The sequence below is a fragment of the Streptomyces sp. NPDC107581 genome (assembly GCF_055657175.1).
This window is the reverse complement of sequence record NZ_JBVKBH010000012.1, coordinates 1-57,671: the sequence shown is the minus strand read 5'-3', so window position 1 is coordinate 57,671 and position 57,671 is coordinate 1. Positions and strand designations below refer to the sequence as shown.

Sequence of the window (57,671 nt, the reverse complement as noted above, 5' to 3'; positions counted from 1 at the left end):
CGCCGCCCGGGGCACCTACTTCGACCTGCGGGCCTTCCCGCCGGGCGCGGTCGCCCGCAGCGAGGACGAGCTGATCGACATCTTCGCCACCGGCCACTGGCGCGGCTCGCGCTCCGCCCAGCTGCGCTCGGCCTTCCGGGAGCGGTTCTGCCCGTACGACGACGGACACGCCGCCGAACGCGTCGTACGGCATGTGGTGCTGGGCGAGACGGCGGGGCGCCCGGCGTTCGTTCCGCTCGCCGAGCGGCGGCCGGCGCCGTCGGCCGCCTCCGCGCTCGCGCGCTCCCCGCTCGCCACCGCGCCGCATTCCGGTTCCCTCCCCGTCACCGGGAGCCGCTGAACACCGTTGGTCCTCACGGGAGTTCCCATGCCCCTCGGTACGACGCGGCCCACTCCGGTCCGGCCGTCCACCTGGCGTCCCGCCGGACGGCCCGGCCGCGTCCGCAAGACAACAGAAAGAGCAGAATGCCCCGCTTCAGCATCATCGTCCCGTCCCACGGGGTCGCTGGTCGGCTGTCCCAGGCGCTGGACTCGGTCCTCGGCCAGTCCTTCGGCGACCTGGAGCTGATCCCGGTCTGCGACGCCCCCGACGCCCCGGCCGCCGCGGTGGCTGCCGCGTACGCCGAGCGGGACTCCCGGGTGGCACCGGCCACCTCACCACCCTCCGCCGGTCTGAGCGGGGCGCGCAACACCGGGATGCGGGCGGCGACCGGCGCCTATGTGCTGTTCCTCGACGGCGACGACCTGCTCGTGCCGGGCGCGCTGGCGGCGCTGGACGCGCGGCTGACCGAGACCGCCGGGGTCGACGTGCTCTACACCGAGCACGAGCGGACCCCCTGGTGGGAGGGCGAGCCGACGAACCCCGCCGCCCCGCTGCTGGCCAAGGCACCGCAGGGCGCCTTCGCCCCGGAAAGGTTCCCCGGGCTGACCGGCGTGCAGCTCCCGGCGTGGAGCGCCGTCTACCGGCGCGCCTTCCTCGCCGAACGGGAACTCGCCTTTCCCGACAGCCACTTCACGGACCTCGGCTGGGGCGGCCTGACCACGCTCGCCGCCCGGCGGATCGCGGTGCTGCGCCAGGTCGTCGTACGGCACCGGCTGCGCCGGCAGGGCAGCCGGCTCAACCTTCCCGGACCGCACCAGCAGGCCCTGCTGGACCAGGTGGAGCTGGTGCTGACCAGGGCGGCCGGGGCCGGTCTGCCCGCCGAGCGGACCCGGGTGCTGTTCGAGGAACTGTTCGGGTATGTGCTGAAGACCGCGTCCCGGCCGGAGCGGCTGCCCTCGGGGCACCGGGCGTTCTTCCGCCGGGCCGGCCGGCTGTACCGGGCGCACCGGCCCGCGGACCACCGCGCACCGGGCGGCAGTCTGGGGGTGCAGCACCGGCTGCTGGCGGCGGGCGCGTACACCGCGTTCCGTGCGCTGCGCGGGGCCAACCAGGCCGCGGCGAAGGCCGCCGAGCGCCTTCCGCGCCCGCGGATGCTGCGCACCCGGCTGCGCTACGCCCGGGACCTGCGCCGCCCGCTGGATCCCGGCCTGGCCGTGTTCAGCGCCTACTGGGGCCGCGGCTACGCCTGCAACCCGGCCGCCATCCACGCCAAGGCCCGCGAACTCGCCCCGCACCTGCGCTCGGTGTTCCTGGTCGAGGCCGACCAGGCCCATGCCATGCCCGAGGACGTCGACTTCGCGGTGCTCGGCTCGCGCCGCTCCTGGGAGGTGCTGGCCCGCGCCGCCTTCCTGGTCAACAACGCCAACTTCGCCGAGGACGTGGTCAAGCGGCCGGGCAGTGTGCATCTGCAGACCCAGCACGGCACCCCGCTGAAGACGATGGGCGTGGACCAGTCGACGTATCCGGTGGTGGCCGCGCAGTCCGGCAGCTACACCAAGTTGCTGGGCCGGGTGGACCGCTGGGACTTCAACCTCTCCGCCAACCGCCACTCCACCCAGATGTGGGAGCGCGCCTTCCCGGGCTCGTACGAGCACCTGGAGTACGGCTATCCGCGCAACGACGTCTACTACACGGCGACCGCCGAGGACGTCGCCCGCGTCCGGCGCGAACTGGGCGTGCCCGAGGGCGCGACGGCCGTGCTGTACGCGCCGACCCACCGCGACCACCACACCGGGTTCGAGACCGGCCTGGACCTGGAGGCCTTCTGTGCGGCGGCCGGCGAGGACGTGGTCGTGCTCCTGCGCGCCCACTACTTCTACGACCGGGGGTGCTCCCGGGGTCCGGACCTGGCCGGCCGGATCATCGACGTGACCGCGCACCGCTCCGCCGAGGACGTGTGCCTGGCGGCGGACGCGCTGGTCACCGACTACTCCTCCATCATGTTCGACTACGCGAACCTGGACCGGCCCATCGTCGTGTACGCCGACGACTGGGAGGTCTACCGGGAGACGCGGGGCGTCTACTTCGATCTGATGACCGAGCCGCCGGGACCGGTCGTGCGCACCCCCGAGGAACTGGCCCGCGTCTTCCGCGACGGCCCGTACGCGGGGCCGGAGGCCAGGGCCCTGCGGGCTGCGTTCCGCGAGCGGTTCTGCCAGTTCGACGACGGCCGGGCCGCCGAACGCGTCGTACGGCGGGTGCTGCTCGGCGAGCCGCCGGAGGCGATCCCGCCGGTGATCCCGCTCGCGGAGCGCATCCCCGCCCCCGCCGCCGCGACCCTCGTGAGGAGCTGACCCGCCGTGCCCCGCTTCAGTGTCATCGTCCCCTGCTTCAAGGTGCAGGGCTTCCTGCGCGAGTGCCTGGACTCGGTGCTGCTGCAGTCCTTCAACGACCTCGAACTGATCGCCGTGGACGACTGCTCGCCCGACGGCTGCGGCGCGATCCTGGACGAGTACGCCGGGCGCGACCCGCGGGTGAAGGTGCTGCACCTGCCGGAGAACGCCGGCCTCGGCCGGGCCCGCAACGCCGGTCTGCCGCACGCCACCGGCGACTACCTGTTCTTCCTGGACAGCGACGACACCCTCACCCCGGGCGCGCTGCGCGCGATGGCCGACCGGCTGGCGGAGTCCGGCGACCCGGACGTCCTGGTCTTCGACTACGCGCGCACCTACTGGTGGGGCGGCACCCGGCGCAATGTGCTCGCGCACGTGCTCGCCGAGGCCGGCGCGGACACCTTCACGGTCGCCGACCGGCCGGAGATCCTGGACCTGCTGATGGTGGTGTGGAACAAGGTCCACCGGCGCGACTTCGTCGAGGAGCACGGCTTCACGTTCCCGCCCGGGTACTACGAGGACACCCCCTGGACGTTCCCGGTCATGCTCAGCGCCCGCCGGATCGCCGCGCTGGACCGGATCTGCCTGAACTACCGGCAGCGCCGGCAGGGCAACATCCTGTCCACCACCAGCCGCAAGCACTTCGACATCCACGACCAGTACGAGCGGGTCTTCGCCTTCGTGGAGCGGCACGAGGAGCTGTGGAGCTGGCGGCCGTATCTGCACCGCAAGATGGGCGAGCACTGTCTGGACATCCTCGCCAAACCGGACCGGCTGCCGCCCGCGGACAAGGCCGAGTTCTTCCGGCGCACGGCGCACATGTTCCGCAGGCACCGGCCCGAGGACGCCCTGGTGGACGGTGAGGTCGCCCTGCTGGAGGGCGGCTACGCGGGCTACCTGCTGAGGCGGAAGGCCGCGCTGGCCGGCCGGGAGGCCGGGCGGCGGGCGGTGCAGACCCGCCGGACGGCCGCCGCGCGGGCCCGGCGCGGCTGGACCGGGCTGCACGCACGTCTGCCGCTGGACCCTCACCTGGTGGTGTACTCGGCGTCCTCGCACGCGGGGGTGCTGGGCGACCCGGCGGCCGTGTACCGCAAGGCCGCCGAGATCGCCCCGCAGCTGCGCGGGGTGTGGGTGGTCCGGGACGCGGAGACCGCGGCCCGGCTGCCGTCGGGCATCGAGCACGTGGTCATGGGATCCCGGCGCTATCTGGAGGTCACCGCGCGGGCGAAGTTCTTCGTCAACGACGTCAACTGGCCCGGCTCGCTGGCCAAGCGGCCCGGCAGCGTGCACGTGCACACGCACCGGGGCACCCCGCTGAAGTACATGGGCGCCGACCTGCTGGACAAGCCCGGCGCCCGGCTCGGCTTCGACGTGCCGCAGATGCTGCGCCGGGCCGACCGCTGGGACTACAGCCTGGTCGCCAACCGGCACTCCGAGCTGGTCTGGGAGCGTGCCTACCCCTGTCACTTCACCTCGGTGCGCACCGGCAGCCCGCGCAACGACGCGCTGGTCGGCGCCGGCGACCGGGACGGCGGCGGCTTCCGGCAGCGGTACGGGATCCCCGAGGACCACACGGTGGTGCTGTACGCGCCGACCCGCCGGGACTACCGCCGGGGCGGACATGTGGACCGGCTGGACCTGGCCCGGTTCGCGGCCGACCTGGGCGAGGGCCACACCCTGGTGGTCCGGCTGCACCCGACGCTCGCGACCGGTCCCGCACGCGGCATGGGCCTGACCGAGCTGGCCCGGCGCGGGACCGTGGTCGACGCGACCGACGAGCCGGGCGTCGAGGAGGTGATGCTCGCCTCCGACGCGCTGGTCACCGACTATTCGGCGCTGATGTTCGACTACGCCAACCTGGACCGGCCCATCGTGGTGCACGCCGACGACTGGGCCGCGTACACGGCGAGCCGGGGCGCCTATCTCGACATCACCGCGGAGGCGCCGGGTCATGTCTCGCGGTCCTACCGGGAGCTGGCGTGGCTGTTCGCGTCCGGGTCGTGGCGGGACGAGGAGTCGAAGCGGCTGCGGGCGGACTTCCGGGCGCGGTTCTGCGAGTACGACGACGGGCGCGCGGCCGAGCGGGTCGTACGGACACTGCTGCTCGGCGGCTCGATGCCCGACGCCGGGCCGGACGCCCCGCAGATTCCCGGTCAGTCCGTCGCCGGTGATCTGCTGGCCTCGACGTGAGGCCGGCAGATCACCGGTGGGACCGCGTCCGGCCGGGTCCGGCCGAGCGCGCCCCGGCGGGACCCGGTGAGACCCGGCTGGACCAGGTGAGACCCGGTGAGACCTGGTCCGGCCGGGCGTCCGCCGGCCGGTCCCGGCGGTCCTACTCGATGACGAGGTCGACCTCGATGTTGCCGCGAGTGGCGTTGGAGTAGGGGCAGACCTGGTGAGCGGTCTCGACCAGCTTGCGGCCGGTCGCCTCGTCCACGGTCCCGGGCAGCTCGATGCGCAGGGTCACCTTCAGGCCGAAGCCCTCGCCCTGCTTGCCGATGCCGACCTCGGCGGTCACGGCGGCGTCGCTGACGTCCACCTTCGCCTGCCGGCCGACGAGGCCGAGGGCGCTGCCGAAGCAGGCGGCGTAGCCGGCGGCGAAGAGCTGCTCGGGGTTGGTGCCCTGGCCGTTGCCGCCCAGCTCCGCAGGCGGGGCCAGCTTGAGGTCGATCTTGCCGTCGGAGGAGACGGCGCGGCCCTCGCGGCCGTGGGTGGCGGTGGCGACAGCGGTGTAGAGCGCGTCCATGGAAGACCATCCCTCTCGAAATGATGTGCGGTCCGGCGGCTCCTGTCCGGCCGCCTTCCCGGCCACAAGTAGAGCACACAATTCAGTTGTGCACAACTAAGTGGCCGGCAAGGGCTATCCTGGAGCCATGACCGCCTCGCCGACCCCGCAGACCGCCGCCGCCTCCCCGACGGACTGGCTCCGCCTGGACCGCCAGATCTGCTTCTCGCTGCATGCCGCGTCCCGCGCCTTCAACGGCGTCTACCGCGTGCTCCTCAAGGACCTGGGGCTCACCTACCCCCAGTACCTGGTGATGCTGGTGCTGTGGGAGCAGGGCGACCTGCCGGTCAAGGGGCTCGGCGAGCAGCTGCGCCTGGACTCCGGCACGCTGTCACCGCTGGTCAAGCGATTGGAGGGGGCCGGTCTCGTACGGCGCGAGCGCAGCGCGCACGACGAGCGCTCGGTCCAGGTGCGGCTGACCGAGGAGGGCGCCGCGCTGCGCGAGCGGGCCCTGGAGGTGCCGCCCCGCATCCTGGCGGCGACGGGCTTCGACGTGTCGGAGATCGGCGAGCTGCGCGACCGTCTGGACCGGCTCACGGCCGCGCTGGACGCGGCGGCCCTGGAAGAGACTCCGTAGCGCCGGCCCGGCTCGGGCGGACGTAGAGCCGGACCGTCACATCGCCCTGCACGGACTCCTCGCCCGGGACGAACTCCCGGGCGAGGAGGGCGAGTTTGGCCCGCTCGGTGGAGCTGCCCGGTCTCCAGCGCCCGCCGAGCAGATCCCGGTCGGCGACGACCCACACCCGGTCGAGCCGGGCCATCCGGCGGCGCAGGGTGCCCGCCGTGACCTCCCGCCCGTACAGCGTCCCGGACTCGGCGGCGGACTCGGCCAGCGCCACGTCCCTGGTCCCCCGGAACGCCCCCGGGTAGGCGAGGGCCGCGTTCCGCGTCTGCACCGGCAGGAAGAGCACGGCGTCCCCGGCCCGCACCTCCCGCGCGGCGACCCGGGAGACGGCGGCGAGGTCGTCGGGCCGGTGGGCCGGGCTGCGGTCGCCGCGCAGCAGGGGGAGCTGCTGGGCGAGGACGAGACCCACGGCCAGGACACCGGTCAGGGTGAGGAGCGGGGAGTGCGGTGCCGGGTGCCCCCGCGTCCACAGGCGGGCGGCGGCCCCGGCCACCCGGTCGGCCCCCGCCGCCACCAGCAGCGGCGCCCCCGACAGGGCGTACAGCACGTACCGGTCGACGTACAGCGGCGACAACTGCGAGACCAGCATCAACGCGACCGGCGGCACCACGGCCAGCGGCAGACAGACCCCCGCGCAGGTCACCTCCCCCTTGCGCCCCACCAGCCCCGCCAGCGCCAGGAGGGCCAGGGCGAGACACGTCCAGTACACCCCGTCCGCCGGCCCGAGAAAGGTGCGCAGCAGCCCCTGCGCCGTCTGCACGGTCGGCTCCCGCAACCACGCCACCTGCGCCGACTGTTCACTGGAGACGAGCGCCATCGGCAGCAGCGCAAGACCCACCGCACCCGCCGCGCATCCCCAGCCCCGCCACACCCGTACCCCCGCCCGGGCCAGCGCCAGCGCCACCGCGTGGGCGGGCAGCAGCAGGACCGCGAACTCGTGCAGCCAGCAGGTGAGGCCGAGGACGACGCCGTAGACCCACCAGGAACCGCCCTGCACGGCACGGACGAACTGCAGCGTCGCCGCCGTGACGCCGGCCGCGACCAGGGCGTAGGAGCGGCCCTCCTGTGCGTAGTGGCCGGCCATCGGCGAGATCGCGTACAGCAGCCCGGCCCACAGCCCCACGCGCGGCCGGACCAGCCGGGCGCCGAGCGCGGCCACCAGGCCCGCGGTGACCGCCGCCGCGCACACCGACGGAAGCCTGAGGACGACCTCGCCGGGGTGGACGACGAGGACGGCGTGCATGAGCAGGTAGTACAGGCCGTGCACCGCGTCCACCCCGTGCAGCAGCCGCCAGATCTGCGGCACCGTACGGCGTGCGACCTGGAAGGTGACCGCCTCGTCCCGCCACATCCCGCCACGGTCGAGACCCCACAGGCCGATGGCGAGCATCACCAGCGCGGGCACGGACACGGCGGCGGTGCGGCAGGCGCGCGACGGAACGCGCCCCGGCGCATCGGGCGCACTCGGCGCACCGTGCGCCGCATCGCTCGTTGCACCCGTCGGTACGACGACGGCCGCACCAGCCGCCCTGCGCGACTGCGGTTTCACAAGAGGCCTGACATTCACCACGGCTCGATCTTTTGCGATTAGCCAACCTTTTCCGCTCATTGACGGCGTATCGGCATGGATACACCACCCGCGCACATTAGGCTCCCACGTGATGAACCGTCTCCGTGTCACCCCCGGCCCGGTCCTCGCCCTCTCCGTCGTCTGGCTCGCCACCCGCGCGCTGATGCTGTGGCTGCTCGCCCACGGCAGCGCCCGCCTGCTCGGCGAGGGTTCGGTCTCCCGTGAGGTGTGGCGGCTGTACGTGCACTGGTACGGCGTCCTGTCGCACGGCGCGTTCCCGGCGCACGACACCACGTGGCAGTACCCGCCCGGTGCGGGCGTGGTCCTGCTGGCACCGGGCCTGCTGCCGTGGCTGACGTACTTTCAGGCGTTCGTGGTGCTGACCCTGGCCGCGGACGCGCTGGTCACGAGGGCGCTGGTCCGGGCGGGGAGACGTCCTGGGCGGAGCCTGCTCGGCGCGGCCCTGTGGACCTGCGGTCTGCCGCTGCTGCTGCACATGCCGCTGGTCCGGTACGACGTGCAGGTGACCGCGCTCGCCGTCGTCTCCCTGTTGACCTCGGCGCGGTCCCCGCGCGCGGGCGGCGTGCTCGCGGCACTGGGTGCGCTGGTGAAGGGGTGGCCGGCGCTGGTGCTGCTGGGGACGCCCCGCGGGCGCGCGACCCGGACGGCGTGGACGTGGGCGGCGGCGGGCGGCGGCGCGATCCTGGTCCTCCTGGCGGTTTCGTTCAGGAATCCGCTCGCCTTCCTGCGGCAGCAGGGCGGCCGGGGTGTGCAGATCGAGTCGCTCGGCGGTACGGCGCTCAACCTCGCCCGGCACGCGGGCTGGCACGGCCGGGCCCACTACCAGTACGGCGCGATCGAGATGGTCGGCCCGCACGTGGCCGCCGTCGCCACCGCCTCCCTCGGGCTCACGGCGGCCGCCTTCGGGCTCCTGCTGCTGTGGCGGCTGCGGGCGCGCCGGTGGAGCGAGGCCACGCCGTTCGACGCCGCGCTGAGCGCGGTGCTGCTGTTCACCGTCACCAGCCGGGTCATCAGCCCCCAGTACATGATCTGGCTGCTCGGCCTGGCCGCCGTGTGCCTGACCTCGCGCCGCACCAGCCAGCGCCCGGTGGCCCTGCTGGTCCTCGCGGCGAGCGGGCTGAGCAGCGTGGCCTTCCCGATGTACTACCACGACGTGGTCAACGGCACCTGGACGGGCTGCCTGCTGATGCTGGGCCGCAACGGGCTGCTGGCGGTCGCGGCGGTGCTGTCCTTCGTCCGGCTGTGGCGCTCCGCGCGGCCGCCGGCCGGAACGTCCCGGCCCGCGACGGAACCCCGACCCGATTCCGACCGTCTTCAGGACCGAGCACTAACCGCGTCTTAACGGGTTATTACTGAACATTTCTACGCTCACCGTTCGTGGATCCCATGCCTTGTGACCCCCCAGACCTGCAGCCGGCCCCTCAGGTCGCCGTCGTCGTCATCGGCTACAACGACGGAGCCCATGTGGCCGAGGCCGTGCGATCCGCGCTCGGCCAGGGGCCGGCCGTCGGTGAGGTCCTCGCCGTCGACGACTGCTCCACCGACGGCAGCGCCGAGCTGCTCGCACGGCTGGCCGCCGGGGAACCCGGACTTCGGGTGGTGCGCCGGGAGACGAACAGCGGTGGCTGCGGCACTCCGCGCAACACCGGGATCGACGCGGTGACGTCGCCGTACCTGATGTTCCTCGACAGCGACGACGTACTGCCGCCCGGTGCGGTGGACGCGCTGCTGACGGCGGCCACCGGGGCGGGCGCCGAGGTCGCGAGCGGCCTGTGCGTGCGCCGGGAACTGCCCTCGGGGCGCGAACAGCCCTGGCAGGCACCCCTCTACGCGGCGCACACCATCCTCGCGCGCCCCTCGCAGCGCCCCCGGCTGGTCCACGACACGCTGTGCGTCAACAAGCTGTACCGGACGGACTTCCTGCGCGAGCACGGCATCCGCTTCCCCGAAGGGCGCTTCCTCTACGAGGACTTCGTCTTCACGGCGCGCGTACTGGCCGCCGCGCCGCGCATCGCGCTCGTACCGGACCGCGTGTACGTGTGGCACGTGCGCCGGTCCGCCGAGCAGTTGTCGCTCTCCCTGGACCGGGGGAGCATCGACAACTGGAAGGCGCGCACCCGGGCGTGCGCGATGGCGTACGACATTCTGCTGGGCGCCGGCCAGAAGGAGCTGGCGCGGAGCGCGCGGGCCAAGTTCCTGGACCACGAGGTGCGCATGTATGCGCGCGAGCTGGGGTTGCACGACGTGCACTACCAGCGCGCGTGGTGGGCGCACACCCGCGAGTACCTCGCCCGCTTCGACGCCGCCGACTGGGAGCTGAACCCGACGGCACCCGGCCGGCTGCTCGCCCGGCTCGTCCTGGAGTCCCCCGAACCGTGCGATCTGCCCCGGCTGAAGGAGCTGGCCGCCCGCCCGGCCCGGCTGCTCCCGCCCTACGTCCGGGTCCCCGACGGCACTCCCGTCTGGTCCGCCGAGCTGCCCCAGGTCACCCTCACCCCCTTCCTGACCCGCCCGGCCCACGTCCTGCCGCTCGCCGTCGACGGCGAACTGCGCCCACGCGCGCGTGGCACCCGGCTGCGCCTGCGGCTGCACGAGCTGTACGGGCGGATGGCCGAGGCCGCCCCGCAGGAGGTGGAGGTGGAATGGCAGTGCAGGGAGGAGGGGCGCGCGGCCCAGCGCGCGACGAGCGCACTCACGCCCTCCGGCCCGGCCGGCTGGTCGGCCGAGGTGCCCGTCGACCTGGCCGCGCTCGGCGGGGGCGGCTGGGACCTGCGCCTGACCGTGCGCTTCGCGGACGGCACCCACCGCAACGTCACGGCGCACGCCCTCGCGGGCGCCGGCCGGCTGCGCCGGCGCGCCGTACCGAGCGCGCGGCGCGGGGTGGTGCTGGTCCGGCCGTACGCCACGCACTCCGGTGCCCTGGCGCTGCGCGTGGCCACCGGGATGCGCGGAGTCATGAAGATCGTCCGCGGACGGCTGCGCCGCCTGCTTCACTGAACATCGGGCTGCACCGAACATCGGAATTCACCGAACATCGGGCCTCACCCAACGACACGGACCGGACGAAACGGACCGAGAACCGCCGGCCACCGCAGGCCGGCCGATGAGGGGACAGCGGTACATGACCTGGCTGATCACCGGCGGCGCCGGATACATCGGGGCGCACGTCGTACGCGCGATGACCGAGGCGGGCGAACGGACGGTGGTCTACGACGACCTGTCCACCGGCCTCGCCGAGCGTGTGCCGCAGGAGGTGCCGCTGGTGGTGGGCTCGGTCCTGGACGGCGGGAAGGTGGCCCGCGCCCTCGCCGAGCACGAGGTCACCGGGGTCGTCCACCTCGCGGCGAAGAAGCAGGTGGGCGAGTCCGTGGACCTGCCGCTGCACTACTACCGGGAGAACGTGGAGGGCCTGCGCGTCCTGCTGGAGGCGGTGACGGCCGCGCAGGTCCCGTCGTTCGTGTTCTCGTCCTCGGCGGCGGTGTACGGCATGCCGGACGTGGACCTCGTGACCGAGGAGACCCCCTGCCTCCCCCTCTCCCCGTACGGCGAGACCAAGCTGGCCGGCGAGTGGCTGGTCCGCGCGACGGGCCGGGCGACGGGACTGGCGACCGCGTCCCTGCGCTATTTCAACGTGGCGGGCGCGGCCACCCCCGCCCTGGCGGACACCGGCGTCTTCAACCTCGTCCCGATGGTCTTCGAGAAGCTCACCGAGGGCGCGGCCCCGCGCATCTTCGGCGACGACTACCCGACCCCCGACGGCACCTGCGTCCGCGACTACATCCATGTGGTCGACCTGGCCGAGGCCCATGTGGTGGTCGCCCGTGCCCTGCGGTCCACGCCCGGCCACGACCTGACCCTCAACATCGGCCGCGGGGAGGGTGTCTCGGTCCGCGAGATGATCGACCGGATCAACGCGGCCACCGGCTACGACCGGCCCCCCGCCGTCACCCCGCGCCGCCCCGGCGACCCCGCCCGGGTCGTGGCCTCCGCCGACCGCATCGCGACGGAACTGGGCTGGACGGCGAAGTACGACGTCCAGGACATGATCACCTCGGCCTGGGAAGGCTGGCTGCGACTGCACCCGGAGGCGGCCCGGTCGTAGGCTCCCCGGATGACCGCCCCCTCCCGCACCGAGCGCGCCATCGGCACCCTGCTCGGCTCCGCCGCCGGCGACGCACTCGGAGCCCCCTTCGAGTTCGGCCCCGAGTCCGCCTTCACCTCCCGCTTCCCGCACCCCGGGCACGGCGACGAGATGTGCGGGGGCGGGGGCTGGGACCCCGGCGAGGCGACCGACGACACACAGCTGGCGGTCCTGACCGCCGAGTCGCTGCTGGAGCACGGCGATCTGAACCTTCCGGACGTCTTCCGGCGCTTCCAGCGGTGGGCGGCGGCCGACCCGAAGGACATCGGCCTCCAGACGGAGGCGGTCCTGAGCAGCGGCGCCCCCTGGGACACGGCCGCGGCCCTGCACTTCCGGGTCAGCCAACGGGCCGCCGGCAACGGGGCGTTGATGCGGGCGGCACCCTCGGCGGTCCGCTTCGCCCGCGACGGCCGCGAGGCCACGATGGACGCCGCCCGCCGGCTGTCCGCCCTCACCCACGGCGACCCGGCGGCCTGGGAGGGCACGGCCGTCCTGCACGAGCTGATCCGGGTCGCCCTGGCCGGAAACGACCCGCTGGCTGCCGTACCCGACACCCTGACGGCGCTCCACCCCGGCCACCGGGCCCGGTATGCGACGGTCCTCTCCCCCGACTGGCACCCGGACCTGGCCACGGAGTTCAACGGCGCGGTCTGGCCCTGCCTCGGCTCGGCGGTCTGGGCCCTGCGCACGACGAGGTCCTACGAGGAGGCCGTGCGGGCGGCGATCGACCTGGGCGGTGACACGGACACGGTGGCAGCGGTCACCGGGGCGCTGGCGGGAGCGGTGTACGGGGTCGCGGCGGTGCCGCAGCGGTGGGCGGAGGCGGTCCATGTGCCGCTGCCGGGGTTCGGGGGCCGGGTGCTGAGAGCGCCGGACCTGAGGGAACTGGGCCGGCGGTTGGCGTAGCGGCGAGGGTGTGACGCTCGGGCAGCCGCGGTTGCGCTGCGGACGGCCGCCGTTGCGCTGCGGGCAGCCGCCGTTGTGCCTGCGTGCCGTTCCCGGGTGCGGGGGCGTGGTGGGCATTCGCGCAGTTCCCCGCGCCCCTGGGCCCTGGTGTCCTAGCTCAGACACCAGCCGCAAAGTAGGTCGCGGGTAGCCGGATGCGTCCCGTTTCCCGGCCCGGGGCGCAGTCGTTGGTCTGATCGAGTGATCGAAGCCAAAGGGGCGGGCGTGCGACAAGAGTGGTCGCCGGAAGAGCTGTTGGCGAACTGGGCGCTGGTAGACGGCGACTGGGATCTGGTGGCGAACAAGAGCGGGGCGACCCGGCTCGGCTTCAGCCTGTTGCTGAAGTTCTTCGAGCTGGAAGGCCGGTTCCCCGATGTGCTGGAAGAGGTCCCGCCGGCCGCGGTGGGGTACGTCGCCGATCTGGTGAAGGTCCCGGCCACCGACTTCGCGAAGTACACACTGGTCGGTCGGACCGCCGAGTACCACCGCAAGCAGATCCGTGAGGCCCTGAGGTTCCGGCCGTCGACGGTCGCAGACGAGAAGGCGCTGGCCGAGTGGCTGGCCGTGGAGGTCTGTCCGGTCGAGCTGGTGGAGGACCGGCAGCGCGAGGCCCCTGCTGGTCGAGTGCCGGGCCCGGAAGACTGAGCCGCCGGGCCGGACCCGGGTCGAGAAGGTGCTCGTCGCGGCGCGGGGCAAGTGGGAGAAGACGTTCTGCGCCTGCACGATCGGCCGCCTGGGCGAGGCGGGCACGGCTCGGCTGCTGTCCCTGGTGGCCGTGGACAACGAGGCGGGGACCGCTCTGCTGGCCGCGCTCAAGCGCGACCCGGGAGCGGTGGGCCTGGACTCCCTGCTCACGGAGATCACCAAGCTCAACGACGTGCGCAAGCTCGGCCTGCCCGACGGGCTGTTCGCAGGCTGCTCGGAGAAGCTGGCGGGCACGGGCGATCAAGATGTACCCCTCGGACTTCCGCGACACGAGCGAGGACGTACGGATCACCTTGCTCGCGGCGCTGTGCTCGTCCCGTCAGGCGGAGATCACCGACACCCTGGTCGACCTGCTGGTCGCCCTGGTTCACAAGATCAACGCTCGTGCCGAGCGGCGGGTGGAGAAGCAGCTCACCGCCGAGTTGAAGAAGGTCCGCGGCAAGGAGGGCATCCTCTTCAAGCTGGCAACGGCCGCCGTCGACAAGCCCGACGAGGTCGTACGCCGTGCCCTGTTCCCGGTGGTCGGGGAGAAGACGCTGCGCGAGCTGGTGGCCGAGGCCAAGGCGAACGAGAAGGTCTTCAAGGCCAAGGTCCGCACCACGCTCCGGTCGTCGTACAGCTCGTACTACCGGCAGATGCTGCCTCCCCTGCTGAACACGCTGGGCTTCCAGTGCAACAACACCGCCTACCGGCCGGTGATGGACGCGATGAAGCTGCTGAAGAAGTACACCGACGTCGACGGCAAGACCCGCTTCTACGACGCCGGTGATGAGGTGCCGATGGACGGTGTGGTGCGCAAGGACTGGCACGAGGCGGTCGTCGACGACAAGGGCAGGGTCGAGCGCATCCCGTACGAGCTGTGCGTCCTGGTCGTGCTGCGGGACGCGGTCCGCCGCCGCGAGATCTACGTCGAGGGCGCGGCCCGTTGGCGCAACCCGGAGGACGACCTGCCCGGCGACTTCGAGGCCACCCGCACCGTGCACTACGCCGCGATCCGCCAGCCGTTGAACCCGAGGGCGTTCATCGCGGACCTGAAGAAGCGCATGACCGCGGGCCTGGACCAGCTGTCCGCCTCACTCGCGGACGGCTCGGCGGGCGGGGTGAAGGTCACCACCCGCAAGGGCGAGCCGTGGATCACCGTGCCGAAGCTGGAGCCGCTGGCCGAGCCCACCGGCCTGGCGGCCCTCAAGGAGGAGGTCGCACGCCGCTGGGGCGTGCTCGACCTCCTGGACGTGCTGAAGAACGCCGACTTCCTCACCGGCTTCACCGAGGAGTTCTCCTCGGTGGCCGCCTACGAGCGCATCGAGCGTGACGTCCTCCAGCGCCGCCTGCTGCTGGCCCTCTTCGCGCTGGGCACGAACATGGGCATCCGCGCGATCGTGGCGACCGGGGAGCACGGCGAGAGCGAGGCGGCGCTGCGGCACATGCGCCGGCACTTCGTCACCGTCGACAACCTGCGGGCCGCCGTCACCAGGCTGGTGAACGCCACCTTCGCCGCCCGCGACACCGCGTGGTGGGGCCGCGGCACCGCGTGCGCGTCGGACTCGAAGAAGTTCGGGTCCTGGTCCTCGAACTTCATGACCGAGTACCACGCCCGCTACGGCGGCAACGGCGTGATGATCTACTGGCACGTCGAGCGGAAGAACGTCTGTATCTACTCCCAGCTCAAGAGCTGTTCGTCGTCCGAGGTCGCCGCGATGATCGAGGGCCTGCTGCGGCACTGCACCGACGCCGAGATCGAGTCCAACTACGTCGATACCCACGGCGCGAGCGTCGTCGGATTCGCCTTCACCGAACTGCTGAACTTCCGCCTGCTGCCCCGGCTGAAGAACATCGGCAGCATCCGCCTGTACCGCCCGGACGACGCCCCGCCCGGCTGGCCAGCGCTCGGCGCCTCGCTGACGCGGCCGATCCGCTGGGAGCTGATCGAGCGGCAGTACGACCAGATGGTCAAGTACGCGACCGCGCTCCGGCTCGGCACCGCCGAGGCGGAGCAGGTCCTGCGACGCTTCACCCGCGGCGGCCCCAAGCACCCCACCTACGCCGCGCTCGAAGAACTCGGCCGCGCGGTGGGTACGGTCTTCGCCTGCGACTACCTCGCCAGTCCCGGCCTGCGTCGGGAGGTCCACGGCGGGCTCCAGGTCGTGGAGAACTGGAACAGCGCGAACACCGTGCTCCATTACGGCAAGGACGGCGCCCTGACCGGCCCGGACAAGGAGCACGCCGAGACCTCGATGCTCGCCCTGCACCTGCTCCAGTCCGCGCTCGTGCACGTCAACACCCTGCTGGTGCAGCAGGTCCTGGCCGAACCGGCGTGGGCGAAGAAGCTCAGCGACGAGGACCGGCGCGGCCTGACCGCGCTGTTCTGGTCCAACGTCAACCCGTACGGCACCTTCCGCCTGGACATGAACAAGCGCCTCGACCTGGGGCCGGCCACCGCTGTGCCCCACCCCCGCACCCCGGTCGGCACCGCCAGCCGATCACGTACAGAGACACGGTGAAGGACTTCCAGGACCTCATCGGTGGGGAACGGGTACGCCCGCAGCGCGGAGTCTGGTCTCGGTGAGCGCGGTCAGCCGGGCCGCGACCGGTGCCTGGTCCTCGCGGTGGTTGTTGATCAGCTCGTACTGAGCCGAAGCCTTGGCCCATGCCCGCAGGCTGGCGTGATCCCCCAGCAACGAGGGATTGGCTAGGTAGCGGTCGGCCATGGCGGCCGCGAGTTCCTCGATCCTCGGGTCGTCCGGTTCCCAGGTCTCGGCCTCCCAGCCGCGCTTGGTCAGGTCGATGTACTCGGGGTCGTCCAGCCCGTGTTCGAGCTGCGTCAGGAAGCCGCCGAAGCCCTCCGGCACCAGCGCCCGGGCCAGGACCAGGGCCTCGCGCTGCGCGGCCACGTAGTCGGGGCTGAAGCCGAGGCCGGGCATCCGGTCCAGGACCGCGCAGGCGCGGTCGGGCAGCAGAGCCCGATCACCGTCGGTCAGCCGGTGCAGCGTGTCGCGGCGGGCGACCAGTTCATCGATGCGTTCGGTGAGCTGCCGCTCGACGTCGGTGAGCGCGGCGCCGAACTGCGCGGCGTCGGCGTCGAGCATGGGCCCGATCTCGGCCAGCGGCACGCCTGCGGCGGCCAGCGTCCGTACCTGCACCAGCTGCAGCAGTTCGCCGGATCCGTACCGCCGGTAGCCGGAGCTGTCACGCTCCGGCTCCGTGACCAGTCCGAGCTTGTGATAGTGCCGCACCGTCTTCACCGTGACACCGACGAACGCCGCCGCCTGCCCGATCGTCACCCCGTTCCTCATCAGCCCAGCTTGCCGCAGAACACCGTGTCGACGAAACGCTGCTGAGCGGTCTGGAATGCCGGTGCTATCGACAGGTCGGCGTCGTCCACCCAGGTCAGCCCGGCGGTCAGGGTCTTGCTGCCGTCGGGGGTGCTGTACATCAATGCCGCCGAGCCCATGGTGGCGCCGTTGTGGTGGAAGATGGTGCCGCCCTCAGTTTCCTGCGCGAACACCCCCAGGCCGTAGCCGACCACCGCCTCCGGCGTGCGCATCTCGGCCAACAGCTCGGCCGACAGGAGCTTGCCGCCCATCAGCGCGGAGAAGTACGTGTGCAGATCGTTTGTGGTCGAGATCATGTCGCCGCCGGCCCCCACCCAGGACGGGTTCTGACGGGTGACATCGACCGTCCGCTCCTGCCCAGCGTCCTCGTAGCGGTAGTAGCCGTGGTTGTGCGGCTCAGGGATCTCCGGCGAGGCGCCCGGCGCCACGGTGCCGGTCATCCCCAGCGGCCCCAAGATCAGCCGCTGCAACTCCTCGGCGAACGCACGGCCGGTGACCTTCTCGACCACCAGCCGGGCCAGCACGTAGTTGGTGTTGGCGTAGCTCCAGCCCTCACCCGGCGCGAACCGCGCCGGCCTGGACAACGACAGCCGAACCAGCTCTTCGGGCAGATAGGTCTTGAACCGGTTGTCCACCCACTCCTTGCCCTGCCAGGGGACCCCCAGCACGATTGTCCCGTCCTCGTAGAGCTCGCCGGTGTGGTTGAAGATCCCGCTGGTGTGCTGCAGCAGCATCCGCACCGTGATCCGCCGGTCGAGACCGAACTCGGGCAGGTAGTCATCGGCCGGAGCGTCCAGACCGATCTTTCCCTCGGCCACCAGCATGAGCACCGAGGTGGCGACGAAGCTCTTGGTGCTGCTGCCGATGCGGAAGTGCCCGTTCGTCAGCGGCTTGGCGCTCTGGCCCAGCTCGCGCACACCGGCGCTGCCGACCCACTCGCCCTGCTCGTCGTTCACCCGGAGCTGGACCCCGACGAAACCGGACTCGGCCAACTCCTCGATCGCCTTCTGCAGCTCCGGACGATCCTGCCCCTGGTCAGCAAGGTTGGTGGACATGTTGCTCCTTCACATCGGTTGTGCCCGGGTCGGCGTCGTGCCGATGCGATGAGCCTCCACCCTGCCCCAAGGTCAACCTCAAGTGTGATCCAGCCCACAGTCACTGCCGGTCGGCATGGCTGGCAGCCAGAAGGCCGCCAGCCCGATGGCGACCGCGGTGTTTCATGGGTGGTCGCTCATGAAACACCGCGGCCGCCCGGCGGTCCACCTGCGTCGATCTTGTTTCATGAGTTGTTGCAAACGACTGGACATCTGAAACACCCTCATGAAACGCTCCGGGGCGTGAGCGACGACTTCAAGCACGTGGAATCGCGTGACTGTCCGATGTCCACCTGCGCAGCCCCGGCGGGCTCTCCATGCCGGACCGGCAAGGGGAAGGTGGCCATCCAGTACCACACCGCACGCTTCCGCCTCGTGCCCCAACTCGCCCAGGCGCTCAGCGTGCCGACCCCCGCCGTACGCAAACCGGGGTCGGCGTGGACCGAGCTGCCCCGGCCGGTGAGCGCCGGCGCCGAACCCTCCGGACACGTCCGCCTCGGCTACGCACGGGCCTCGACCGCCCGGCAGTCCCTCGACGCACAGCTCGACTCGCTCGCCGAGGCTGGGGTGACCCGGGTCTTCTCCGAGAAGATCTCCACCCGCGCCACCCGGCGCCCCGAGCTGGAGGCCGCCGTGAAGCTCGCCGGGGAGATCCGCTCCTCCGGCGTCGCCGTCACCCTCGTCGTCCACGAGCACAAGCGCCTCGGCCGCGGCATCGAACTCGCCATGCTCGCCGAGGAACTGAAAGCGAGCGACGTCGGCCTGGAGTTCCTCACCGGAGAACTGAAGGGCTCGCACGACCCTTCCGGCATCGTGTTCACCGTGCTCGCGGCCATGTCCGGCATGGAGCGCGAGTACATCCGCGACCGCACCCTCGAAGGCCACGAGTCCGCCCGCAGACGCGGCAAGACCATCGGCGGCGCGGGCGTCACCGACGAGGACATGCTGTCCATGGCCCTCCACCTGCGCGATCAGGAGATGAGCCTGCGCGACATCGCCAAGCGACTTGTCATCACCACCGGCGCGAAGAAGGGCCAGCACCCCTCGCCCGCGACCGTCATGCGGATGCTGCGTGAACACGACGAGCAGGCCACAGCGGCGAGCGTCTGATCACCCCGCTACTTTGCGGCTGGTGTCTGAGCTAGGACACCAGGGCCCCCTGAGGGGGTACGGCGGCCGTGCTTGCGCGTGCCGCGGTGGTGGGCGGGCGTGGTTCGACGCCGGCGTCGGCACCAGAGCTAGCACCAGCGCCGGCGCCGGCACCAGGCAGTCTCACAGTGCCTTCAGGGCTCCCGCTGTGGCGCGGGCCAGGCTTGCCAGGTAGCCCTTGGGCAGCTTGGGGGAGCGGATGACCACCGAGCGCCAGTACAGCGGGCCGGAGATCAGGTCGAGGGCCAGGTCGGCGTCGACCCCGGCCCGCACCTCACCCCGTCGTTCCGCCGCCGCCACGATCTTGCTGGCGACGCCCTCCTGCCCGTCCCGCACCGCCTTCTGCAGAGCCTCCGCGATGTCGGGATTGCGTGCCGCCTCCGCCTGGAGGTCGGGGATGATCTGTGAGGCGACGGGGTGGCGCAGGGCGCGTGAGGTGACCTCGTAGAGGAGGCGGAGATCCCCCTCCAGGGAGCCGGTGTCCGGCGCCGGCAGGCCCATCACCGCCATCGCCGACACCACGTCCAGCACCAGGTGCAGTTTGGAACGCCAGCGGCGGTACACCGCCGTCTTGCCGACGCCCGCCCGGCGCGCGATGCCCTCGATGGACATACGGGCGTAGCCTACGGCCGCCAGTTCCTCGAAGACGGCCGCGCGGATGGCCTCGGTCACATCCTCCCGGAGCACGGCGGCCCCGGCGGGGGCCCGGCGGCGCGCACGCGTCGAGGGCTCGTCGGCGTTGGTCGTCATGCCGACCAGCATAGGGCGTTACGACGAAACGGTTGCGTTCCGACGGTCGATGGTTCTACGCTCACGTTGCGACGATACGGTCCCGTCCCGACGTAAGAGAACATGAAGAGAAGCGTAAGGAAACGCCGGGCGACGGACGAGGACCGCTCGGCCCCGGCGGCAGCCGGACGCACCCCCCTCCCCCGAGCGAAAGCAGCGGATGTGAGCCAGGTCCTCCACACACCGCCCCCCACCCAGGTCCCGGCCGAAGACGACCTCGCGGCACTGGCCGCCCGGCACGGCCTCACGGTCAGCGGCGCCCGCCCCACACTGCCGGAGTACGTCCGCCAGCTCTGGGCCCGGCGCCACTTCATCACCGCCTTCGCCACGGCCAAGCTCACCGCCCAGTACAGCCAGGCAAAGCTCGGCCAGATCTGGCAGGTGATGAACCCGCTCCTGAACGCGGCGGTCTACTACTTCATCTTCGGCGTGCTCCTGGGCACCAGCAAGGGCGTGCCGGACTACATCCCCTTCCTGGTCACGGGCGTGTTCATCTGGACGTTCACGCAGAGCTCGATCATGGCGGGCACCCGCGCCATCTCGGGCAACCTCGGCCTGGTCCGCGCCCTGCACTTCCCGCGCGCCTCGCTGCCGATCTCCTTCTGCCTCCAGCAGCTCCAGCAGTTGCTGTTCTCGATGACCGCGCTGGTCGTGATCATCCTGTCCTTCGGCATCCCGATCACGCCCCGGTGGCTGCTCGCGATCCCCGCACTGATCCTGCAGTCCGTCTTCAACGCGGGCGTGTCGATGATCATGGCCCGGTGGGGCGCCAAGACCCCGGACATCGCCCAGCTGATGCCGTTCGTGCTGCGCACCTGGATGTACGTGTCCGGCGTCATGTGGAGCATCAGCAAGCTCACCAAGAAGGACCACCTGCCGCACATCGTCACGGTCCTGCTGGAGACCAACCCGGCCGCCGTCTACATCGACCTCATGCGGTACGCGCTGATCCACAGCTTCCACGCCAAGCAGCTGCCCCCGCACGTGTGGGCGGCGGCCACCGGCTGGGCGCTGCTGGCCGGCATCGGCGGCTTCATCTACTTCTGGAAGGCTGAGGAGACGTACGGCCGTGGCTGAGCAGACCCCCGCGAACACCGAGAAGATCCCCACCGTCGTCGCCGACGACGTCGACATCGTCTACCGGGTCAACGGCACCGGCGCCGGCCGTGGCACCGCCACCGCCGCCCTGAACCGCATCATGCGCCGCCAGCAGGCCGAGAAGACGGCGGGCGTGCGCCGGGTGCACGCGGTGAAGAAGGTCTCGTTCGTCGCCTACAAGGGCGAGGCGGTCGGCCTGATCGGCACCAACGGCTCCGGCAAGTCGACCCTGCTCAAGGCGGTCGCCGGCCTGCTGCCCGTGGAGAACGGGCACATCTACACCAACGGCCAGCCCTCGCTGCTCGGCGTCAACGCGGCCCTGATGAGCGACCTCACCGGGGAGCGCAACGTCCACCTCGGCGGCCTCGCCATGGGCATGTCCCGCGAGGAGGTGAAGGAGCGCTACGAGGACATCGTCGACTTCTCCGGGATCAACGAGAAGGGCGACTTCATCACCCTGCCGATGCGCACGTACTCCTCCGGCATGGCCGCCCGGCTGCGCTTCTCCATCGCCGCGGCCAAGGACCATGACGTCCTGCTGATCGACGAGGCCCTCGCCACCGGCGACCGCAAGTTCCAGGTGCGCTCCGAGGAGCGGATCCGCGAGCTGCGGCAGCACGCGGGCACGGTCTTCCTGGTGAGCCACAACAACAAGTCGATCCGCGACACCTGCGAGCGGGTCCTGTGGCTGGAGCGCGGCGAGCTGCGCATGGACGGGCCGACCGAGGACGTCATGAAGGAGTACGAGGCCTTCACCGGCGACAAGAGCGACAAGAAGCAGGCACCGAAGCAGGCCGCGCCGCAGCAGGCGGCACCGGACCCGGAGGCTCCCAAAGTCCCTCTTCCTTCGTGAGTCCGGCTCTTACTCCAGGCGTGGTTATCCCTTTCATACCTCTAGTGACAGTATGTTATGAAAGGTGGCCTTCCGAGACGACGAGCCGAAGGAGTCCCCAACGATGCCCCGACTCAGCATCATCGTGTACGGGCCGAACACCCAGGGGCATCTGACCGAACTGCTCGACTCACTGGAAGCCCGCCCGCTCCCGGACGCCGAGGTGATCGTCGCCGCGGTCGGCGACTGGGCGCGGGAGACGGCCGAGGGCCACTCCCCCGAGACGGTCGTGGTGCCCCTGCCGGACGGCACCGGTGACGCGGCGGCCCGGGCGGCGGGAGCCGCGCGGGCGTCCGGCCGCTGGCTGCACTTCGTGCACGCCAAGGACGGTCTGCCGGCCGGGGCGTCCCGGCTGATCGCCGAGCGGACCGCCGAACTGGACGCCGCCGGCGCCACCGGCGCCACCGTCGACGTGCTCCTGCTCGGTCACGTCACCACCACCTGGCAGAGCGCCGCGAGCCCCTCCCGCGACGGCCGGTTCCTGGCCGGCGCCGGCCGCGCCGACCTGGCCCTGGACGACGCGGCCGACCTGCTGCGCCTCACCCCCGTGCTCGGCACCCGCGCCCTGCGCACCGCCTTCTGGCGGGCGCACGAGGAGCAGCTCGGCACCGACGACGAGCCGTACGCCGCCCACGCGGCCCTGCTGTACGCCGGCCGCGTCGCCTGTCTGAACCAGGTGGCGTACGAGGACCGCAGACTGCGCCCCGAGAGCCTGCCGCAGCTCGCCCCCGAGGACCGGTTCGCCCTCATCGGCCGGTACGAGTCGCTGCTCGCGCTCGCCAGGGACCGCCGCGCCGCCCGAGCGGTGCTGTACGACCTGATGGTCCGCGACCTGGTGCGCACCTTCGCCGGCGAGAACCTGCCCGACCCCGTGGCCCGCGAGTTCTTCCGCCGCGCCTCCCTGGCGGCGGTCCGCTGGCGCCCCGAGGGCCACCGGCGTCCGGCCGGGATCGAAGGCATCCGGCACGCCCTGCTCGAAGAGGGCGCCTACACCAAGTACCGCGCCTTCCAGGCCGCCAACCGCGGCCGGCGCGCCGCCAGGAAGGCCGTACGGACGCGCAAGCGCCAGGCCGGCGCGAAGCTCCGCGACCACCAGTACCGCAGGGCGCTCGGCCGCCCGGTCGACCCGGACCTGGCCGTGTTCGCGGCCTATTGGGACCGGGGGGTGTCCTGCAACCCGGCCGCGATCGCCGCCAAGCTCGCCGAACTCGCCCCGCACATCCACCGGGTGTGGGTGGTGAACAAGGAGAACGCAGCCCTCCTGCCGCCCGGCACCGACCATGTGGTCCCCGGCACCCGCCGCTACTGGGAGACGCTGGCCACCGCCAAGTACCTGACGAACAACGTCAACTTCCCCAACGCGGTGGTCAAGCGCCCGGACGCGATCCATCTGCAGACCCACCACGGCACCCCGCTCAAGCGCATGGGCCTGGACCAGATGGAGCACCCGGCCGCCGCCAAGGGGATGGACTTCGCCGCGCTGCTGGCCCGCATCGACAAATGGGACTACAGCGTCAGCGCCAACAGCCACTCCACCCGTATGTGGGAGCGCGCCTACCCGGCCCGCTACACCTCCCTGGACCACGGCTATCCGCGCAACGACGTCTTCTACTCCGCCACGGCGGCCGACGTCCGCGCGGCCCGCGAGCGCCTCGGCATCGCCCCCGGCAGGACCGCCGTCCTGTACGCCCCCACCCACCGCGACTACGAGGCCGGCTTCACCCCCCGTCTCGACCTGGCCGCCCTGGCCGACCGCCTCGGCGAGGACACCGTCCTGCTGGTGCGCGCCCACTACTTCTACGGCGGCGCCGCCTCCCCGCTGACCGGCCTGCGCCGCAGCGGCCGCATCATCGACGTCTCCTCCTACGACCCCGTCGAGGAGCTGTGCCTGGCCGCCGACGCGCTGGTCACGGACTACTCGTCGATCATGTTCGACTACGCCAACCTCGACCGCCCGATCGTCGTCTACGCCGACGACTGGGAGACGTACCGGACCACCCGGGGCGTGTACTTCGACCTGACGGCCGAGGCGCCGGGCCAGGTGGCCCGCACCCAGGAGCAACTGGCGGAGATCTTCCTCTCGGGCGCCTGGCGCGACGAGAGCGCCGCTAAGGCACGGGCCGCGTTCCGCCGCCGGTTCTGCGAGTACGACGACGGGCGCGCCGCCGAGCGGGTCGTACGCCGGGTCTTCCTCGGCGAACCCGAGGAGGCGCTGCCCCCGGTCCTCCCGCTCGACGAACGCACCCCCGCCCCGAGCCCCGAGGAGGCCACCGCATGACGACCCCCGACGTCACGGTGACGGTCATCGTCTTCAACGACGCGGCACGGCTTCCCCGGGCGGTCGCCTCCCTGCGCGCCCAGACCCACGCCGACATCGAGATCGTCATCAGCGACGACCACTCCACCGACGACACGCCCGCGGTGGCACGGCGGCTGGCCGCCCAGGACCACCGCATCCGCTATCTGCGGCTGCCGGAGAACAGCGGCGGCTGCAGCGCCCCGCGCAACCGGGCCATCGAGATCGCCCGGGCGCCGTACCTGATGTTCCTCGACAGCGACGACGAACTCCCGCCCCGCGCGGTCGAGTTGCTGCTGGCCGCGCACCGCGAGCGCGAGGTGGACTTCACCATGGGCGCGGTGCGGCGGGTGCGGGTGGACAACGGGCACCGCTCGACCTGGATGCCGCACCTGGTCGCCGAGCGCCGCACCCTGGACGGCATCGAGGCCGACCCGCGGCTGCTGTTCGAGCACCTGTCCACCAGCAAGATGTACGCCCGCGCGTTCCTCGACCGCCACCGGCTCCGCTTCCCCGAGGGCATCCACTACGAGGACCAGCTGTTCTCGGCGCAGGCGTACTGCCTGGCCAAGGCGTTCACGATCATTCCGGACCCGGTGTACGTCTGGTACATCGAGCCGTTCGCGACCGCCGCGTCGGCCTCCATCTCCAACCAGCGGCACAAGATCTCCAACGTCCGCGACCGGGTGCACGTCCAGCGTCTGATCGACGACTTCCTGGTCAGCGGCGGACACGCCGGGCTGCGGGAGGACAAGGACTACAAGTTCCTCAAGCACGACTTCCGGATGTACGCGGGCGATCTGCCCTACCGGGACGACGAGTGGCTCGCGTCCTTCGCCGAGATCATGAACGCGTACCTGCAGACGCTGGCCGAGGGCGCGTTCACCCGACTGCCCCGCCCGGAGCGGGTGGTCCTGCAGCTGCTGCGCGACGGCCGCCTGTCCGAGGCCCGGCTGGCGGCGCGGGGCCTGGGCCACGGGGTCGCGCCGAGGCACGTCACCGCCGACGACTCCGGCGCCGCGTACTGGGGCGACACCGTTCCCCGCGCCGAGCGGTCCCGCCGCGAACTGGACGTCTCCGATCTGGAGCTGGACACCCGGCCTTTCCCCAGCGCCCACTTCCGGCACGAGATCACCGAGCTGGCCCCGGGCACCGGGGCCTGCCTCAGCCTCGCGATCCGCACCTACGACCCCGGCCTGCGGCTTCCGGTGGGACCGCAACGGGCAAGCCTGGTGCTGGCGCCTTCCCGGCGGCGCATGACGGTCCCGTTCCGCCTGGACCCGGTCCGCCCCGGTGTCTTCGAGGGCCGCGTCCGCCTCGACCTGGCGACGGCCCGGCTTCCCGTGCAGGGCTTCGACGGCGTACGCCATCCGCTGCTCCGCCTGGAACAGCAGGGCCTCGCCCACTCCGGCCTGCTTCTGGCACCCCTCGACTTCGCGTCCGTCACGGCCCGTGTCGACTACCGCTCGGGCACGGCCCCGCACCGGGTCACCGTCGAACCGGAGGGCCGCAACCCCGGCCGCCTCCAGATCCGCTGGCGCCCGGTCGGACTGACGGCCCGCGTGATCCGCCCGGTGGTCCGGAAGGTGGCCCGCCCGAAGGTACGGAGCGCTGCGCGGCTGGTGGCGAGCGTACTGAGGTAGCCGGGGACCAACGGCCACCGGCCAACCGCCGGTGCGGTAGCCGGAGACCAACAGCCACCGGCCAACCGCCGGTGCGATAGCCGGAGACCAACAGCCACCGGCCAACCGCGGGTGCGGTAGCCGGAGACCAACAGCCACCGGCCAACCGCCGGTGCGATAGCCGGAGACCAACAGCCACCGGCCAACCGCCGGTGCGATAGCCGGAGACCAACAGCCACCGGCCAACCGCGTGTGCGCGGGGGCTGATCGCGCAGTTCCCCGCGGCCCCTGGGGGGTGCCGTCGCCGCGGCCGCACCGTTCCCGCGGCCCCGGCTCACCGCTCGACTTCGTACAGCACCTGCCCCCGCGGCCCGCCGGCCACCCGCCGCAACCACGGCTCGGCGGAACCCTTCGCCCCCACGACCCACCGCACGCCGTACTCCCGCACTATGGCCCGCCGCGCATCCGCCGACGTCCCCGCCGCGAAGTAGCGCGTCACCGCCGCGTTCCGCGTCCGCTCGTCCGGCAGGAACACATCGGGGTATCCCGGCGCCACGGTGTACGGCCCGTACGCGGGGATCTGCCGCGACGGCAGCGTACGGCCCATGACCACGTCCCCGTACTTCACCCAGGGCGTGATCCACTGGTACCCGGCCCACGGCTCCCGGTACTTCGCCGCGAGCACAGCGGGCAGCGCCTCCCGCCCGGTCACGTACCCGAGCGTCCCCACCTGCGCCCACGCCCCCACGGCCAGCGCAGCGCCGAGCACACACGCCCAGCCGGCCCGCACCGCCCGCCGCCCCGCCGACACGACCTCCAGCGCGGCCGCCAGCTGGGCCGGGATCAGCGCGGCGGGCAGGGCGCGGCCCCATGAGTAGTGCCCGGTCAGGCCGCCCGCCGCGAACACCAGCACGCCGAGGAGGAAGAAGAGGACCAGGGGGTCCCAGTGGTCCCGCCGCCGGCGCACGCCCAGGGCCGCGACGCCGAGCAGGACCAGCCCGAACCGCCCGGCCAGGTGGTCGTACAGCGCCCGGTGGATCGCTTCGAGGCCGGCGCCCGCGGAGAAGAGCGCGAAGAAGTCGTAGTACGGCCAGAGCCCGAGCACGACCACGCCCACGGCCAGAGCGGCGCCGAGCCGCAGCAGCAGCTGCCGGCCCGGCCGCGCGGCGATCACCATGGCCAGCGCGCCGAGGGTCGCCACGACCCCGGTGAACTGGTGGCACAGCAGGATCAGCGCCCACAGCAGGCCGAGCCCGAGCCATCTCTCCCAGCCGGCCTTCCCCCGCAGCGCCGGGGTGAGCCAGGCCCAGAAGTGGAAGGAGAGGCCGAGCGCGAACACGCTCGGGTACGACACCGTCAGCGCGAGGGAGTTGAGGCCGAGGAAGCCGCTCCAGTTGAACAGGAGCGGACCCCACAGGAAGACCAGGCTCAGCAGTGCCAGGGCGGGCGCGGCCGGGTGGGCGCTCAGTGTGCGGACGTACCGCCACACGCCGCTGACCAGCAGCCCGAGACCGACGAGCGCACCGATCCGCAGCACGACGAAGACGGAGAGGCCGGTGAGCCTGGCGAGGCAGCCGAGCACCAGCATCCACGGCGAGTAGTACGGGCTCGGCGTGTCGGCGTCGACCAGCGGGTTGCCGGGGTTCAGCAGGCTGTGCCGCAGCCGCTGCACGGTCGCCGCGTGCATGCCGAGATCGCCCACCCAGGGCAGACGGACGATCACCAGGAGCAGCAGGACCAGTACGAGCGCGGCAGCGGCCTGGGGCAGTACCCGCCCGGCGCTCGCGGTGCTAGGCGGTGCGGCGCGCATCCTGCTGGAACACCCAGGTGCGGTAGACGAGGAAACGGAACGCGGAGGCGAGCACGATGGACAGCGCCTTCACCGCATTCGATTCGAGCACGCTGTGCAGACCGAGACCGTGATATCCGACCCAGAACAGGCCGATTTCCAGCACCACACCGATACCGCTGAAGACGAAGAACAGAACGATCTGGCGGCGGGTGCGCGAGTCCCGGTCGCGATAGGCGAAATGGCTGAAGCCCAGGTAATTGGTCGCCATCGCGATGCAACTGGCCAGGACCGTCGCGGTCATCGCCTGCCACCGCAGGCCGTGCAGCAGCAGGTTGAAGACGAGGAAATTGACGAGGACACCGCTGCCGCCGACGACCCCGAACTTCACGACTTCCAGCACGACGCGCGTGACCGGCCGGTCCGGAGCCGGCGCGGGGGGCGCCGGGCGGGTCTCGGTGAGGTTCACTGTCACAGCCCAGACCCTAGCCGAAACACCCCGATTAGCAGGAAACGGTAAATTCACCACTCGGTTTTCCCTAAACATCGGCAAGCCGTCGGCACGCCGTGCGCACGTCGCGGGCGAGAACCGTCGTGGAACGCGGGACGGCACGGCCGCAGGTCGTGGGCAGGACACCGCCGCAGCGTGCGGGCACGGTACCGCCGCAGACCGTGGGCAAGACGGAGGGCGCCCCGGGCCATGAACGGCCCGGGGCGCCCTCGGCGCCGTACGGCTACGAATGCGAGCGCAGCAGCGTCCGCATCGTACGCATCGCCACCGACAGGTTGGCGAGGTCGAAGGAGTCCGAACCGCGGATCTCCTCCAGGGTCGTGCGCGCCCGGCCCAGGATCGCCGCGTTCTTCTGCTCCCAGTTCGTGAACCGCTGCTCGGGCGTCGACGTGCCGTTGCCGGCCGCGAGGATGTCCGCCGTCAGGGCCGAGTGCGCCGCGTACAGGTCCTCGCGGATGGAGGCGCGGGCCATGGACTGCCAGCGGTCGGCGCGGGGCAGCTCGATGATGCGGTCCATGAGCTGGGTGATGCCGAGCCGGTCGGCGAGGTCGTAGTAGACCTCGGCGACGTCCAGCGGCTCCTTGCCCATGCGGTCGGCCACCGAGACGATGTCCAGCGCCGGGAAGGCGGAGGAGAACCCGGCCACGCGGGCGGCCACCTCGTCCGGGACGCCGGCCTCGGACAGCTCGTCGTACACGTGCTGGTACCACTCCAGGTCCGCGCCGCGCAGCAGCTTGGGCATCTGCTGCCAGACCTGCTCGACCCGCTCGCCGAAGAACTCGACCGTCTCCGCGAGCTGCAGCGGCTGCGGCCGGTTGTTCAGCAACCAGCGCGTGCCGCGCTCGACCAGGCGGCGCGAGTGCAGCCGGATCCGGGTCTGGACGGCCGCGTCGACCTTGTTGTCCAGCTCCTCGACCGCGTCCCACACCGGCGCCGAGCGGAAGATCGCGCGGGCCGCGGTCTGGGCGCGCACGATCTCCTCCAGCGAGGCGCCCGTCTCCTCGCGCATACGGTGCAGATACGTCGTACCGCCCGTGTTGACCGTGTCGTTGACCAGCACGGTCGTGGTGATCTCGCGGCGCAGCGGGTGGCCGTCGACGGCGTCCGCGAACCGCTCGCGCAGCGCCGTCGGGAAGTACGCGTGCAGCAGGCTGCGCAGGTACGGGTCGTCCGGCAGCGAGGTGTGCAGCAGCTCCTCGGCGACCGTGATCTTCGTGTACGCCAGCAGCACGGCCGTCTCCGGGCCGGTCAGGCCCTGGCCCTGGTTCAGACGCTCACGGATCTGGCGGTCGGCGGGCAGGAACTCCAGCGCCCGGTCCAGGTGGCCCTCGCGGACCATGTGGCGGATGAACCGCTGCTGCGCGTGCAGCATGTCCTTGGACTGGAAGAGGGCGTTGGCCAGCGCCGTGTTCTGCGCGTAGTTGTTGCGCAGCACCAGCGCGCCGACCTCGTCGGTCATCTCGGCGAGCAGCTTGTTGCGCTGCTTGACGGTCATGTCGCCGTCCGCGACCAGGCCATTGAGCAGGATCTTGATGTTCACCTCGTGGTCGGAGGTGTCCACGCCGGCGCTGTTGTCGATCGCGTCGGTGTTGATCCGGCCGCCCTGCAGCGCGAACTCGATCCGGCCGAGCTGGGTCAGGCCCAGGTTGCCGCCCTCGCCGACGACCTTGACGCGCAGGTCGCGGCCGTCGACGCGGATGGCGTCGTTGGCCTTGTCGCCGGCGTCGGCGTTGGACTCCGCCGACGACTTCACATAGGTGCCGATGCCGCCGTTCCACAGCAGGTCCACCGGCGCCTGCAGGATCGTCTTCATCAGGTCGGCCGGGGTCATCTTGGAGATCTTCCCCTCGATGCCCAGCGCCTCGCGGATGTGCGCGTTGAGCGGGATCGCCTTGGCGGTGCGCGGGAAGATCCCGCCGCCCGCCGACAGCAGCTCGGTGTTGTAGTCGGCCCAGCTGGAACGGGGCAGCTCGAACAGGCGGCGGCGCTCGGCGTAGGAGGTGGCCGCGTCCGGGTTCGGGTCGATGACGATGTGCCGGTGGTCGAAGGCGGCGACCAGGCGGATGTGCTCGGAGAGCAGCATGCCGTTGCCGAACACGTCACCGGACATGTCACCGATGCCGACGACCGTGAAGTCCTCGGCCTGCGTGTCCACGCCCAGCTCGCGGAAGTGCCGCTTCACGGACTCCCAGGCGCCGCGCGCGGTGATGCCCATGCCCTTGTGGTCGTAGCCGGCCGAGCCGCCGGAGGCGAAGGCGTCGCCGAGCCAGAAGTTGTACTTCTCGGCAACCCCGTTGGCGATGTCGGAGAACGTCGCCGTGCCCTTGTCGGCCGCGACCACCAGGTAGGTGTCGTCCCCGTCGTGCCGGACGACGTCCTGCGGCGGCACGACCTCGCCGGCCACCATGTTGTCGGTGATGTCGAGCAGCGCCGAGATGAACGTCTTGTAGCTGGCGATGCCCTCGGCCAGCCATGCGTCCCGGTCCACGCTCGGGTCCGGCAGCTGCTTGGCGACGAAGCCGCCCTTGGCGCCGACCGGCACGATGACGGTGTTCTTCACCATCTGCGCCTTGACCAGACCGAGGATCTCGGTGCGGAAGTCCTCACGCCGGTCGGACCAGCGCAGACCGCCGCGCGCGACCTTGCCGAAGCGCAGGTGCACACCCTCGACGCGCGGCGAGTACACCCAGATCTCGTACGCCGGGCGCGGCGCGGGCAGGTCCGGGATGGCCTGCGGGTCGAACTTCATGGACACGTACTCGTGCGGCTGGCCGCCGAGCTTCTCCTGGAAGAAGTTCGTGCGCAGGGTCGCCTTGATGACCGTGAGGAAGGAGCGCAGGATGCGGTCCTCGTCCAGGCTCGCCACCTGGTCCAGGGCCGCGTCCAGCTCCTCCAGCAGCGCGTCGACGATCTCCAGACCGGCCTGCTGGCGGTCCGGGGACATCCGTGCCTCGAACAGGGAGACGAGGAGCCGGGTGGTGTGGACGTTGTTGCGGAGGGTGTCCTCCATGTAGTCCTGGCTGAAGGTGGACCCGGCCTGCCGCAGGTACTTGGCGTACGCCCGCAGCACCGTCGCCTGCCGCCAGGTGAGCCCGGCGCTCAGCACGAGGGCGTTGAAGCCGTCGTTCTCGGCCAGGCCGGTCCAGGTCGCGGCGAACGCCTCCTGGAACCGCTCACGGCCGTCGTCGCCGAGGTAGTCGCCGTTGCCGCCGCCCAGCGCCTTGGGCATGCGCAGGCCGAAGTCGTAGATCCAGGCGAGGGTGCGGTCCGAGCAGCGCAGCTCGTACGGGCGCTCGTCCACGACCTCGACGCCGAGCCGGTTCAGGACCGGCAGCACCGCGGACAGGGAGACCGCGTCGCCCTTGCGGTAGATCTTGAAGCGGCGCTCGCCGGGTGCGGCGCCCACCGGCTCGTACAGGCTCAGCGCGAAGTCGTTGCCCTTCTCCTCGCTCAGCCGCTCCAGGTGCACCAGGTCGGCGACCGCCGCGCGCGGCGTGTGGTCGGCCTTGTAGCCCTCGGGGAAGGAGTTGCCGTTGTTGTAGCGGCGCAGCAGCTCGGCGGCGCGCTCCTCGCCGCACTCGGCGTTCAGCGCCTCGGCGAAGCCGTCCGCCCAGGAGCGGGCGGCCTCGACCAGTCGGGCCTCGATGCGGTCCTTGTCGGCGTCCGACAGCTCGGACAGCTCGGTGCCCGGCTGGACGCGGACGACGAAGTGCAGCCGGGACAGGATCGACTCGGTGTTCCAGGCGGTGAAGTCGACGCTGATGCCGCCGAGCTCCTCCTTCAGGATGTCGATGATCCGCAGCCGGACGCCGGTGGTGTAGCGGTCGCGCGGCAGGTAGACGAGGGCCGAGTAGTAGCGGCCGTACTCGTCCTGGCGCAGGTAGAGCCGGAGCCGGCGGCGCTCCTGCAGGTACAGGACGCTCGTCGCGATGGCCTGCAGCTCGGCGGCCGGGGTCTGGAACAGCTCGTCGCGCGGGTAGGTCTCCAGGATCTGGAGCAGGTCGCGGCCGTCGTGGCTGTCGGGCGAGAAGCCTGCGCGCTCCAGGACCTCGTCGACCTTGCGGCGGATGACCGGGACGCGGCGCACCGACTCGGTGTAGGCGGCGGAGGAGAACAGGCCGAGGAAGCGGCGCTCGCCGACGACGTTGCCGTCCTTGTCGAACTTCTTGACGCCGATGTAGTCCAGGTACGACGGCCGGTGCACGGTGGCCCGGCTGTTGGCCTTGGTCAGCACGAGCAGCTTGTGCTCGCGGGCCTTGGCGCGGGCGTCGGCCGGGAGGCGCTCGAAGGAGGGGCTGACCGGGTGCTGGTCGTCCTCGGAGTGCTGCGGGTCCGCGCGCAGTATGCCGAGACCGGTGCCCGGCACGGCGGCGAGCGTGTCGTCGTCGCGCAGCTGGTACTCGCGGAAGCCGAGGAAGGTGAAGTGGTCGGCGGACAGCCAGCGCAGCAGCTCGCAGGCCTCCTCGACCTCGGGCGCGGGCAGGTCGCCCGGCCGGGGCTCGCTGTCCAGGCCGTCGGCGATCCGGATCGCCGCGTCCCGCATCTTCTCCCAGTCCTCGACGGCCTCGCGGACGTCGGACAGGACACGCAGCAGGTCGGCGGTGATCTGCTTGAGGTCGGCACGGTCCGTCTCGCGGTCGATCTCGACGTGGATCCAGGACTCGATGTGCGCGTCGTGCGGGAGGGTGCCGGTGGGCGCGGTCGGCAGCACCTCGATGAGCTTGCCGGTGAGGTCGCGCCGGACGACGATCTGCGGGTGGATGACGACGTGGATGCCACGCCCCTGCCGGGTCAGCTCGTTGGTGACCGAGTCGACGAGGAAGGGCATGTCGTCGGTGACGACTTCCACGACGGTGTGGCTGCAGGTCCAGCCGTTCTCTTCCACGGTCGGGGTGTGCACCCGGACGTTCGCGGTGCCCTGCGGGCGGTTCTCGGCGAGACGGTAGTGCGAGACTGCGGCGCCGAAGACGTCGACCGGGTCGCGGTCGGCCAGGTCTTCCGGGGCGGTGTGCAGGTAGTAGCGCTGGAGGAACGCGAGCACGGACTCGCTGTCGAGGGTGCCGGCCGTGCCCTCGCTCGTCGTCCCGGTCGGTAGGTGCCCCCCGACCGGGCTGTTCTCAGCTACCCGGGCGGCCCGTTCGAGCAGCTCGGCCTTGGCTTCGTCCAGCTTGGTCTGCATTGTCCTCTGGCTCCTGTCGCGCGCCGTTGCGTGACGTAGAAGGAAATACGGTCTCTTCCCCTCCGGCTCGACGCCACGGCCCGGGGTGTCCGGTCCGATTCGACGGTATGCCGTGAGGTGAGAAGAGCGGGGGGTATTCGGCCATTCTCGGCACGCCCGTGGGGTGTGACGCTGCTCTCGGCACCGCCGTCCCCCGGGCCGGCCTCGGCCTCCCGGGGGCTTCCGCGCCCCCGTCCCGCCCGCGAAGACCAGCGACCGCCGCCCGGTCACGGAGGTGTTCCGTGCAACCCGGGCGCAGGGCAGGGGCAACAACGCCCCCGCGAGATATCGCGCTGATCACGCCACAAGGCTATCGCTCCTCACCCCGGGGCCGTCATGAGCCGTATGTGTACAAAACAGAGGGGGGAAGTTTGACGTTCTGCACAGCGGCGCTGAGGCGGCCGGTGGCGTATCCGGCCACGGCCGCCGGGCCGCCGGGTCACGACGGGCGGGCCGTCCGGTCACGGCGGGTGGCCCGTCCGGTCACAGCGGGTGTGCCGCCGGGTCGCGGCCGGTGGGCCGGTGGGTCACGGCCGGTGGGCCGGTGGGTCACGGCCGGTGGTACATGCGGGACCGGTGACGCATCCGGTCGCGGTCGGTCGGTCATCGGGGCACGACCGGTGGCCGACCGGTCGCGGGCCGGTCGCGGGCCGGTGGTGCATCCGGTCGCGCCCGAGGGCTCCGGGCCACACCCTGAAAGCGACGGGCCCTCTTGGCAAGCGCGCCCGGCCGAGGCACTTTGCCAGGACAGTGCCCGTCCCCCGCCGAGGGGCCGTGCCCGTGCAGGAGGAGCCGACATGCCCGCGAAGATCCTCATCATCACCGGCGACGCAGCGGAGTCCCTGGAAGTCCTCTACCCCTACCAGCGCCTGCGCGAGGAGGGCTACGACGTCCATATCGCGGCCCCCACCCGCAAAACGCTCCGGTTCGTCGTCCACGACTTCGAACCCGGTTACGACACCTACACCGAGAAGCCCGGCTACACCTGGCCCGCCGACCTCGCCTTCTCCGAGGTCGACCCGGGTGCGTACGCGGCCCTCGTCATCCCCGGCGGCCGGGCACCCGAGTACCTGCGCAACGACCCCGAACTGCGCAAGATCCTCAAGGCGTTCTTCGACGCGGACAAGCCGGTCGCCCAGATCTGCCACGGTCCCCTGCTCACCGCCGCCATCGACAGCCTGCGCGGACGCAGGGTCACCGCCTATCCCGCCCTGGAACTCGACATGCAGTCGGCCGGAGCGCACTTCGAGGACTCCGAGGCGGTGGTCGACGGCACCCTGATCTCGGCCCGTGCCTGGCCGGACCACCCGGCGTGGATGCGGGAGTTCCTCACGGTCCTGCGGGCCAAGACCCCGGCGACATGACCCCGCGGCACGGAGGCCGGTGAGCGACCCCGGCGCAGCCCCTGCCCGGCCGCAGGCGCCACGCCGGGCGCCCAACGAGCCGACGCGCAGGGCGCCGCACAAGCCGACGCACGTACTCCGGATATCGCCGCCACTCCGGATATCGCGGCGCCGCCGTGCCCTCCGCCGCTGTGCGCCGCGCCGCTGCGCCCTCCGCCGCCATGCGCCTGTGCGCTACGCCGCTATGCGCTGCGCCTCCGCCACCGCCTCGGCCAACGTGTCCACCACCGGCACCCCGACCTCCTCCAGACTGGCCCGGCTGTGCGAACCACCGGTGTAGAGCACGGCCCGGGCCCCCACGTGCCGCGCCGCGACCGCATCGTCCGCGGCATCCCCGATCACCACGGTCCGCGCAGCCTCCACCGCCCCGGTCAGCGCTTCCAGGTGCCGGACCATGTGCTCGGCCTTGCTGCCGCCGGACGGCCCCGTACGCCCGTCGACGCGCACGAAGTGCCCCGCGATCCCGAAGCCGCGCACCAGCGGCACCAGCTCTTCGTGCCCGTACATGCTCAGCAGCGACTGGCTGTGCCCCGCCGTCCGCCATCCGGCGAGCAGCTCGGCCGCCCCCTCGGTCAGCCCGCAGCGGACCCGGTGCTGTGCGTAGTACCGGTGGAAGACCACGTCCATCACCTCCCACTCGGCATCCGTCGGAAGCCGGCCGAGCAGGCGCTCGTAGAACTTCGGCACCGGCACGCAGTACAGCCGCCGGTACTCCTCCAGCGTGATCGGCGCCAGCCCCAGCTCGGCGAAGGCGGCGTTCGTCGCCCCGATGATCGCGTCGTTGTCGTGGAACAGCGTCCCGTTCCAGTCCCAGACAATGTGCGCGTTCGCGTGCATCCCCATGCCGAAAACCGTACCCGCCCGCACTGACAATCACGGCGGACGATCCGCCGTGACCCGGTCAGGCCAGGTCCACCAGGTTGGGAATCTCCTGCGTGGCGTACCAGAGCAGCTCGTGATCGTCGGCCCCGTCCACGACGAACTGCGCGTCGTCGTCCCCGCCGTCGGCCGCTTCCAGCGCCCGGGCCGCCGCGGTGAGATCCGCCTCCGCCTCATCGGCGTCGACATGCACCGCGGCCGCCTTCGCCAGCGCCACCGTGCCGGCCACCGTCACCTCGCCGAGCGCGGCCGGGTCGAGTCCGCGGTCCGGGTCGGCCGTCGCGGCTCCGTCGGACACGTCGACGGCGACCACGACCCGGCGCCGGGCGGCGCCCGGGTCGGCCGCCAGCAGCCGCAGGGAGGCCTGCGCGGCCCGGCCGAGTGCCGCGTACTCCAGTTCCTCGATGTCGTCGGAGAGGTACCACTCCCGCAGTGCGGGCGTGACGGCATACGCGACGAAGGGGCCGGTCCCGAGCTCGCCCGTCTTGTGCGCCTCGGCGAGCCCGGGGAGGGTCAGGGGGACGTAGACGCGCATGGCTGGCCGCTCTTTCCTGGTCGAAGGCTCCGCTGAGGCCCCGGGGAGGGCTGCTGACGCGTCTCCCGACGGGCCTTCAGGATACGTGCGGCCGTCCCCTTTCGGGTCCCCGCCCGCACCCGTGCCCGCGTCCACCCGACGCCCCGCACCTCACCCGGTCCCGCCGCCTGCCCACAGGGTTTCCGGGGTCCCCCATGACCCGGATAGGTGAACATGCCCGCCCCCTCAGCCCCCGCTCCGTCTTCCTTGCGCGGCCGGCCGCCGCCCCCGTACAAGATCCCCACCAGCGAGTTACCGCCCGGTACAACCCGGGCCCGCCGAACGGGGACCCCCATGAACAAGGTCATGAGCCGCACTCCTCACCCCCGCCCGCGCCACCGTCCCCCGACCCGCCACGACTCCCGCCGTCCGGGCAGCGCCCCGCCGCGCAACCCCGTCCGGGGCAGGGCCGTCACGGCGCCGCAGACGGCCGTGGGACAGCCGCGCCCCACCGATCTCTTCGCCGACCGCCTGCTGGCCGTCCTCAGCGGCCAGCGCCCCGTCCACTGGATGCTCCGGCACACCGCGGGCCGCGCCTACGACGACCTCGCCCGCCTCGCCGAGCGCGTCCCCCTGCGCACCCACGGCCCCTGTCCCGTCGTCCGCGACATCGGCTACTACGTCCCGCGCAGCGGTGCCCTGGAGGTCTTCGCCCGCATCGCCTCCGGGGACCGGCTGCGTGCCATGGCCTTCCGCCTGGAACGCGGCGAGGACCGCCGCTGGCGCTGCACAGCGGTGGAACTCGGCGGACAGAGGCCGTCCCACACGTCCGAGGACTGAGGCAGGCACGCACGCACGGGATGGCGGCACGGGAGGGGGCGGGCGGGCAGCACGGAACGGCGGGCGGCACGGAAGGGGCGGGCAGGCAGCACGGAACGGCGGGCAGCACGGAAAGGGCGGGCAGGCAGCACGGAACGGCGGGCAGCACGGAAGGGGCGGGCAGGCAGCACGGAAGGGGCGGGCGGGGGCATGGAGAGCGGGCCGGCGAGCGATCCGACCCCTGCCCGGCACAGGCAGAGGCACAGGCACAGGCAGGAGCAGGGGCAGGAGCAGGAGCAGGAGCAGGAGCAGCGGCGGAGGCAGAGGCACCAGAGCAGCACCCCCGATGCCGAAGGGCCGGGCCCCCGAAAAGGAGACCCGGCCCTTCACACCGGCTCAAGCACCGCAGGTTGCTTCTTCAAGCACCGCGGGTCACTTCTTGCGGCGCCGCCCGCCCTTCGCCTGCCGACGGCGCTCGGCCCGCGTCAGACCGTCGGACTCGGAGCGCACCGGCTCCTCGTCCTCGAGGTCGCGCTCCACGATGCCGCCCTCGCCGTCCACGGTGGGCGCGGAGAAGTGCAGATCCCGGCGCTGCGGAACATCCAGTCCCTTGGCCCGGATCTCCGGACGCGCTCCCGCCTGCGCCGGCACCGTGTCCTGGACGGCACCTTCCGCCACCGGCTCCGCTTCCTCGACCGGGACCTCCTCGACCTGCTGCTCGACCTGGACCTCCAGGTTGAACAGATAGCCGACGGACTCCTCCTTGATGCCCTCCATCATGGCGGTGAACATGTCGAAGCCCTCGCGCTGATACTCGACCAGCGGGTCCTTCTGCGCCATCGCGCGCAGGCCGATGCCCTCCTGGAGGTAGTCCATCTCGTAGAGGTGCTCGCGCCACTTGCGGTCGAGGACCGACAGCACGACCCGGCGCTCCAGCTCCCGCATGATCTCGGAACCGAGCTGGCCCTCTCGGGCCTCGTACTGCTCGTGGACGTCGTCCTTGATGGACTCGGAGATGAACTCGGCGGTCAGACCGGCCCGGTCGCCGGCCGCCTCCTCCAGCTCCTCGATGACGACCTTCACCGGGTAGAGCTGCTTGAAGGCGCCCCACAGCCGGTCCAGGTCCCAGTCCTCGGGGAAGCCCTCGGCGGTCTCCGCGCCGACGTACGCGTCGATCGTGTCGTCCATGAAGTGCTGGACCTGCTCGTGCAGATCCTCGCCCTCCAGGACGCGCCGGCGCTCGCCGTAGATGACCTCGCGCTGCCGGTTGAGCACCTCGTCGTACTTCAGAACGTTCTTACGGGTCTCGAAGTTCTGCTGCTCGACCTGCGACTGCGCGGACGCGATCGCGCGCGTGACCATCTTGTTCTCGATCGGCACGTCGTCCGGCACGTTGGCCATGGCCATCACGCGCTCGACCATCTGGGCCTTGAACAGGCGCATCAGGTCGTCGCCGAGGGAGAGGTAGAAGCGGGACTCGCCCGGGTCGCCCTGACGGCCGGAGCGACCGCGCAGCTGGTTGTCGATGCGCCGCGACTCGTGCCGCTCGGTGCCGAGGACGTAGAGGCCGCCGAGTTCCTTGACCTCTTCGAACTCGGCCTTGACGGCCTGCTCGGCCTTCTCCAGGGCGGCGGGCAGGGCCTGCGCCCACTCCTCGATGTGCTCCTCGGGGTCGAGGCCGCGCTGGCGCAGCTCCGCCTCGGCGAGGTCGTCGGGGTTGCCGCCGAGCTTGATGTCGGTACCACGGCCGGCCATGTTGGTGGCGACCGTCACGGCGCCCCGACGGCCGGCCTGCGCGACGATCGACGCCTCGCGCTCGTGGTGCTTGGCGTTCAGCACCTCGTGCTGGATGCCGCGCTTGGAGAGCTGCTGCGAGAGGTATTCCGACTTCTCGACGGAGGTCGTGCCGACGAGGATCGGCTGGCCCTTCTCGTGCTTCTCGGCGATGTCGTCGACGACCGCCTCGAACTTGGCCACCTCGGTGCGGTAGATCAGGTCCGACTGGTCCTTGCGGACCATCGGCTTGTTCGTCGGGATCGGGACCACGCCGAGCTTGTAGATCTGGTGGAACTCGGCGGCCTCGGTCATGGCCGTACCGGTCATGCCGGAGAGCTTCTCGTAGAGGCGGAAGAAGTTCTGCAGGGTGATCGTGGCGAGCGTCTGGTTCTCGTCCTTGATGTCCACCGCTTCCTTCGCCTCGATGGCCTGGTGCATGCCCTCGTTGTAGCGGCGGCCGGCGAGGATACGGCCGGTGTGCTCGTCGACGATCATGACTTCGCCGTCGATGACGACGTAGTCCTTGTCCTTCTTGAAGAGTTCCTTGGCCTTGATGGCGTTGTTCAGGTAACCCACGAGCGGGGTGTTCACCGACTCGTAGAGGTTGTCGATGCCCAGCCAGTCCTCGACCTTGCTGACACCGGACTCGTGGATGGCGACCGTGCGCTTCTTCTCGTCGACGTCGTAGTCGCCGGTCTCCTCGACGCCCTTGAGCGGGTTGCCGGCCTCGCCGCGCTTGAGGCGCGTGACCAGCTTGGCGAAGTCGCCGTACCACTTGGTGGCCTGGTCGGCCGGACCGGAGATGATCAGCGGCGTACGGGCCTCGTCGACCAGGATGGAGTCGACCTCGTCGACGATGGCGAAGTTGTGGCCGCGCTGCACCAGCTCGTCCTTCGACCACGCCATGTTGTCGCGCAGGTAGTCGAAGCCGAACTCGTTGTTCGTGCCGTACGTGATGTCGCACTCGTACTGCTCGCGGCGCTGGGCCGGCGTCATGTTGGCCAGGATGCAGCCGACACTCAGGCCCAGGAACTTGTGGACGCGGCCCATCATCTCGGAGTCGCGCTCGGCCAGGTAGTCGTTGACCGTGATGAGGTGGACGCCGTCTCCGGAGAGGGCGTTCAGATACGCGGGCAGGGTGCCGACGAGGGTCTTGCCCTCGCCGGTCTTCATCTCGGCGACATAGCCGAGGTGGAGGGCGGCGCCACCCATCATCTGCACGTCGTAGTGCCGCTGGCCGAGGACGCGCTTGGCGGCCTCGCGGACGGTGGCGAACGCCTCGGGGAGCAGGTCGTCCAGGCTCTCACCGTCCGCGTAGCGCTGCTTGTACTCATCGGTGAGGGCCCGCAGCTCGGCGTCGGAGAGGTCGACGAAGTCCTCTTCGATGGAGTTGACCTGGTCCGCGATGCGGTGCAGCTTGCGCAGGATCTTGCCTTCGCCTGCACGCATGATCTTCGAGAGGACGGACACGGGGGCTGGTCTCCTTGCCGGTCGGGCCTGGGACGGTCGGTTTTCCTTGACGGACTGAGCAACGGCCATCGTATGCGAGGACCCGGCTGCGCCGGGAGGCCTGGCGGCCCGACGGCTGCTTCACCCAGAACAACGGACGGGCCCGGCGGATAGTGCCGCCCCCCGACAAGGAATTGCGCGAAATGTGATCACCCGCTCACGCACCGCGAAAAGCCCTGGCGCGGCGCAGGCTGCCCGCACAGAATCGGCCGATGGAACCCGTCACGCTCCCCACCGACCGCCTGCTGCTGCGCACCGTCGGACCGGACGATACCGAGGCCGTCCACGCGGCGGCCCAGGACCCGGACATACAGCGCTGGATCCCGGCGTTCCCCTCTCCCTACCTGCGGGAGCACGCCGAGAGCTTCGTCGGACGGATCGCGCCGGACGGCTGGGCGAACGACTCGGCGTACACGTTCGGCGTGTTCCTCTCCGCCGGGGAGCTGGCGGGGATGCTCGGCATCACCCTGCGCGCGCCGGGTGTCGGCGAGGTCGGCTTCTGGGCCGTCAAGGAGCACCGCGGGCGCGGCTACCTCACCGAGGCCACCCGCGCGGCCTCCCGCTGGGCCTTCACCGCACTGTCCGTCGACCGCCTGGAGTGGCGGGCCGAGGTCGGCAACGCCGCCTCGCGCGCGGTGGCGGAGCGGGCCGGCTTCACGATGGAGGGCACCCTGCGCTCGGGCGTCGACAACAAGGGGGTCCGGCGGGACTGCTGGATCGGCTCGCTGCTCCCCGCGGACCTGGACCTGCCGTCGACGGCGCCGTACCTGCCCGCGCGCACCTGAGCCCGGATCGGCGAAAGCGCAGGTCAGCCGCCGTTGTCAGTGCGGCCCTCTATCGTCCGACGCATGACGACCCTTCCGCGCCCCACCCTCACCCTCACCGCGGACGACGCCCGGCGCATCGCCCTGCGGGCCCAGGGCTTCCTCGGCGCGCCCGACCGGCGGGGCGGTGTCCGCGGGGTGCTCCGTCACCTCGGCGCGGTCCAGCTGGACACCATCTCGGTCCTCGCCCGCTCCCACGAGCTGGTCCCGTACGCGCGCCTGGGGGCGGTCGGCCGCAAGACCGTCGAGGGCGCGTACTGGAACCCCGCCCCCGTGGACGCGCCCGCGGCCGGACCGCACGCCTTCGAGTACTGGTCGCATGCGGCCTGCATCCTGCCGGTCGAGGAATGGCCCCACTTCGCCTTCCGCCGCCGCGCCTACCGCAGCCGCCCGCACTGGAACCACCAGCTCCCCGACGGCGTCTACGACCAGGTCGTCAAGCAGCTGCGCGCGGAAGGCCCGCTGACGGCCACGGAGCTGGGCGGCGCGAAGCGGACCAGCGAGTGGTGGGACTGGTCCGGCACCAAGGTCGCCGTGGAGCGCGCCCTGATGTACGGCGAGGTGGTGTGTGTCGAGCGCCGCGGCTGGAAGCGGGTGTACGACCTGGCCGAGCGCGCCATCCCGGATGCGCTGCTGCACGCCGAGCTGGACGACACCGAGTGCCTGCGCCGTCTGGTCCGGCTGGCCGGCGAGTCCCTGGGAGTCGGCACCCGCGCGGACATCGCCGACTACCACCGTCTCAAGGGCGAGCAGGTCGACTCGGTGATCGCCGATTCGGGCCTGGTGCCGGTCGAGGTCGAGGGCTGGGGCAGGCCGGTCTGGGCGGACCCGGCGGCTCTCGCGGCCCCGCCGCGCGGGCGGCACCGCACCACGCTGCTGTCCCCGTTCGACTCACTGGTCTGGGAACGGGCGCGCACAGAGCGGATCTTCGGCTTCACCCACCGCCTGGAGGCCTACGTCCCCAAGCCCAAGCGGGTCTACGGCTATTTCGCGATGCCCGTGCTGGCGGGCGGCCGGCTGGTCGGGCGTGTCGACCCGGCCCGCGAGGGCAGCACACTGGTGGCCAAGCAGGTCACCCTGGACGGCCCGAAGGCGGTCCCGGCGGTGGCACAGGCCCTGATCGAGGCGGCGACCTGGGTGAACTGCACGGACGTCCGCGTCGAGCGCGTGGACGCCGCGGAGCTCCACGAGCCCCTCGTCAGGGAGCTCGCCCTCGTCCTCGCGTGATCGTCGCCGAAGGCGGCTAGCGGATCTCGAGGATCTTCTCCCGCATCGCGTAGACCACCGCTTCCATCCTGGAGTGCAGCTGCAGCTTCTCCAGGATGTTGCGGACGTGGTTCTTCACGGTGTTCTCGGAGATGAACAGCTCCTTGGCGATGTCCCGGTTGTTCATGCCCGTCGCGACGAGCTTGAGGACCTCCAGCTCGCGGTCGGTCAGCCGCGGCGCGGGCACCAGCCTGCGTTCGTCGGTGCGCTGGATCATCGATTTGAACTCGGTGAGGAGCTTGGACGCCATGGACGGGCTGATCTGCGACTGGCCGTCGGCCACCGCGCGGATGGCGGTGGCCACCTCGTCCGTGGAGATCTCCTTGAGGAGATAGCCGGTGGCGCCCGCCTTGATCGCGTCGTAGAGGTCGGCCTCTTCGTCGCTGATCGTCAGCATGATGATCTTCGCGCTGGGGGCGACCTCCTTGATGGAGGTGCAGGCCTCGATCCCGCCGCGCTTGGGCATCCGCACATCCATCAGCACGATGTCGGGCAGCAGGTCCGCGGCCTTGTCCACGGCCTCGGCGCCGTCGCCCGCCTCGCCGACGACCTGGATGTCCTCCTCGGCCGCGAGCACGATCTCCAGGCCACGGCGGAAGAGGGCGTGGTCGTCCACGACCAGCACTCTGATCGGCTCCTTGCGCGCAGAGCCCGAGTCCGGGCCCATGCCGCTGACACCGTCGTCGGCGTCCGCGTCTCGCATCGGTCCGAAGGTGTCCGCCATCGTTCCTCCCCCTGAAGGCTGTGGCCTGGTGTCCTGTGCCATCGCCAACCCAAGGCAACGACCCACCGGTTGGGCCGGTGCGGCCATGATTTCATGCCCGGACGTCGCTGCGGTGACGTCCGGGGCGCGAAGTGGTCGCACACCGGTGCCCCTGGGGGCGCACACGCGCTCCAGGGGCACCTGCTCCGCTTCAGCCGGGCGGGTCAGCCGCCCAGCGTGCCACCGGCCGCGGGGGGCTGCGCCTCGGCGACCATCGGGTCCGTGCTGAGGTGGATGACGCCGTAGTCGTAGGCGTGTCGCCGGTAGACGACGCTCGGTTCCTTGGTCTCGGAGTCGACGAACAAGTAGAAGTCGTGGCCGACCAGTTCCATCTCGTAGAGCGCCTGGTCAAGGCTCATCGGGGAGGCGACGTGCGTCTTCTCGCGGACGATCAGGGGACCTTCGCCCTTGACCTCCAGCGAGCCGATCTTCCTGGTCGGCACTCCGTCCGTCTCCTCGTCGTGGACGGGGAGGCCGTTGCCGTTGAGCGTCGCCGCGCCCGGGACATGGTCGGGAACCTCGGCGGCCGAGATCCGCCGTGCGCCGCGGCGCGAGAAACGCTTGTCGTGCTGCTTGCGCAGCCGGGCGTCCAGCTTCTCCGCCGCCAGGTCGAGTGCCGCGTACGGATCGCTGGCCGCTGCCTCCGCCCGGATCACCGGACCGCGGGAGCGGAGCGTGATCTCCACTCGGTCACAGCGGTCGGCCTGACGGGGGTTGGGCTCCTTGGACACCTCGACGTCGAGGCTGATCACCTTGCCGTCGAGCTTCTGGATCTTCTCCAGCTTCAGCTTCTCGGCCACGTGCTTGCGGAACCGCTCGGGCACCTCGGTCTTGCGGCCCTTGACGACGATGTCCACGCAGAACTCCGTTCCCGGATCGCTCCGCTCCATCGGCGGAGCATCTCCCTTTTGCACCAGGCTCCGGCGAGCCCCGGAACCTCGGACTCGGTGACGTCCACCTCCTCCTCCCCCATGGGCAAGATCTCCACCCCGGTGGCGCGAGTGATTGGGGAAAACCCGCGGCACGGCATTCGGATATGAGAGGTGTGGCCTGCGCCTTTCCTCACAACCGAACATATCTCGCCCGGACGGATGTCGTCACCCTCTACTGCGGCGTACCTCCGTTCAGGTGAATTAACCGTCTCGCTACCTGCAACGATGCAGGTTCGCCCTCAGTTCCTGTTTATTTCGAAAGAATCCCGAGGACCGGCGACCACGGCTGCATGAAGGGCCTCTCCAGAGGCATTCGGTGCCACCTTTTCCTGTGCACCATGCACCCACTTCCCGCTCTCCTCCCGTGCTCCGGTCCGTTGTTCCCCCCTTCCTTCCCGAGTTCCGGCTCCGTACACGGCCGTTCCTCCATCACGGTGCGATACGGCCGCTTCGCGCACGGCCCGCGCCGCCTCCGCAAGGCTCGCTCCCGTCGTGATCAGGTCGTCGACGAGCACGACCCGGCCCCCGGTGAGCAGCCTCGCCCCGCCCGCCGTCACCTCCAGCGCACCGGCGAGGTTCTCCAGGCGCCGCCGCGCGTCGAGCCCCGACTGGTCCGCCACGGCCCGCCGCTGCCGCAGCACGGCGACCACCCGGGCCGGTGTCCCGGTGCGCCGCAGCTCACCGGCCGCCGCGAGCGCCATCCGCCGCACCGGATCGTGCCCGCGGGCCCGCACGGCCCGCCGGGCGGAGGGCACGGGGACCAGCAGCACGGTCCCTGGCCGCCTCGGCCCCGCCGTCCCGCCACCTGTACCGGCCGTCCCGAGTCCCGCGCGCACCGCCCCCGCCAGGGCCGCTCCCAGGGCTCCCGTGAGCGCCAGGGCGCCGCGCTCCTTGTGGGCGAGGAGGAGCTCCCGTACCTGCAGCGCGTAGGGAGCCGCCGCATGCACCACCGGCAGTCCGGCCGGCTCCGGTACCGGCCGGACCCGGCGCGGCGCGGCTGAGCCCAGGGTGCCGCGGCACCGCGGGCAGAGCACCGTACGAGGTGCCCCGCAGCCCGCGCACTCGGCCGGCAGCACCAGGTCGGTGAGGTCCTGCCACCACCCCCGCATGCCCACCACTGTGCCAAGCCCCGGGGCGCCCGGCCACCCCTGTGGAAAACGCCCTGTGGACAACCGGGAGCAACGCTCGCTGCTCCTCACTCGCAGGAGTCGCGCTGCTCCCCGCGCACGGGAGCGACGACCGCGTGCACCCCTCAGCCCGGATAGACCGGCGCCGTGCCGTCCTTGTCGACCTTCTGCCACTGCGCCCCGGTCGGCAGCCGTACGATCCCGTCCTCCGAGTAGGCCACCAGCGGCACCCGTTCGTCCTCGGACGCGGTGATCGCCCGCACGCCGGAGAGGGCGGCGGGCGCCGGGCCGTCCAGGGTGGAACCGTCGACCTGGACGTACCGCATCTGGTGCACGCCGCCCTGTTCGAGGCCGACCACGACCAGGCGGCTGTCGCCGGCCCAGGACATGGCGGTGATCTGCTCGAGATCGGGGGCGGCCGACCGCAGTTCGACGACGACGGGGTGCTGCCCCGACTTGTCCTCGCGCTCGATCCGGCCGATCAGCAGGGACTGCTTGCCGTCCTTCTCGACGACCACCGCGATCCGCACCCCGTCGGCGGCCACGCGCACGTCCCGGACGCGTCCGGGCAGGTCCGGGATGGCGACCTGCACCGGCTTGCCGACGCCCTGCTGCAGCACGTACAGCTTCGGATCACGGTGGTCGCGGTCGGCCACCCACAGGTCGCCGGCGGCGTCCCAGCTCGGCGTGGTCAGCCGTTCGGCCGGGGTCGCGCCCTGGCTGGTGACCACGGCGTCCCCGAGCGAACCGCCCGCCGCCAGCGAGGCCACGTACAGCGACCTGCCGTCGCCACCGACCCCGGCCACGGTGTGCTCGTCCCGCGAGACGGCGACGGACTGCAGTTCCTTGCCGCCCTCCTCACCCAGCGGGCCCGGCACCGGAACGGCGCTGGTCCCCGAACTCCCTGTGGGAAGCCGCACCAACCGGTGCTTCGCGTCGAGGAAGTACAGGAACTCGGGGCTCTGGGCCGAGGCGTGCCAGGCGGCCGACTCGGCGCGTTCCGCGGTCAGGTCGCACAGCCGGTGCCTGCCCGGCCCCTGCAGCTCGACCGACTCCAGGGTCGGCGTCAGATTCCGCAGCGTCAGCAGCAACTGCGTCGCCATCTCGGTGCACTTGGCCAACCCGATCCGGGAGACGTTGCCGCTCAGCGGCACCGTCAGGCCGTTCTGGTCGTCCGGCGTCAGCCCCGACACGCCCTTCTGCAGGGCCGTACCGGTCGGGAAGCTGGACCTGACCACCGGCCCGAGCCAGCTGGTGGGACCGGCCAGCAGCGACCGCACCACCTGTGTCATCGGGTCCACCTTGCCGCGCACGAACACCGGGTCGGCGACCGCCACCGGCTGCCCGGTCGTACCGACCCGCGTGCTGGAGGCGAAGTAGTACTTGTTGACGGACGTGTAGTTGCGCTGGAAGTCCGACTGGCCCATGACGACGCCCTGGGGCAGGTCGTCGATCCGCCACTGACCGCTCTTGGGGTCCTTGGTGAGGTGCACCTTCTTGCTGTAGGAACCGTCGCCGGGCGCGTACGCCTGCTGGTCGTCGACCGTGGCGACCCGGCTGCCGGTCAGCACATAGGTGAGGCTGCCGGTGTCGGCCACCTCCCGGCCGCCGGCCTGCGGGCTGGACATGGCGCTGGGGCTGTTCGCGAGGACGGTGACCGACTGCTCCGGGTGCCAGGCACCCGCGGCATCGGCGGTCAGGTATTTGCGAGCGGTGTCGTACTGCGGATCGTCACTGGTCAGGGCCTCAAGGAAGCCCTGCATGATCTCGGTGGGCTGGGCGTTGTCGGCGGGCGGCATGGCGAACACACGCACCCCGGTGTCCTGCCGCGGCGTGGACTCGACGTCCCGCAGGTCGCCGCTGTCGGGCATCGAGGCGCACCCCGCCAGCAGAACCGCCCCGCAGACGGTGTAGGCCACCGCACGTCCGGATCGGTGCCGGACGCCCCCCTCGCGGTCAGCGCCCACGAAATGCCTCCCCTGGCTCGGTCGGATCGTCCGGGCCGGCCCGATCCGGACGGCCCGGGTGCGTGTCGTGTGCCGGCCCGGCCGCGGGCCTGTCGTCGGGGCGCCGTGCGCCGCCGGCGGGCCGGGACACCACGCGCGCGCCGCTGCCGTGACCGGGCAGAGCGGTCGGATCGGCGGCGGGCGCGACGGCGGCCAGCCGCGAGGCCATCGGGCTGCGCGGTGGCAGCGACGGGGCCTGGCCGCCCGGCTGCACCGGAACGGTCGCCCGCTTCTCCTCGCCCCCGCCGGGCAGGCCGGCCTCGTCCAGTCCTCGGTTGCGCCGCGAGTCCTTGGGTTCCAGCGGTATCGGCGAGCCCCGCAGCGGTTCGTCCGCGGTACGCGGCAGCGTCAGCCGGAACTGGGAGCCGCCGCCCGGCTCGCCCCAGGCCTGCAGCCAGCCGCCGTGCAGCCGTGCGTCCTCCAGGGCGATCGACAGCCCGAGGCCCGTACCGCCGGTGGTACGCGCGCGTGCCGGGTCGGCCCGCCAGAAGCGGCTGAAGACGCGGGTCGCCTCACCGGGCTTGAGCCCGACGCCGTAGTCGCGCACCGCGACGGCGACCGCTCCGCCCGCGGCGGCGAGCTTGACGACGACGTCCCTGCCCTCGCCGTGCTCGACGGCGTTGACGACGAGATTGCGCAGTACGCGCTCCAGGCGCCGGGCGTCGGCCTCGGCGACGACGGGCTGCTGGTCGCCGATCACGCGTATGTGCGTGCCCTTGCGCTCGGCGAGCGGCTCGGCACCGGAGACCACCCGCCGCACGACCTCCCTGAGGTCTATCGGCTCGGCCTCCAGGGCCGCCGCGCCCGCGTCGAAGCGGCTGATCTCCAGCAGGTCCGCGAGCAGCGACTCGAAGCGGTCCAGCTGGTCGGCGAGCAGCTCCGCCGACCGCGCGGTGACCGGGTCGAAGTCCTCGCGGGCCTCGTGGATGACGTCGGCGGCCATCCGTACGGTCGTCAGCGGTGTGCGCAGCTCGTGCGAGACGTCGGAGACGAACCGGCGCTGCATCCGCGACAGGTCCTCCAGCTGCTGGATCTTCAGCTGGAGGTTCTGCGCCATCTTGTTGAAGGCCTCGCCCAGACGCGCGATGTCGTCCTCGCCGGTGACCTTCATGCGCTCCTGGAGACGTCCGGCGGACAGCCGCTCGGCGATCCCGGCCGCCATCCGCACCGGCGTGACGACCTGCCGCACCACCAGCCAGGCGATGGCGCCGAGCAGGACGACGACGAAGAGCCCAGCCGTCGCGAGCGTGCCCTTGACCAGGCTCAGGGACTTCTCCTCCTGCGTGAGCGGGAAGAGGTAGTACAGCTCGTAGGGACGGCCGTTGGGGTCGCTGACCTGCTTGCCGATGACCAGCGCGGGCTGCGACTCCTTGCCGTTGTAGTAGACGATCCGGGTGTAGCTCTGGGCGGCCGTCGTGCTGCTGTTGATGCGGTCGCGCAGGTCGCCGGGCACGCTGGAGGACGGGTTGACGTTCCCGGAGCCGCGCGGGCTGCGCCCGCCGCCGCTGTCGTCGCCCACCGGCAGCGTCGCCACGTCGAAGGCGCCCGCGCCACCGCTGGAGAGCGACGCCACGAGGTCGCTCATCCACTGGATGACGTTCTGCGCCTGCCGTCCGTCGGTGACGGCCGTGCCGTCACCGGTGCCGGTACCCGTACCGCTGGCGGCCTCGTCGGCCTTCTGCTTGGCCACGGCGAAGCCGCCGGTGGCCTGGCTCTGCGACGCCTTCACCTTCGCGTCCAGCAGGCCGTTGCGCACCTGCCCGATCACGACGAAACCCAGCAGCAGAACGACACCCAGCGACATCAGCAGGGTCGTCGCGACGACCCGGAGCTGGATGTTGCGCCGCCACAGCCGCATGACCGGCAGCAGCGGCCGGCGCACCCAGCGCATGAAGAGCCGGAGGACCGGGCTGCCCTGGACCCCGCCCTGCAGCAGCCCGCCCTCGAAGAAGCTGCTGCGGCGCGAACCCGCCGCCGTCCGGCCGACAGGCCGCCCCGGACGGTCCCCGGAGCGGCCGGGTGCCGAAGCGGCGCTGTCCCCGGACATGTCAGCTCGGTCCGGCCTTGTAACCGACACCACGGACGGTCACCACGATCTCCGGCCGCTCCGGGTCCTTCTCGACCTTGGAGCGCAGCCGCTGGACGTGCACGTTGACGAGCCGGGTGTCCGCGGCGTGGCGATAGCCCCACACCTGCTCGAGCAGGACCTCACGCGTGAACACCTGCCACGGCTTACGGGCGAGCGCGACCAGCAGGTCGAACTCGAGCGGGGTCAGGGCTATCGACTGTCCGTCCCGCTTCACCGAGTGCCCGGCCACGTCGATGACCAGGTCGCCGATGGTCAGCTGCTCCGGCGCCGGCTCCTCCGACCTCCTGAGCCGCGCCCGGATCCGGGCCACCAGCTCCTTGGGCTTGAACGGCTTCACGATGTAGTCGTCGGCGCCGGACTCCAGGCCCACGACGACATCGACGGTGTCGCTCTTGGCCGTGAGCATCACGATCGGCACCCCGGACTCCGCCCTGATCAGACGGCACACCTCGATACCGTCCCGGCCGGGCAGCATCAGATCGAGCAGCACCAGGTCGGGCTTGGTCTCACGGAACGCGGCCAGCGCCTTGTCACCGTCGGCTACGAAAGACGGCTCAAAACCTTCACCACGCAGCACAATGCCGAGCATCTCGGCCAGTGCGGTGTCGTCGTCGACGACAAGGACTCGTCCCTTCATAAACGACATCATCCCATTCTCATAACAGCGACAGGTGCCCTGGTGAGGCAGGTCACTGGCCGGTGACGATAGTCGTAGGACCCCGTCACTGTCTGCCCTCGTCCGCCGATCTTGATGCCGGTCACGGATGTCAGCCGTCCCCCGCACCCCATCCGCGCACGCCTCGGGCAGCGGCCACCGGACAGCGGTGCGACTGTAGGCGCATGCGCCTGTGGATGTCGTGGACGCTCGATGATGTGGGCAGCGCCGGCCAGACCGTGGACGATATCGCGGCGGCCGTCAGGGCCTTGGACGGCTCCGTGGAGCGGTCACGGCGGGCGTTCGGCCCCAACGAGCGGGCGTGGGAGGAGCTGCGGGAATCGGCGGTCCGCATGCGGGCTCGCATGCTCGACGAGGGGCGCAGGGCCGTGGAACGACGTCAGACATGGTCGTCGACCCTCGGCGGTGTGCACGTCCAGCTCATCCCGCGACGTCATGAGAACCCTCGGCCGGTGGAGCCTCGGTGACCCCGCCGGGCGCCACTGGCCGTCCGCCGTCTCCCGACCGCGCCCGTGGCTTCGGACGGATGTCAGCCACGGACCTCGGCCACCGATGTCACGGCCCCTCACCCTGTGGATCGCCGCAGGGGGAGGGGCCGTCGTCGTTGATCGACGCAACATCGTCGCACTGGCTCGTCCAGCTCATCTGGCTCGTCCAGCTCATCTGGCTCGTCTGGCTCGTCTGGCTCGTCCAGCTTCTCTGGCTCGTCTAGCTCGCCGCCACCTGGTGTGACCTGGCGCACAGCTCGGCAAGAGCCTCGGTCGTCACGGGGGAGACGGTCCCCTCCTCGGTGACGATCGCCGTCACCAGCTCGGGCGGCGTCACGTCGAACGCCGGGTTGTACGCCTGGGTCCCCAGGGGTGCCACCGGAATCCCGCCTCCCGCTCCCGTCACCGGCATCTGGGGCGCTGTGACCTCGGTCACCTCATAGCCGGGGCGCTGCTCGACCTCGATGGACGCCCCGTCCGGCGTCCGCGGGTCCACCGTCGTCAGCGGCGCCACCACGATGAACGGCACATGGTGATACCGCGCGAGCACCGCGAGCGGATAGCTCCCCACCTTGTTCGCCACCGAACCGTCGGCTGCGATCCGGTCCGCACCGATCAGCACCGCGTCCACCTCACCCGCCGCGAACAGCGAACCTGCCGCGTTGTCGGTGAGCAGGGTGTACGCCATGCCGTGGCGGGCCGCCTCGTACGCCGTCAGACGAGCGCCTTGCAGCAACGGACGCGTCTCGTCCACCCACAGCCGCCGCAGCTGCCCCGCCCGGTGTGCGGCCAGGGCCACCGCGAACGCCGTCCCCTCCCCGCCCGACACCAGCGAGCCGCTGTTGCAGTGGGTCAGGATCCGGTGCCCGCCGCCCGGCAGCAGCTCGTCGAGGAGCGCCAGACCGTGGGCGGCCATCCGGGCGCTGGCCTCGGCATCCTCCTGATGCAGCACGCGCGCCGCCGCCAGCGCAGCCGACGCCGCAGCGGTGGGATCGCCGGTCTCGGAGAGCGCCGCGCGATGGGCGGAATGGGCCTTGCGCACGCCCACGGAGAGGTTCACCGCGGTGGGCCGGGCGCCCTCGAGGGCCTGCGCGGCCTCCTCCACGTCGAAGCCCCGCGCGGCGGCGAGCGCGACGCCGTACGCCCCCGCGATCCCGAGCAGGGGCGCCCCGCGCACGGCGAGCGAACGGATCGCCTCCACCAGCGCCGACGCGTCCGTACAGACCAGCTCAACCTCTTCGGCAGGGAGCCTCGTCTGGTCGAGAAGGACCAGTACGGGACCTTCAGGTGGTTCCTCCCATCGGATCACAGCTATCTCGGTCGGCCGCTTGTCCTCGCGGGGTTGCGCGTACTGATCAGCCATGCCGTCAGTCTGCCCCGGATACGGCGGACAATTGAAGGAGTCCAGCCCCTACCGCGGCCGGTCACTCGATGACCACCCCATGGCACGATGTCTGCCAACCTGCCGCCGCGACCGCGGACGGGCACCGTGAAGGAGCTTCGATGACAGACACTCCGGGCTGGGCCTCGCCCGGATCCGCCCCGTCGTCCGACGGGCGGGAACCCGGTGCGCCCGGCCCCGCCGAGCCCGCCGACCGTCCTGGCCCCACCGGCCCCGCCGAGCCCGCCGCGCAACCGGGCACGGACCCGCAGGGCCAAGGCGCGAAGTGGTCCAAGGAACAGCCGGCACCCGGCCAGTGGTCCGCGCCCACGGGATCCCCGAGCCCGGGCCAGGCTCCGCCGCCCCCACCGCCCGGACCGGGCTGGGGCGGCCAGACGCCCGGCGGTCCCGGGTACGGCGGGTACGGCGGCGGCCCGTACGGCGGCCCTTCCGGCGGCCACGGAGCCTGGGGCGGCGGCTGGGGCGGTCCCCCGCCCGCGGCGAAGCCCGGCGTCATCCCGCTGCGCCCGCTCGGTGTCGGCGAGATCCTCGACGGTGCCGTCTCCACCATGCGCACCTACTGGCGCACCGTCCTCGGCGTCTCGCTGACCGTCGCGGTCCTCAGCCAGCTCGGCGTCATCCTCGTGCAGGGCTTCTTCCTGAACGACACCCTCACCACCCGGGCCCCGCTCAACGATCCGAGCACCACCCCGGGTGACGTGTTCCGCGATATGGGCTCGGAACTCCTCGGCACCGGCGTCGTCGTGCTGATCTCCTTGGTCGGCACCATCATCGCGACCGCTCTGCTGACGACGGTCACCAGCCGCGCGGTCCTCGGCAGGCCGGTCAGCGCCGGCGAAGCCTGGCGGGACGCCCGCCCGCAGGTCCCGAAGCTGTTCGGCCTGCTCTTCCTGCTGGGCCTCATCGCGTTCGGCGTGCTGCTCTGCGGCGCGCTGCCCGGAATCCTCGTGGCGGTCACCGGTGGCAATGAGGGGGTCGTCGCCGGGCTGCTCGTCCTGGGCATCCTCGGCGCCACCGTCGTCGTGCTGTGGCTGATGATCCGCTTCTCGCTCGCCTCGCCCGCGCTGATGCTGGAGCGGCAGAGCATCGTGAAGTCGATGAGCCGCTCCGCGAAGCTGGTGCACGGCTCCTGGTGGCGCGTCCTCGGCATCCAGCTGCTCGCCGGGATCATCGCCAACATCGTCTCGTCGCTCGTCGTGATCCCCTTCGCCCTGATCGCGGCAGCCGTCAGCGGAGACGGCATGGCCGGCCTCTTCGGCACCAACGGCCAGCACGTCAGCTGGACCTTCCTGGTCATCAGCGGCATCGGTGCCGTGATCGGCTCCATGGTCACACTCCCGATCAACGCGGGTGTCACCGTGCTCCTGTACATCGACCAGCGCATCCGCCGCGAGGCACTCGACCTCGAACTGGCCCGCGCCGCCGGTGTCCAGGGCCACGGCGTCGGTGCCCCCGGCTCCGTCCCGGGGAGCTGATGCGGTGAGCCCGACGGGGGGAGTTCTGACGGCGGCACCGGCCCTGCCGGGCGCCGCCGGATCGGCCGTACGACGCCTGCTGGGCGCGGCCGACACGGCCGCCCTGGCCCTCGGCGGCTCGGGCGACGAACCGCCGGTGACCATTCCGCGCGACCCCGCGCGGGAGGCGGCACGCCGCGAGCTGTCCAAACGGATGTACCACGAGAACGACCCCGGCCTGCTCCAGCGCGCCATGAACGCCTTCTGGGACTGGGTCGACGGACTGCTCGGCAGAGCCGCCTCCGCAACGCCCGGCGGCACGCTCGGCCTGCTCGTCGTGGTCCTGTTCGTCGTCGCCGTCCTGGCCGCCCTGTGGTGGCGCCTGGGCAGCCCCCGCCGCCAACCCACCTCCACCCCGGCCCTGTTCGACGACAGCCCGCGCAGCGCCGCCGAACACCGCGCGGCCGGCGAGGCACACGCCGCCCAGGGCCACTGGAACCAGGCCGTCCAGGAACGCATGCGGGCCATCGTCCGCTCTCTGGAGGAACGGGCCCTGCTCGACGTCCGCCCCGGCCGCACCGCCGACGAGGCGGCCGCCGAGGCCGGCCGCACCCTCCCGTCGCACACGGACCGACTGCGTTCCGCCGCCGGCGAGTTCGACGACGTCACATACGGCGGCCGCAGCGCGAGCGAAGAGTCGTACCACCGCATCGCCGAGCTCGACCGCGACCTGGAACGCAGCCGCCCGATCCTCGCGGACAGCGCCACCAGGACGGCCCACAGCACCCCCCAGGGGGCTGACGAATGACCACCACGGCCCCGCCGCCGACCACCTCGACCTCGCCCTCCGCCCGCCAGGTGTGGACCCGCGCGCGAGGCATCGCCCTCGCCGTCACCCTCATCCTCGTCGGCGCCGTCGCGATGGCCGCCGTCCGCTCCCAGACCCGGCACGGCGAACTCGACCCGCGCTCCGCCGACCCCTACGGCAGCCGCGCCGTCGCCGAACTCCTCGCCGACCGGGGCGTCTCCACACGCGTGGTGACCTCGCTCGGCGCGGCACGGGCCGCCGCCGGCCCGGACACCACACTGCTCGTCGCCGTCCCCGACCTGCTGACCCCGAGTCAACAGACCCGACTGCACTCCGCGACGGCAGCCTCCGGCGGGCGCACCGTCCTGGTCGCCGCCGGCAGCCCGTCCGTCGAGCGGCTCGCCCCCGGGGTCACCGCGGACCCCGCCACCAGCACCGGCACGACACTCGCCCCCGACTGCGCCCTGCCCGAGGCCCGGCGCGCCGGCAGCGCCGACACCGGCGGCCTCCGCTACACCACCACCCACCTCGACGCGGACTCCTGCTACCCCAGCGAACGCCTCGCCACGCTGCTCCGCGTCCCGGCAGCCTCCGGGAACGGCGACACCGTCGTCCTCGGCGCGCCGGACATCCTCTACAACAAGCGTCTCGACAAGCAGGGCAACGCCTCGCTCGCCCTCCAACTCCTCGGCTCCCGCCACCATCTGGTCTGGTACCTCCCCTCGCTGTCCGACGCCTTGGCCACCGACGACGGTGAGCAGAAGAGCTTCCTCGACCTGCTCCCGTCGGGCTGGCTGTGGGGCACCCTGCAGCTGTTCATCGCCGCGGCCCTCGCCGCGTTCTGGCGAGCACGCCGGTTCGGCCCGCTGGTGCCCGAGAGACTCCCCGTCGCGATCCGCGCCTCCGAAACCGTCGAAGGCCGCGCCCGCCTCTACCGCAAGGCCGACGCCCGCGACCGCGCGGCCGCCGCTCTCCGCTCCACCACCCGCACGCGCCTGGCCCCTCTCGTCGGCGTCCCCGTGGCCCAGGCGCACGCACCCGAGGCCCTGCTCCCCGCCCTGTCCGCCCACCTCCGGGGAGACGGACAGACCCTGCACCCACTCCTGTTCGGACCGACGCCCGGCGACGACGCGGCCCTCATCGCACTCACCGATCAACTCGACGCCCTCGAAAGAGAGGTACGCCGTCCATGATGGACCCGACCACTGACAACGCCGGGAACACCGGGGACTCAGGCGCCGCCCGGGCTTCTCTGGAAGCCCTGCGCGCCGAGATCGCCAAAGCCGTGGTCGGCCAGGACCCCGCCGTGACCGGCCTCGTCGTCGCTCTCCTGTGCCGCGGACACGTTCTCCTCGAAGGAGTCCCCGGGGTCGCCAAAACGCTGCTCGTCCGCGCACTCGCATCCGCACTCGAACTCGACACCAAGCGCGTCCAGTTCACCCCCGACCTGATGCCGAGCGACGTCACCGGTTCCCTCGTCTACGACACCCGCACCTCGGAGTTCTCCTTCCAGCCCGGCCCGGTCTTCACCAACCTCCTCCTCGCGGACGAGATCAACCGCACCCCGCCGAAGACCCAGTCCTCCCTCCTGGAAGCCATGGAGGAACGCCAGGTCACGGTCGACGGCACCCCGCGCCCGCTCCCGGACCCGTTCCTGGTCGCCGCGACCCAGAACCCCGTCGAGTACGAGGGCACCTACCCCCTCCCCGAGGCCCAACTCGACCGTTTCCTGCTCAAGCTGACGGTCCCTCTGCCCTCCCGCCAGGACGAGATCGACGTTCTCACCCGGCACGCCTCGGGCTTCAACCCGCGCGACCTCCACGCCGCCGGCCTTCGTCCGGTCGCCGGCCCGGCCGACCTGGAGGCGGCTCGCACCGCGGTCGCCAAGACGACCGTCTCCCCCGAGATCATGGCCTACGTGGTGGACATCTGCCGCGCCACGCGTGAGTCGCCCTCCCTCACCCTCGGAGTCTCTCCGCGCGGCGCCACCGCCCTGCTGGCCACCTCGCGCGCCTGGGCCTGGCTGACGGGCCGCGACTACGTCATCCCCGACGACGTGAAGGCCCTCGCCCTGCCCACCCTGCGCCACCGGGTCCAGTTGCGCCCCGAGGCCGAGATGGAGGGTGTGACCGCCGACTCCGTCATCAACGCCATCCTCGCCAACGTCCCGGTCCCCCGCTGATGGCGCTCACCGGACGCGCGGCCCTGCTCGCGGCCCTCGGCTCGATCCCCGTCGGCATCCTCGAACCCGGCTGGACCGGCATTCTCGCGGTCAATGGCCCGCTGGCCCTCGCCTGTGCCTGCGACTTCGCACTCGCGGCGCCCGTACGACGCCTCGTCCTGTCCCGCACCGGCGACACCTCCGCACGCCTCGGCGAGACTGCCGATGTCACGCTCACGATCACGAATCCGTCCCGCCGCCTGCTGCGGGCCCGCCTGCGGGACGGATGGCCGCCCAGCAGCTGGCAGCCCGGCACCGAAGTCGAGGGTTCCCGGCACCGCGTCACCGTCCCGGCCGGCGAACGCCGGCGTGCGACGACCCGGCTGCGCCCCACGCGCCGGGGCGACCGCCAGGCCGACCGCGTGACGATCCGCTCCTACGGCCCCCTCGGCCTCTTCTCCCGCCAGGGCGCGCACAGAGTGCCCTGGACCGTACGGGTTCTGCCCCCGTTCACCAGCCGCAAGCACCTGCCGTCGAAACTCGCCCGGTTGCGTGAACTGGACGGCCGTACCAGCGTGCTGACCCGAGGCGAGGGCACCGAATTCGACAGCCTGCGCGAGTACGTCCCAGGCGACGACACCCGCTCGATCGACTGGCGTGCCACGGCCCGTCAGTCCACGGTCGCCGTCCGCACCTGGCGGCCTGAGCGCGACCGGCACATCCTCCTCGTCCTCGACACCGGCCGCACCTCGGCCGGCCGCGTCGGCGACGCCCCACGCCTGGACGCCTCCCTGGATGCGGCCCTGCTCCTCGCGGCGCTCGCCTCGCGCGCCGGCGACCGCGTGGACCTGCTGGCCTACGACCGCCGGGTCCGCGCCCGGGTCCAGGGCCGTGCCGCCGCCGATCTCCTGCCGTCCCTGGTCAACGCGATGGCGACGCTGGAGCCGGAACTCGTCGAAACGGACGCCCGTGGTCTGACGGCGACGGCACTCCGCGCGGCTCCTCGACGCTCCCTGATCGTGCTGCTCACGACGCTCGACGCGGCACCGGTGGAGCAGGGCCTTCTGCCCGTTCTCCCCCAGCTCACTCAGCGCCACACGGTCCTCGTCGCCTCGGTCGCCGACCCGCACATCGCGAAGATGGCCAAGGCCCGCGGAAACGCCGAGGCGGTGTACGAGGCCGCTGCGGCAGCGCAGGCGCAGAGTGAACGGCACCGCACGGCGGAGCAGCTTCGCCGTCATGGGGTGACGGTCGTGGACGCGATGCCGGACGATCTGGCTCCGGCGCTGGCTGATGCCTACCTGGCCCTGAAGGCAGCCGGCCGACTCTGATCCATCGCAGCCGACCCATTCGGCCGCCCCCTTCCAGGGGAAACAATCCCTGAACGCAGAAAACCCCCGCATCTTTCGATGCGGGGGTTTTCTCAAAATTTGTTCGGCGGCGTCCTACTCTCCCACAGGGTCCCCCCTGCAGTACCA

The 57,671-nt window shown here is 71.7% G+C and carries 43 protein-coding genes (1 of these 43 running past the window's edge); 25 read left to right on the top strand and 18 right to left on the bottom strand.

From position 1 onward, the window contains the following. From ACZ7P3_RS28100 to ACZ7P3_RS28090, 3 genes are all read left to right on the top strand, one after another. Positions 1-340: the final stretch of a bifunctional glycosyltransferase/CDP-glycerol:glycerophosphate glycerophosphotransferase gene (locus tag ACZ7P3_RS28100; RefSeq protein ID WP_472085858.1), read on the top strand. It extends 1,925 nt beyond the left edge of the window; 340 of the gene's 2,265 nt are visible here — the last part of the coding sequence; its start codon lies off the left edge, out of view; the stop codon is at positions 338-340. Positions 341-465: 125 nt separating this feature from the next. Beyond that, positions 466-2,676 carry a bifunctional glycosyltransferase family 2 protein/CDP-glycerol:glycerophosphate glycerophosphotransferase gene (locus ACZ7P3_RS28095; RefSeq protein WP_472085857.1) on the top strand — a complete coding sequence of 737 codons (2,211 nt, stop codon included), beginning with the start codon at positions 466-468 and terminating at the stop codon, positions 2,674-2,676. Between the two features lie 6 nt (positions 2,677-2,682). Further along, positions 2,683-4,905, top strand: a complete 2,223-nt coding sequence (locus ACZ7P3_RS28090; protein ID WP_472085856.1) for a bifunctional glycosyltransferase/CDP-glycerol:glycerophosphate glycerophosphotransferase — start codon at positions 2,683-2,685, stop codon at positions 4,903-4,905. A 142-nt stretch (positions 4,906-5,047) separates the two neighbouring features. On the opposite strand, the gene ACZ7P3_RS28085 is transcribed toward ACZ7P3_RS28090, so the two are convergent. Continuing rightward, positions 5,048-5,461: an organic hydroperoxide resistance protein gene (locus tag ACZ7P3_RS28085; RefSeq protein WP_472085854.1), complete on the bottom strand. Its 414-nt coding sequence runs from the start codon at positions 5,459-5,461 to the stop codon at positions 5,048-5,050. A gap of 127 nt (positions 5,462-5,588) precedes the next feature. Here ACZ7P3_RS28085 and ACZ7P3_RS28080 point away from each other — a divergent pair, with 127 nt between their 5' ends. Continuing rightward, positions 5,589-6,077 carry a MarR family winged helix-turn-helix transcriptional regulator gene (locus tag ACZ7P3_RS28080; protein WP_472085853.1) on the top strand — a complete coding sequence of 163 codons (489 nt, stop codon included), beginning with the start codon at positions 5,589-5,591 and terminating at the stop codon, positions 6,075-6,077. Here the strand turns inward: ACZ7P3_RS28080 and ACZ7P3_RS28075 are convergent. Then, positions 6,034-7,536: a glycosyltransferase family 39 protein gene (locus ACZ7P3_RS28075; RefSeq protein ID WP_472085852.1), complete on the bottom strand. Its 1,503-nt coding sequence runs from the start codon at positions 7,534-7,536 to the stop codon at positions 6,034-6,036. The genes ACZ7P3_RS28080 and ACZ7P3_RS28075 overlap by 44 nt on opposite strands. Before the next feature lie 250 nt (positions 7,537-7,786). Here ACZ7P3_RS28075 and ACZ7P3_RS28070 point away from each other — a divergent pair, with 250 nt between their 5' ends. The 6 genes from ACZ7P3_RS28070 to ACZ7P3_RS28045 all read left to right on the top strand — a co-directional run bounded on the left by ACZ7P3_RS28070 (position 7,787) and on the right by ACZ7P3_RS28045 (position 16,008). Next, entirely contained in the window at positions 7,787-9,058 is a 1,272-nt protein-coding gene (locus ACZ7P3_RS28070; protein WP_472085851.1) for a glycosyltransferase 87 family protein, read from the top strand. A 44-nt stretch (positions 9,059-9,102) separates the two neighbouring features. After that, a complete protein-coding gene (locus ACZ7P3_RS28065) occupies positions 9,103-10,713 on the top strand; it encodes a glycosyltransferase family 2 protein (protein WP_472086155.1) in 1,611 nt (536 codons plus the stop codon). Between the two features lie 124 nt (positions 10,714-10,837). Next, positions 10,838-11,818, top strand: coding sequence for a UDP-glucose 4-epimerase GalE (galE, locus tag ACZ7P3_RS28060; RefSeq protein WP_472085850.1), 981 nt, complete (start codon positions 10,838-10,840; stop codon positions 11,816-11,818). 9 nt (positions 11,819-11,827) lie between these two features. Continuing rightward, positions 11,828-12,763 (top strand): ADP-ribosylglycohydrolase family protein, encoded by a 936-nt coding sequence (locus tag ACZ7P3_RS28055; protein ID WP_472085848.1) that lies wholly within the window; start codon positions 11,828-11,830, stop codon positions 12,761-12,763. A 264-nt stretch (positions 12,764-13,027) separates the two neighbouring features. Next, positions 13,028-13,447 carry a DUF4158 domain-containing protein gene (locus tag ACZ7P3_RS28050; RefSeq protein WP_472085847.1) on the top strand — a complete coding sequence of 140 codons (420 nt, stop codon included), beginning with the start codon at positions 13,028-13,030 and terminating at the stop codon, positions 13,445-13,447. A 305-nt stretch (positions 13,448-13,752) separates the two neighbouring features. Further along, a complete protein-coding gene (locus ACZ7P3_RS28045; RefSeq protein WP_472085845.1) occupies positions 13,753-16,008 on the top strand; it encodes a Tn3 family transposase in 2,256 nt (751 codons plus the stop codon). 15 nt (positions 16,009-16,023) lie between these two features. Here the strand turns inward: ACZ7P3_RS28045 and ACZ7P3_RS28040 are convergent, their stop codons facing one another. Continuing rightward, the gene (locus tag ACZ7P3_RS28040) at positions 16,024-16,800 is read right to left on the bottom strand and encodes a MerR family transcriptional regulator (RefSeq protein ID WP_472085844.1); all 777 of its coding nucleotides are present in this window, start codon (positions 16,798-16,800) and stop codon (positions 16,024-16,026) included. Further along, positions 16,800-17,894, bottom strand: coding sequence for a serine hydrolase domain-containing protein (locus ACZ7P3_RS28035; protein WP_472085842.1), 1,095 nt, complete (start codon positions 17,892-17,894; stop codon positions 16,800-16,802). Before ACZ7P3_RS28035 ends, ACZ7P3_RS28040 begins: the two co-directional genes overlap by 1 nt. Positions 17,895-18,176: 282 nt before the next feature. On the opposite strand from ACZ7P3_RS28035, the gene ACZ7P3_RS28030 reads away from it, so the two are divergent. After that, complete coding sequence (locus ACZ7P3_RS28030; RefSeq protein WP_472085841.1) at positions 18,177-19,043, top strand: recombinase family protein; 867 nt, start codon at positions 18,177-18,179, stop codon at positions 19,041-19,043. A 162-nt stretch (positions 19,044-19,205) separates the two neighbouring features. Here ACZ7P3_RS28030 and ACZ7P3_RS28025 read toward each other — a convergent pair whose 3' ends face one another. Then, on the bottom strand, positions 19,206-19,832 hold the full coding sequence (locus ACZ7P3_RS28025) for a TetR/AcrR family transcriptional regulator (protein ID WP_472085840.1): 627 nt from the start codon (positions 19,830-19,832) through the stop codon (positions 19,206-19,208). A 201-nt stretch (positions 19,833-20,033) separates the two neighbouring features. Here ACZ7P3_RS28025 and ACZ7P3_RS28020 point away from each other — a divergent pair, with 201 nt between their 5' ends. From ACZ7P3_RS28020 to ACZ7P3_RS28005, 4 genes are all read left to right on the top strand, one after another. Then, positions 20,034-20,948 (top strand): ABC transporter permease, encoded by a 915-nt coding sequence (locus tag ACZ7P3_RS28020; protein WP_472085839.1) that lies wholly within the window; start codon positions 20,034-20,036, stop codon positions 20,946-20,948. After that, the gene (locus tag ACZ7P3_RS28015) at positions 20,941-21,822 is read left to right on the top strand and encodes an ABC transporter ATP-binding protein (RefSeq protein WP_472085838.1); all 882 of its coding nucleotides are present in this window, start codon (positions 20,941-20,943) and stop codon (positions 21,820-21,822) included. The genes ACZ7P3_RS28020 and ACZ7P3_RS28015 overlap by 8 nt, the downstream gene beginning before the upstream one ends. A gap of 103 nt (positions 21,823-21,925) precedes the next feature. Further along, the gene (locus ACZ7P3_RS28010; RefSeq protein WP_472085837.1) at positions 21,926-24,139 is read left to right on the top strand and encodes a CDP-glycerol glycerophosphotransferase family protein; all 2,214 of its coding nucleotides are present in this window, start codon (positions 21,926-21,928) and stop codon (positions 24,137-24,139) included. Then, positions 24,136-25,800 carry a glycosyltransferase family 2 protein gene (locus tag ACZ7P3_RS28005; protein ID WP_472085836.1) on the top strand — a complete coding sequence of 555 codons (1,665 nt, stop codon included), beginning with the start codon at positions 24,136-24,138 and terminating at the stop codon, positions 25,798-25,800. Before ACZ7P3_RS28010 ends, ACZ7P3_RS28005 begins: the two co-directional genes overlap by 4 nt. 313 nt (positions 25,801-26,113) lie before the next feature. On the opposite strand, the gene ACZ7P3_RS28000 is transcribed toward ACZ7P3_RS28005, so the two are convergent. The 3 genes from ACZ7P3_RS28000 to ACZ7P3_RS27990 all read right to left on the bottom strand — a co-directional run bounded on the left by ACZ7P3_RS28000 (position 26,114) and on the right by ACZ7P3_RS27990 (position 33,258). Continuing rightward, positions 26,114-27,589, bottom strand: a complete 1,476-nt coding sequence (locus tag ACZ7P3_RS28000) for a hypothetical protein (protein ID WP_472085834.1) — start codon at positions 27,587-27,589, stop codon at positions 26,114-26,116. Next, the gene (locus tag ACZ7P3_RS27995; RefSeq protein ID WP_472085833.1) at positions 27,570-28,037 is read right to left on the bottom strand and encodes a GtrA family protein; all 468 of its coding nucleotides are present in this window, start codon (positions 28,035-28,037) and stop codon (positions 27,570-27,572) included. The genes ACZ7P3_RS28000 and ACZ7P3_RS27995 overlap by 20 nt, the downstream gene beginning before the upstream one ends. A gap of 265 nt (positions 28,038-28,302) precedes the next feature. Continuing rightward, the gene (locus tag ACZ7P3_RS27990) at positions 28,303-33,258 is read right to left on the bottom strand and encodes an NAD-glutamate dehydrogenase (protein ID WP_472085831.1); all 4,956 of its coding nucleotides are present in this window, start codon (positions 33,256-33,258) and stop codon (positions 28,303-28,305) included. A gap of 836 nt (positions 33,259-34,094) precedes the next feature. On the opposite strand from ACZ7P3_RS27990, the gene ACZ7P3_RS27985 reads away from it, so the two are divergent. Further along, positions 34,095-34,661, top strand: coding sequence for a DJ-1/PfpI family protein (locus tag ACZ7P3_RS27985; protein ID WP_472085830.1), 567 nt, complete (start codon positions 34,095-34,097; stop codon positions 34,659-34,661). A gap of 213 nt (positions 34,662-34,874) precedes the next feature. Here the strand turns inward: ACZ7P3_RS27985 and ACZ7P3_RS27980 are convergent, their stop codons facing one another. Beyond that, positions 34,875-35,543, bottom strand: a complete 669-nt coding sequence (locus ACZ7P3_RS27980) for an HAD family hydrolase (protein ID WP_472085828.1) — start codon at positions 35,541-35,543, stop codon at positions 34,875-34,877. A 58-nt stretch (positions 35,544-35,601) separates the two neighbouring features. Then, a complete protein-coding gene (locus ACZ7P3_RS27975) occupies positions 35,602-36,114 on the bottom strand; it encodes a DUF6912 family protein (protein WP_472085826.1) in 513 nt (170 codons plus the stop codon). 333 nt (positions 36,115-36,447) lie between these two features. Here ACZ7P3_RS27975 and ACZ7P3_RS27970 point away from each other — a divergent pair, with 333 nt between their 5' ends. Then, positions 36,448-36,933: an Rv3235 family protein gene (locus ACZ7P3_RS27970; protein WP_472085825.1), complete on the top strand. Its 486-nt coding sequence runs from the start codon at positions 36,448-36,450 to the stop codon at positions 36,931-36,933. A 411-nt stretch (positions 36,934-37,344) separates the two neighbouring features. On the opposite strand, the gene secA is transcribed toward ACZ7P3_RS27970, so the two are convergent. After that, on the bottom strand, positions 37,345-40,158 hold the full coding sequence (secA, locus tag ACZ7P3_RS27965; protein ID WP_472085824.1) for a preprotein translocase subunit SecA: 2,814 nt from the start codon (positions 40,156-40,158) through the stop codon (positions 37,345-37,347). Between the two features lie 251 nt (positions 40,159-40,409). On the opposite strand from secA, the gene ACZ7P3_RS27960 reads away from it, so the two are divergent. Together ACZ7P3_RS27960 and ACZ7P3_RS27955 are read left to right on the top strand one after the other, a co-directional pair. Then, the gene (locus ACZ7P3_RS27960) at positions 40,410-40,982 is read left to right on the top strand and encodes a GNAT family N-acetyltransferase (protein WP_472085823.1); all 573 of its coding nucleotides are present in this window, start codon (positions 40,410-40,412) and stop codon (positions 40,980-40,982) included. Between the two features lie 63 nt (positions 40,983-41,045). Further along, entirely contained in the window at positions 41,046-42,248 is a 1,203-nt protein-coding gene (locus tag ACZ7P3_RS27955) for a winged helix-turn-helix domain-containing protein (protein WP_472085822.1), read from the top strand. 16 nt (positions 42,249-42,264) lie between these two features. On the opposite strand, the gene ACZ7P3_RS27950 is transcribed toward ACZ7P3_RS27955, so the two are convergent. From ACZ7P3_RS27950 to mtrA, 6 genes are all read right to left on the bottom strand, one after another. Next, positions 42,265-43,011, bottom strand: coding sequence for a response regulator (locus tag ACZ7P3_RS27950; protein WP_472085821.1), 747 nt, complete (start codon positions 43,009-43,011; stop codon positions 42,265-42,267). 203 nt (positions 43,012-43,214) lie between these two features. Further along, on the bottom strand, positions 43,215-43,907 hold the full coding sequence (gene hpf, locus ACZ7P3_RS27945) for a ribosome hibernation-promoting factor, HPF/YfiA family (RefSeq protein WP_391430804.1): 693 nt from the start codon (positions 43,905-43,907) through the stop codon (positions 43,215-43,217). A 314-nt stretch (positions 43,908-44,221) separates the two neighbouring features. Continuing rightward, positions 44,222-45,091 (bottom strand): ComF family protein, encoded by an 870-nt coding sequence (locus ACZ7P3_RS27940; protein WP_472085819.1) that lies wholly within the window; start codon positions 45,089-45,091, stop codon positions 44,222-44,224. Between the two features lie 143 nt (positions 45,092-45,234). Continuing rightward, the gene (locus ACZ7P3_RS27935; RefSeq protein ID WP_472085818.1) at positions 45,235-47,076 is read right to left on the bottom strand and encodes an LpqB family beta-propeller domain-containing protein; all 1,842 of its coding nucleotides are present in this window, start codon (positions 47,074-47,076) and stop codon (positions 45,235-45,237) included. Continuing rightward, complete coding sequence (gene mtrB / locus ACZ7P3_RS27930; RefSeq protein WP_472085816.1) at positions 47,066-49,162, bottom strand: MtrAB system histidine kinase MtrB; 2,097 nt, start codon at positions 49,160-49,162, stop codon at positions 47,066-47,068. The genes ACZ7P3_RS27935 and mtrB overlap by 11 nt, the downstream gene beginning before the upstream one ends. Before the next feature lies 1 nt (position 49,163). Then, a complete protein-coding gene (gene mtrA / locus ACZ7P3_RS27925; RefSeq protein ID WP_191870552.1) occupies positions 49,164-49,853 on the bottom strand; it encodes a two-component system response regulator MtrA in 690 nt (229 codons plus the stop codon). 191 nt (positions 49,854-50,044) lie between these two features. On the opposite strand from mtrA, the gene ACZ7P3_RS27920 reads away from it, so the two are divergent. After that, positions 50,045-50,347 carry a hypothetical protein gene (locus ACZ7P3_RS27920; RefSeq protein ID WP_472085815.1) on the top strand — a complete coding sequence of 101 codons (303 nt, stop codon included), beginning with the start codon at positions 50,045-50,047 and terminating at the stop codon, positions 50,345-50,347. Positions 50,348-50,588: 241 nt separating this feature from the next. Here ACZ7P3_RS27920 and mtnA read toward each other — a convergent pair whose 3' ends face one another. Then, on the bottom strand, positions 50,589-51,731 hold the full coding sequence (gene mtnA / locus ACZ7P3_RS27915; RefSeq protein WP_472085814.1) for an S-methyl-5-thioribose-1-phosphate isomerase: 1,143 nt from the start codon (positions 51,729-51,731) through the stop codon (positions 50,589-50,591). 140 nt (positions 51,732-51,871) lie between these two features. On the opposite strand from mtnA, the gene ACZ7P3_RS27910 reads away from it, so the two are divergent. The 5 genes from ACZ7P3_RS27910 to ACZ7P3_RS27890 are packed head-to-tail and all read left to right on the top strand — an operon-like array spanning position 51,872 to position 57,524. Then, entirely contained in the window at positions 51,872-53,245 is a 1,374-nt protein-coding gene (locus ACZ7P3_RS27910) for a hypothetical protein (RefSeq protein ID WP_472085813.1), read from the top strand. 4 nt (positions 53,246-53,249) lie between these two features. After that, the gene (locus ACZ7P3_RS27905) at positions 53,250-54,032 is read left to right on the top strand and encodes a DUF4129 domain-containing protein (RefSeq protein WP_472085812.1); all 783 of its coding nucleotides are present in this window, start codon (positions 53,250-53,252) and stop codon (positions 54,030-54,032) included. After that, positions 54,029-55,225 carry a DUF4350 domain-containing protein gene (locus tag ACZ7P3_RS27900; RefSeq protein ID WP_472085811.1) on the top strand — a complete coding sequence of 399 codons (1,197 nt, stop codon included), beginning with the start codon at positions 54,029-54,031 and terminating at the stop codon, positions 55,223-55,225. Before ACZ7P3_RS27905 ends, ACZ7P3_RS27900 begins: the two co-directional genes overlap by 4 nt. After that, positions 55,225-56,214 carry an AAA family ATPase gene (locus ACZ7P3_RS27895; protein WP_472086154.1) on the top strand — a complete coding sequence of 330 codons (990 nt, stop codon included), beginning with the start codon at positions 55,225-55,227 and terminating at the stop codon, positions 56,212-56,214. The genes ACZ7P3_RS27900 and ACZ7P3_RS27895 overlap by 1 nt, the downstream gene beginning before the upstream one ends. Further along, positions 56,214-57,524 carry a DUF58 domain-containing protein gene (locus ACZ7P3_RS27890; RefSeq protein WP_472085810.1) on the top strand — a complete coding sequence of 437 codons (1,311 nt, stop codon included), beginning with the start codon at positions 56,214-56,216 and terminating at the stop codon, positions 57,522-57,524. Before ACZ7P3_RS27895 ends, ACZ7P3_RS27890 begins: the two co-directional genes overlap by 1 nt. The last annotated feature ends 147 nt before the right edge of the window (positions 57,525-57,671 follow it).

Excerpts from the sequence above, each read along its gene's own strand:
- ACZ7P3_RS27920 (WP_472085815.1), top strand. The coding sequence starts at position 50,045 with ATGCGCCTGTGGATGTCGTGGACGCTCGATGATGTGGGCAGCGCCGGC.
- ACZ7P3_RS28065 (WP_472086155.1), top strand. The coding sequence starts at position 9,103 with ATGCCTTGTGACCCCCCAGACCTGCAGCCGGCCCCTCAGGTCGCCGTC.
- mtrB (WP_472085816.1), bottom strand. The coding sequence starts at position 49,162 with ATGTCCGGGGACAGCGCCGCTTCGGCACCCGGCCGCTCCGGGGACCGT.
- ACZ7P3_RS28055 (WP_472085848.1), top strand. The coding sequence starts at position 11,828 with ATGACCGCCCCCTCCCGCACCGAGCGCGCCATCGGCACCCTGCTCGGC.
- galE (WP_472085850.1), top strand. The coding sequence starts at position 10,838 with ATGACCTGGCTGATCACCGGCGGCGCCGGATACATCGGGGCGCACGTC.
- ACZ7P3_RS27980 (WP_472085828.1), bottom strand. The coding sequence starts at position 35,543 with ATGGGGATGCACGCGAACGCGCACATTGTCTGGGACTGGAACGGGACG.
- ACZ7P3_RS27960 (WP_472085823.1), top strand. The coding sequence starts at position 40,410 with ATGGAACCCGTCACGCTCCCCACCGACCGCCTGCTGCTGCGCACCGTC.
- ACZ7P3_RS27950 (WP_472085821.1), bottom strand. The coding sequence starts at position 43,011 with ATGGCGGACACCTTCGGACCGATGCGAGACGCGGACGCCGACGACGGT.
- ACZ7P3_RS28080 (WP_472085853.1), top strand. The coding sequence starts at position 5,589 with ATGACCGCCTCGCCGACCCCGCAGACCGCCGCCGCCTCCCCGACGGAC.
- ACZ7P3_RS27910 (WP_472085813.1), top strand. The coding sequence starts at position 51,872 with ATGACAGACACTCCGGGCTGGGCCTCGCCCGGATCCGCCCCGTCGTCC.
- ACZ7P3_RS27955 (WP_472085822.1), top strand. The coding sequence starts at position 41,046 with ATGACGACCCTTCCGCGCCCCACCCTCACCCTCACCGCGGACGACGCC.
- ACZ7P3_RS28070 (WP_472085851.1), top strand. The coding sequence starts at position 7,787 with ATGAACCGTCTCCGTGTCACCCCCGGCCCGGTCCTCGCCCTCTCCGTC.
- mtrA (WP_191870552.1), bottom strand. The coding sequence starts at position 49,853 with ATGATGTCGTTTATGAAGGGACGAGTCCTTGTCGTCGACGACGACACC.
- ACZ7P3_RS28040 (WP_472085844.1), bottom strand. The coding sequence starts at position 16,800 with ATGAGGAACGGGGTGACGATCGGGCAGGCGGCGGCGTTCGTCGGTGTC.
- ACZ7P3_RS27985 (WP_472085830.1), top strand. The coding sequence starts at position 34,095 with ATGCCCGCGAAGATCCTCATCATCACCGGCGACGCAGCGGAGTCCCTG.
- ACZ7P3_RS28035 (WP_472085842.1), bottom strand. The coding sequence starts at position 17,894 with ATGTCCACCAACCTTGCTGACCAGGGGCAGGATCGTCCGGAGCTGCAG.
- ACZ7P3_RS28000 (WP_472085834.1), bottom strand. The coding sequence starts at position 27,589 with ATGCGCGCCGCACCGCCTAGCACCGCGAGCGCCGGGCGGGTACTGCCC.
- ACZ7P3_RS27940 (WP_472085819.1), bottom strand. The coding sequence starts at position 45,091 with ATGCGGGGGTGGTGGCAGGACCTCACCGACCTGGTGCTGCCGGCCGAG.
- ACZ7P3_RS27990 (WP_472085831.1), bottom strand. The coding sequence starts at position 33,258 with ATGCAGACCAAGCTGGACGAAGCCAAGGCCGAGCTGCTCGAACGGGCC.
- ACZ7P3_RS28025 (WP_472085840.1), bottom strand. The coding sequence starts at position 19,832 with ATGACGACCAACGCCGACGAGCCCTCGACGCGTGCGCGCCGCCGGGCC.
- ACZ7P3_RS27975 (WP_472085826.1), bottom strand. The coding sequence starts at position 36,114 with ATGCGCGTCTACGTCCCCCTGACCCTCCCCGGGCTCGCCGAGGCGCAC.
- ACZ7P3_RS28085 (WP_472085854.1), bottom strand. The coding sequence starts at position 5,461 with ATGGACGCGCTCTACACCGCTGTCGCCACCGCCACCCACGGCCGCGAG.
- ACZ7P3_RS27890 (WP_472085810.1), top strand. The coding sequence starts at position 56,214 with ATGGCGCTCACCGGACGCGCGGCCCTGCTCGCGGCCCTCGGCTCGATC.
- ACZ7P3_RS28095 (WP_472085857.1), top strand. The coding sequence starts at position 466 with ATGCCCCGCTTCAGCATCATCGTCCCGTCCCACGGGGTCGCTGGTCGG.
- mtnA (WP_472085814.1), bottom strand. The coding sequence starts at position 51,731 with ATGGCTGATCAGTACGCGCAACCCCGCGAGGACAAGCGGCCGACCGAG.
- ACZ7P3_RS27900 (WP_472085811.1), top strand. The coding sequence starts at position 54,029 with ATGACCACCACGGCCCCGCCGCCGACCACCTCGACCTCGCCCTCCGCC.
- ACZ7P3_RS28010 (WP_472085837.1), top strand. The coding sequence starts at position 21,926 with ATGCCCCGACTCAGCATCATCGTGTACGGGCCGAACACCCAGGGGCAT.
- ACZ7P3_RS28045 (WP_472085845.1), top strand. The coding sequence starts at position 13,753 with ATGTACCCCTCGGACTTCCGCGACACGAGCGAGGACGTACGGATCACC.
- ACZ7P3_RS27970 (WP_472085825.1), top strand. The coding sequence starts at position 36,448 with ATGAACAAGGTCATGAGCCGCACTCCTCACCCCCGCCCGCGCCACCGT.
- ACZ7P3_RS28005 (WP_472085836.1), top strand. The coding sequence starts at position 24,136 with ATGACGACCCCCGACGTCACGGTGACGGTCATCGTCTTCAACGACGCG.
- ACZ7P3_RS27895 (WP_472086154.1), top strand. The coding sequence starts at position 55,225 with ATGGACCCGACCACTGACAACGCCGGGAACACCGGGGACTCAGGCGCC.